Below are 57,671 nucleotides of genomic sequence, written 5' to 3' on the forward strand. Positions count from 1 at the left end.
GCCGCACATTCAAACTGTTCCCGGTACCGGTCGTGTCGTAGTAATACCGCTTGTCCTCGTCGACGAGGCGGTAGTACGCCGGATTGTCGATCCCCCGGAACGACAGCGTCGGGCCCAGGTGATTGCCCTCGGCCGTGTGGTTGTAGACCACGTCGAGGATGACCTCGATGCCCTGCGAGTGCAGGGCCTTCACCATCGCCTTGAACTCCTGCACCTGACCGCCGGCGCCGCCGAACGACGAGTAGCCGTTGTGCGGGGCGAAGAACCCGATCGTGTTGTAACCCCAGTAGTTGGTGAGGCCGCGCTCGACCAGGCCGCTGTCGTGGACGAACTGGTGCACCGGCATCAGCTCGACCGCGGTCACGCCGAGGCCCTTCAGGTACTTGATCATCGCGGGGTGCGCGAGGCCCGAGTAGGTGCCGCGCACGTCGTCGGGGATGTCCGGGTGCTGGATCGTCATGCCCTTGACGTGCGCCTCGTAGATCACCGTCTCCCACATCGGGATCTTCAGCGGCCGGTCGTTGCCCCAGTCGAAATACGGGTTGATCACGACGGAACGCGGCGAGAAGGGTGCCGAGTCGGCATCGTTGCAGGACTCGGGATCACCGAAGTTGTACGAGAAGAGCGCCTGATCCCAGCGATAGTCGCCGTCGATGGCCTTCGCGTACGGGTCGAGCAGCAGTTTCGACGGGTTGCACCGCAGACCGCGCGACGGGTCGTACGGACCGTGGACCCGGTAGCCGTACCGCTGGCCCGGCACCACCCGCGGCAGATAGCCGTGCCAGACCAGCGCCTCGCGTTCCGGCAGGTCGACGCAGGTCTCCCGGCCGTCCTCGTCGAACAGGCAGAGCTCGACACGGGTCGCCGCCTCGGAGAAGAGCGCGAAGTTCGTACCGCCACCGTCATAGGTCGCCCCGAGCGGATACGGGTTCCCCGGCCAGATATGCATGCGCCCACCTTGCCCAATCCGTACCCGCCGGGAAACTGTGATCAGGTCAACGTGGCGAGAATGACTTTCTGGGCCACGGCCGGCTGCTCGTCGCCGCCCATCTTCAGCGGGTTGATCGAATAGACGAGTCGCCTGGTCAGGTCGAGGGTGGCGCCCATGCCGCTGTTGTAACCCGGCCGGTCCCCCGACTTGCCCCAGATCTCCAGCTCACCGATCCAGAACCGGGTCAGGCCGCACCCGTGGGTGCCGCCCTCCGGCACCGTCATCATGGCCCGCAGCTCCCGCGGCGGCAGCAGTCGCCCGCCGAGCAGCGCGGACAGGAACCGGTCGAGATCGCCGGTACTCGAGATCATCTCCGCGGCGGCCCACTGCAGCGACGGATTCGCCCGGGTCACGTCCACGTACCGATCGCCGATCAGCTCGTATCCCCGGGCGTGTGGACCGGGGATCGCGGTGGCCGTACCCGGAAGGAAGGTGTTGCGAAGTCCCAGAGGCCGCAGAATGCCGCGCCGGATCGCATCGGCGTAGGGCCGGCCGGTCACCCTCTCGATCACCAGCCCCGCCACGATGTAGCTGACGTTGCCGTAGACCTGCCGCGTGCCCGGATCGAACGGCGGCGTCTCGTCCCACAGCACCTGCGAACCGGGTTCGAACGTGTCGAACCGGTGCTCCAGGAACCACTCCGGGTCCTTGTGCGGCAGCGCCCGTCCCTGCAGCCCGCTCGTGTAGTCGAGCAGGTGGCGCACCGTGCCGGTGTAACCCTCCGGCAGCCGCTCAGGCAGATAGCGGCGCACCGGCGCGTCCAGGTCGAGCAGCCCGGCCGCTGCCAGCTGCAGGACCGCCGTCGCGGTGAACGCCTTGGTCATGCTGCCGATCCGGAACCGGGCGTCCCACGGCACCGGCCGCCCGTCGCGCACATCGGCGACGCCCGCCCGGCCACGCCACCGCCCCGCCGAGCCCTCGACGCGAACCAGGGCGCCACTCACCGACGGGTCCAGCGGATCGATCGCCTCACGGAGCGCGGTCTCATTCAAGGGCGGGAGACCTCGGGCGTACGCCGGAAGCTGTCCCGTCAAGGCGACGGCCGTACCGGCGAGAGCGGCTCCGAGCAGGGTGCGACGCTGCATGCTTCAACCTCCGATGTGGACCCCGTGCGGTCGCCGCCCACTCTTCCGGCCCGCTGCGGCATCGTCATCGGGGTCGAACCCTGACCCGTACCCCCGTATCGCCCCTTAAGAGATCTTGCCGACACGATGCGGGTGCCCGGCCGGAAGAGGGGTAGAACCGCAGGGTGCAACCGCGCCGCTATCTCGTCCTGGCCATCTGCTGCATGAGCCTGCTGATCATCAGCCTGGACGTCACGATCGTGAACGTCGCGCTGCCGGCGATCAGCGAGGACCTGGACGCGCCGGTCTCCGGCCTCCAGTGGATCATCGATGCGTACACCCTGGTCCTGGCCAGTCTGCTGGTGCTCGCGGGCTCCACCGGCGACCGGATCGGCCGGCGCCGCGTCTTCCAGGCCGGGCTCGCGCTGTTCACGATCGGCTCGCTGCTGTGCAGTGTCGCGCCGAGCCTCGAGATGCTCATCCTGTTCCGGATGGTCCAGGCCGTCGGCGGTTCGATGCTCAACCCGGTCGCCATGTCGATCATCACGAACACGTTCACCGAGCCGAGGGAACGGGCCCGCGCGATCGGCGTCTGGGGCGCGGTCACCGGCTTCAGCATGGCCCTCGGCCCGCTCGCCGGCGGTGTCCTGGTCCACACGCTCGGCTGGCGGAGCATCTTCTGGATCAACGTGCCGGTCGGCATCGCGGCGTTCCTGCTGGCCTGGCGTTTCGTCCCGGAATCCCGTGCCGAGCACCCGCGCCGCCTGGACCCGGTGGGCCAGTTGCTGGTCCTCACCCTGCTGGCGGCGCTCACCTTCGGCATCATCGAGGGCCCCGCGGCCGGCTGGTCCTCCCCGCTCATCATCGGCTGCTTCGCGCTGGCCGCGGCGGCCCTGGCCGGGCTGCTGCGGTGGGAGCCGCGCCGCGACGAGCCGCTGATCGAGCTGCGGTTCTTCCGCAGCGCGCCGTTCTCCGGGGCGACCCTGATCGCGGTCTGCGCGTTCGCCTCGCTCGGCGGTTTCCTGTTCCTCAACACCCTCTACCTGCAGGAGGTACGCGGCCTGTCGGCGCTGCAGGCCGGCCTCTACACCCTGCCGATGGCCGCGATGACCATCGTCGCGTCACCGCTGTCCGGCCGGCTCGTCGGCAGCCGCGGCACCCGCCTCCCCCTGCACATCGCCGGCACCGCGATGGCCCTCGGCATGCTGCCGCTCACCTGGGCGGGATCGGACACCCCGGCCTGGCAGTTGTTCGCCGGCTACCTGCTCTTCGGCTTCGGCTTCGGCATGGTCAACACCCCGATCACGAACACCGCGGTCTCCGGCATGCCTCGCGCCCGCGCCGGAGTCGCCGCCGCCATCGCCTCGACCAGCCGCCAGGTGGGCAGCGCCCTCGGCGTAGCCGTCATCGGCGCCGTCGTAGCCTCCGGCACGGGCCCCGACAGCGCCGCCGGCTGGTGGATCATGTTCGCCCTGGGCCTCGCCGTCCTGCTGGTAGGCCACCTGAGCACAGGCCGCTGGGCCCAGGCCACCGCGGCCCGAACCACCCCCGACGCCGTCCCCGCCTGACCCCCGCCGCACTCCCCACCCAGCAACCCACTTCACCCCGCCCCCACCTTCCCTCTCCCTCCCCACCTCTTCTCCCTCCCCCTCGCCGCCGCATCCCCCTCGCCGCCTGCTTCCCCTCGCCGCCTGCTTCCCCTCGCCGCGGGCTTCCCCTCGCCGCTGCGCTGTCGCCCTGCTGCCTCCTCCTGCAGATCTGGCGAGGCTCCGCCGCCAACGCAGCCCAAACCTCACAAGATCTGATGGCCGGGTGAGGCACGGATGCAAGCCACGAAGGACCACCCGACAACTACCGCCCACCTCCTGGGAGATCTCGGGAGTTTCGGCCGTCGGCGCAGCCGGAACCTCACAAGATCGCGTGACGGGCAGGCGAGACGGCAGGCCACAGCCAGCGGCGGACGACAACGGCAGCAACGGCGGGGCGACCGACCACCCGCACCGCCCTACTTACTGCCAGATCTTGGGGACTTCGGCCACCAGAACAGCCAAAACCTCACAAGATCGCGCCGAGAGCAGGCGACGGCAGGCGACAGGCGACGGCAGGCGACAGGCGACGGCAGGCCGGGGCGGCGGGGCGACCGACCACCCGCACCGCCCTACCCGCCGCCAGATCTTGGGAACTTCGGCCACCAAAACAGCCAAAACCTCACAAGATCGCGCCGAGAGCAGGCGAGACAGGGGCGGGCAGGCGAGACGGCAGGCCGCAGCCAGCGGCGACCGACGACGGCAAGCGACGGGCGGCAGGCGGCAGTCGGCAGTCGACGGGCGGCGGGCGGCAGTCGGCAGTCGACGGCAGGCGACGGGCGGCGGGCGGCGACCGACGACGGCAAGCGACGGGCGGCAGCAGGCGGCAGTCGGCAGTCGACGGCAGGCGACGGGCGGCGGGCGGCGGCGGGCGGCGGGCGACGGCGGGCGACGGGCGGCGGGCGGCGGGCGGCGGGCGGCGGGCGGCGGGCGGCGGGCGGCGGCGGGCGGCGGGCGACGGCGGGCGACGGGCGGCGGGCGGCGGGCGGCGGCGGGTGACGGGCGGCGCGCGGCAGGCGACGGGCTCGCCTGCCTGCTGGGAGATCTTGGAGGTTTTGGCCATCGGCGCAGCCAGAACCTCACAAGATCTGGCGGGAGGTGGGCGGGGCGTGGTCGGGGAGGCGAAAGCGTGGGGTGGATGGGCGACAGGGCGAGGTAGGTGCGGTGGCGAGTGACCGGGGGTCAGGGCGGGTGCGGCGACGGGCGGGGAGTGACGGGGGCGGGTGCGGCGACGGAGGGCGGGGGACGGGGTGGCGCGGGTGCGGCGACGCGACCGGGGCCGGGCAACGGGGCGGGGCGGGTGCGGCGACGCGACGGGGGCGGGGTGACGGGGCGGGTGCGGCGACGGGGACGGGGTGACGGGGCGGGCGGGTGCGGCGACGGGGTGGGGACGGGCGGCGGGGGGACAATGGGGGCGTGGGGGAACTGCTGGACATTCGGCGTATCTATGTTGAGGCGGGGGCGGCCGAGCTGCCGAGAGGTAAGGAGATCCTTGGGCGCTGGCCGGAGGCGACGATCGTCGAGGTGGAGAGTCACCAGCGGATTCCGGAGCTGTACGGGGACGAGACCAACGTCCGGCGATGGGTGCGGATCAAGCGGGAGGCCCTGGTCGTCGGGGTGAAGAAGACGATGACCGCGCGGCCCAACGGGCGGTCGGCGGACTTCATCGCGCCGTCCACGGCCAATGGGTGCGCGATGGCCTGCGCCTACTGCTATGTGCCCCGGCACAAGGGGTACAGCAATCCGATCACCGTGTTCGCCAACATCGAGCGCGTCTGTTCGTACGTCAAAGGGCATGCGGGTCGTCAGGGACGCAAGGCGGAACCGAACGAATGCGACCCGGTGGCCTGGGTTTATGACATCGGGGAGAATTCGGACTGCTCGGTGGATGCGCTGATCAGTGACAACGTGCGCGATCTGGTCGAGCTTTTCCGGGGGCTGCCGGATGCCAAGGCCAGTTTCGCCACGAAATACGTCAACCGGGATCTGCTGGACTGGGATCCGCGGGGACGGACCCGGATCCGGTTCTCGCTGATGCCGCCGGCCGACGCCAAGGTGCTCGACATCCGCACCAGTCCGGTCGGGGAGCGGATCGCCGCGATCGACGACTTCGTCGCGGCGGGGTACGAAGTGCACGTCAACTTCAGCCCGGTCGTGGTGCGTGACGGCTGGCTCGAGGACTGGGCCGACCTGCTCGATCAGCTCGACGCCGGGATCGGGGCGGCGGCGAAACGGCAGCTCGCCGCCGAGATCATCTTTCTGACGCACAACCGTGGGCTGCACGAGGTCAACCTGGGCTGGCATCCGCGGGCCGAGGAGCTGATCTGGCGGCCCGAACTGCAGCAGGTGAAGCGCTCGCAGAACGGTGATCTCAACGTCCGCTACCGGACCGGGAGCAAGGGTGGGTACGTACACGCGCTCACCGGCCTGATCGCGCAGCGGACCCCCTACCTGAGGGTCCGCTACGCATTCTGAGGAAGAGGACCAGGTCAGGTGAAGCGGGTCGCGATCCAGTTCGCCACCAGCGCGGCGGTCTCGGTCACGGCACCGTCGTGGGTGGCGCCCTCGACGGTGTGGAACGTGACCGGCACGCCGTAGTCGGCGATCTGACCGGCCAGGATCTCCGAGGCGAAGTACGGGACGGCCGCGTCGTCCGTGCCGTGCACCAGGAAGACCGGAGCACTCGGCGCGGTCTGCAGCGGGTTCTCGTAGGAGGCCATCTTCGCGAGCGCGGCGGGCGGCACCTGGCCGCCCTCGATCAGCTCGACGTCCTCGAAGTCCTGGTAGGTCTCGAGGATGTCGTAGAGGCAGCCGGACTGCAGAACCCCGAGCTGCGCCTCGGCGGGCGCGGCGAGGATGTCCTTCCACTTGAAGCTCGGGTCGACGACGTTCACCCCGTAGAGCGCCATCACCAGGTAGCCCTGGGCCTCGGAGCCCGGGATGTAGTTGATGAACTCCTGGGTGTTGGAGACCGGGGCGAGCGCCGCGGTGCCCTTCAACACCAGATTCCCGTCGTACGAGGGAGCGAGCTGACTGGCGAAGAGGGCGCCCTGGCCGCCCTGGGAGTGGCCGTCCACGACGTACTGGGTGGACAGGGCGGGGTCGAGCAGGCGGGCGGCGCGGACGTTGTCGATCAGTGAACGGCCGGCGCTGGCGCCGATCAGGTACGGGTGGTTCTGCGGCGTGCCGATGCCGGGGTAGTCGGGCGCGGCCACGCTCCAGCCCCGGAGGAGCATCTCCTTGATCGCCGCCCGGGCCTCAGGCCAGAAGATGGCGTGGTTGGTCGACGGGGCGCACTGGTCGGCGAGGCCCGTGGTGCCGTGCCCCCACGCCACGACACGGTTCGTCTTGCCGGTCTTCGGGGTGATCACCAGTCCGGTGGCGGTTATCAGCCCGCCCTTGATGTTGGTCGTGACGTACTGGATCCGCTTGCCGGTCGCGAGAGCGGCCAGTTCCGGCGGCAGGCTCGCCGTCGTCGAGCTCAGCACGAATCCCGGCACGCTCGCGTACGCCGGTCCGGCGGTCGCGACGAGCATCCCTACCGCGGCGATCAGCGCGGCGAGGAGGAGTCGGGAGATCTTTCTCATGGCACCACGTTCCCTGACTGAATCCGAAATGGATGATCGATGGAGGCCACAGCCTAAAACTGATCTACCCCGGAATGGATCGGCATTCAAGGGCACAGGTGCGTGCCCATTCAGGTAACGACACACGTCGTCAGAAGGATGTGCCACCGAAATCGAAAAGATCCATTTAATCGGCGGTTCATAATCAAATTCAGACACCGCTGGGGTACGTCTCCGGCTCGTGCGAGTCCACCCGCAGAGTGTGCAGCGGACGCAGCGCCCGTGTCCCGGCAAACCACAGAAACGCGTCGTAGCGCTCGCCCAGGATCGTCGGCACATAGTTGGCCCAGCGTTCCCGCTCGGGCCGGAAGACCACGCCGATCGCCCGGTGCGGCAGCTCGGTGGTGAGCAGATCCGGTCGCGGACCCCGGGCGGGGAAGACGAACAGCGCCTCCGGCGGGGCCGCCGCCTGTAAGACTTCCTCAAGCGAACCGGGTCGTGCCCCGGGCACCCCCATGGCCTCCATCGGCGCGCCCCACTCCGAACCGGCCACCACCGTCCCGTGGTGAGTGCCGAACCCGACGAGCAGCGTCCGGCCGGCGCCGAAGCGCTCCCGGGCCAGCTGGCCGAGCGTCACCTCGCCGTAGCCGGCCTGGTCGGTGGCCCGCGCGTCGCCCACATGCGTGTTGTGTGCCCACACCACGGCTCTCGCGCTCGGGCCGTAGCGGCGCAGCAGGCGGTCCAGGGTCTGGTCCATGTGCCGGTCCCGGATGTTCCAGGCGTCCGGGCCGCCGCGCACCATGGTCCGGTAGTAACTCTCGGCGCCCGCCACCACCTCGGCGTTCTGCCACACCCCGAAGTCACGGTCCTTGACCGCGGCCAGCATCCTGACGACCTTGTCCTCGCAGGCGGCGGGCACGAACTGGTTGGCCCAGCCGTAGGCGTTCGGATCCTCGTTGTACGGCTCGAAGCACCGGTACGCGTCCAGAGCCGCCGGCGCCAGGTCCGGGTCGTGCTCACGCAGCCAGGTCAGGATCTCCCGCATCGACTGCCACAGCGAGTAGACGTCCAGCCCGTGGAAGCCGACGTGGTCGTCGGGTGCCCGGCGCTCGTTGAAGCCGCGCAGCCAGCGGGTGAAGTCGACGGTCTCCTCGTTCGCCCACATCCACGTCGGCCACCGGTCGTAGCGCACGAGCGCGTCCCGCGGGTCCGGCCCGCCACCGCGGACCGCGGCGTTCACCCGCTCGCAGTCCGGCCAGTCGCCCTCCACCGCGACGAACGAGAAGCCGCGCTCCTCGATCAGCCGCCTGGTCAGCGCCGCCCGCCACTCGTAGAACTCGTGCGTGCCGTGGGTGGCCTCGCCGATCAGGACCGCCTTCGCACCGTCCGCCCGGTCCAGCAGGATCTCCAGATCCCCCGGATCACGCAGCGGGCGGGCAATCGACGCCACCTCGTCCCCGAAACGGATCACCCCCGACGCGTACCCGCCGGGGGTCGCCTCATACGTCCGACCTTGCCGTGCCCGGGAGGTGGCCGCTCCGGGCCCGGGCCGGGCGCCACGGGCTGGACTCCTCCGTGTCGACCGGGGAGCCTGTCACCCGTACGCCATAGGTCGGCCTTTGACCTTGAACCGGCCCCAGGTATTCGTGACCGGTCAGGTGGCACCAGGCCGGAAGGTCCAGCGGCGCGGCCGGGTCGGTCGCGATCAGGTGGATCTCGGTGCCGGGCGGGAGCGTGGTGGTGAGCTTGCGCAGCTCGATGAGGAGCAGCACGCAGCGGCGGTCGCCACCGTCGAGAATCACCGGTTCCATGCAGAGATCATGCCCCGGGGCCTGCCGCTCATCCCCGGGGCCTGGCCGCCAGGATGCAGGTGTCGTCGTCGGGGTTGGCGCGCCGCAGGCGGCCCAGCAGCTCCGCCAGCGGCTGCTCCGGCGACGCCCGCACCGCGTCGTCGACGGTCGCGATCACCGTGTCCAGGCCGACGTCCAGGCCGCGCCGGCGATGCTCGACCAGACCGTCGGTGTAGAGCAGCAGCACGTCGCCGGGCACGAAGCCGATCACCGCGTCGGCATACCGGGCGTCGTCGACCACTCCGAGCATCGGCCCGGCCGGCCGGGCCAGCGGCGTGGTACGCCCGTCGCGGCTCAGCAACGGCGGCGGGTGCCCGGCCTGCGCCCACACCAGCTCGCGGCGGGCCGGGTCGAACCGGGCGATGACCGCGGTCGCCGCCAGCTCCGGGGTGTCCTCCTCCAGCTCGCACATCAGCCGGTTCAGGTGCTCCAGCAGCACCCCCGGATCGCTGGTGATCACCGCGAGGGCCCGTAGCGCGTGCCGCATCTGCGCCATCGTGGTCGCCGCGTGGGTGCCGTGCCCGGCCACGTCACCGACCGCGAGCAGCACCGATCCGTCGCGCAGCGGCGCGGCGTGGTACCAGTCCCCGCCGATCATCGCCTCCGGCCCGGCCGGCAGGTACCGCACGGCGACCCGCATCCCCGGCAGGTCGATCGGCCCGGCCGGGATCGGCAGGATGATCCGCTGCAGCCGGGCGGCCAGCTCGTGCTCGGCCGCCAGCGTGCGCTCCACCTCGGCCAGCCGGTCCGCGCCCGCCTGCTGCTCGGTGACGTCCTGCACTATCCCGTAGATCCGCAGCGGCCGGCCCTCGGTGTCGCGTACCGCGTCGGCGACCGTCCGCAGATGCTTCACCCGGCCGCCGACCAGCACCCGGGTCACCACGTCGACCCGCTCCGACCGGCGGAACGCCTCCATCGCCGCGGCCCGCAGCGGCTGGTCGTCGGCGACGGCGATCGCGTTCGACTCGTCCTCGCCGAGCGGGCCGAGCGCCGGATCCCGCTCGTAGATCCGGTACAGGTGCGGCGACCAGTAGATCTCGCCGCTGACCAGGTCCCACTCACCCCAGCCCAGGTTGCCGAGCTGTTCCATGCCGTCGATCCGCTCCGGCTCGCGGTCCGGGTCCGGCAGGCGCTCCCAGCTGATCAGCAGGCCGGGTCCGAGCCGGCCGGCGCGGATCGAGTAGTCGGCCCCCGTCAGCCGGACCGGTCCCAGGTCGGCGGGCATTCCGGTGTCCAGCACCGCCTGGTAGACCTGCCAGCGGTCGCCGGCGATCACCTCCGGGTAGTAGCGGCTCATCGGCAGCCCGATCAGCTGGGTGCCGCGACGGCCGTCCGGGGTGACCGCCTCCGGGCTGGCCGCCGCCCACACGAGATCGGCCAGCCGGCCCGCGTCGTCGACCTCGGCCGTCATGTAGACCGACATGCCCGGCAGCGAGTCCAGGACGCCCTGCACCGTGGCCAGCCAGGGCGACGGGCCCGGCTCGACCGGTGCCGGGCTGTTGGCCAGCGCCGCCGCCACCAGCTGCGGAACCGTCTCGGGGGCCGGGATGTCGGCGACCGCGTCGGCGGTGTCCATCAGCCGGACCACACGGCCGGCGAGATCGGCGACGTCACAGCGCCGTTCCGACGCCATCCGCAACAGATGCCGGTACGCCTCCGTCGACCGGCACCGGGCCCGGCCGGCCAGCAGCCCGACCGCGCGTTCCACCGTCAGCCGTCCGGCGTCGGCCCCGGGCCCGGGGTCGACACCCCATCCCGCGCGCACCGTCCGGGCGCCGCCGCCGACCGGGACTCCGCGATCGCTGTCCGCCGAGCCCCAGCCGGCGCCGGGGCGCATACCGCCCGCCGCCCGCACGTAAGCCTGCCCTCCCACCAGCGACCTCCCCGCCCGTTCCGGGTTCCTGCTTACGCCAGCACACGGCACCCTGGCATCCCCCGATCATCCGGCCGGGTGCCTGGGAATGCGGACACGTCGCACAGGTCACCCGGTCGAGCGTCGAACGTTCGGCCATCGGCTCCCACCACTGCGGACAGTCACCCGGATTTCCGCCCGGCCGAGCCGTGCCGCCGTGTCCGCGTCCTGAGACGGGGGCACGGCACAGCGGGGGGTTTTCCCGGGCGGGGCGGGCGCGGGCGAGATCGGGGCGGCGGTACGCTTCGTGCCATGCCGAGCCGGACCGCGCCCAACCCCGCGGCGCGCTGACATGAGGCGCGGCGAGATCTGGACGATCGGTGATCGGGCCGACCTGCGTTATCGCGTGCTCGTGCTCTCCGGCGACACCCACAACGAGCGGAAGAACGCGACGCCGTTCTGCGCGCCGATCGTGCGCCAGCGTGGGGTGACCGAGTTGCCGCCCTACGCGGTGGCGCTGACGGAACAGGATCCGATCACCGGGGTCGTGGTCGTCAACCGGATGCGGCGGCTGCCGGCGTCCACGGGCGCCGAGCGGATCGGCATGGTGACGGGCGCGAGCATGGCCCGGCTGGCGGCCGCGATGCGGGACCTGTTCGAGATCTGACCACCCGCCGGCGGGGCCACTCCCAGGGCCGCCGTGCAGGCGAGCGCCACGGGCGCACGGGCCGTGATGCCGGAGAACCGGGTCACGGCTGTGCGATGGGCCGGGACGGCGCAGACTTGAGCATGCTCACCACGTGGACGTGATCGAACCCCAGAGGCCCGTATCCCGTAAGAATGACCGCGGGGCCCATAACGGGCAGGTAACGAGGAAGGACGTAGTTGATGTCGCAGAAGGCGCAGATCGGTGTCACCGGCCTGGCGGTGATGGGCCGTAACCTGGCCCGTAACTTCGCCCGGCACGGACACACCGTGGCGTTGCACAACCGCTCCTACGGCCGCACCAAGGAACTGGTCGAGGAGTTCGGGCACGAGGGCACGTTCCTCCCCGCGGAGACCGCGCAGCAGTTCGTCGAGAGTCTGGAGCGCCCGCGCCGCGTCGTCATCATGGTGAAGGCCGGCCCGGCCACCGACGCGGTGATCGACGAGTTCGCGCCGCTGCTGGAAGAGGGCGACATGCTCATCGACGCCGGCAACGCGCACTACGCCGACACCCGGCGGCGCGAGGCGGCGCTCAAGGCGAAGGGCCTGCACTTCGTGGGCGCGGGCGTCTCCGGTGGCGAGGAGGGCGCGCTGCACGGCCCGAGCATCATGCCGGGCGGCCCGAAGGAGTCGTACGACGCGCTCGGCCCGCTGCTGGAGGACATCGCGGCGAAGGTCGACGGCGAGCCGTGCTGCGTGCACGTCGGCCCGGACGGCGCCGGTCACTTCGTGAAGATGGTGCACAACGGCATCGAGTACGCCGACATGCAGCTCATCGCGGAGGCGTACGACCTGCTGCGCCAGGTCGGTGGCCACTCCCCCGCCGAGATCGCCGACATCTTCAGGAGCTGGAACGAGGGCCGTCTCGGCTCTTACCTGATCGAGATCACCGCTGAGGTGCTCAAGCAGGTGGACGCGGCCACGGGCAAGCCGTTCGTCGACATCGTGGTGGACCGCGCCGAGCAGAAGGGCACCGGCCGCTGGACCGTACAGGCGGCTCTGGATCTCGGTGTTCCGGTGTCGGGCATCGCCGAGTCGGTGTTCGCCCGCGCGATCTCCGGCGGCGTGCCGGAGCGCACCGCCGCCACCGAGGCCGGGCTGCCCGGCCCGTCGGCCGGCGGTGAGCACGTCGGCGGCGATCTGACGGCGGACGTCGAGCAGGCGCTGTTCGCGTCGAAGATCGTGGCGTACGCCCAGGGCTTCCAGCAGATCCAGGCGGCCAGCAAGGAGTACGGCTGGGACATCGACCCGGGCGCGATGGCGAAGATCTGGCGGGCCGGCTGCATCATCCGGGCCAAGTTCCTGGACTTCATCAAGCAGGCGTACGACAAGAAGCCGGACCTGGCGACGCTGCTGGCCGACGAGTACTTCCTGGACGCGGTGTCGGGCGCGCAGGACGCGTGGCGGCGGGTCGTGGTGACGGCCGCGCAGCAGGGCATCCCCGCTCCGGGCTTCTCGTCGGCGCTGGCGTACTACGACAGCCTCCGGGCGTCGCGTCTGCCGGCCGCCCTGATCCAGGGCCAGCGGGACTTCTTCGGCGCGCACACCTACCAGCGGGTGGACAAGCCGGGCTCGTTCCACACGCTGTGGGCCGCCGAGGGCCGTCCCGAGGTCGACGCCTGATCAGACCGTCGCGGGTTCCGACGCCGCGATGCGCCCCTTCACGGTGTACATCGCGGCGTCGGCCCGGGCGATGAGGCTCTCCCGGTCGGCGCCGTCGCCGGGCCAGGCGGTCGCGGTGCCGATCGAGGCGCCGATGGTCACCGTGCCTCCGGCGACCTCGATGGGCTCGCGCAGCAGCGCGGTGATCCGGTCGGCCATCGGCTCAGCGCCATGATGCAGGACGACGAACTCGTCGCCGCCGAGCCGGCCGACGGCGTCGTGCGGGCCCGCCGCCGCGGTCAGCCGCTGCGCGACCGCCTGGAGAACCGTGTCGCCGGCCTGGTGGCCGTACCGGTCGTTGACCGGTTTGAAGCCGTCGAGGTCGCACAGCAGCAGGGTGATCTCGCTGTGCTCCCCCTCTTCGAGGCCGCGGATCGCCTCGTCGATGCGGGCGACGATGTGCCGCCGGTTGTAGAGCCCGGTCAGCTCGTCGTGGTGCGCCTGGTGGGCGAGCGTCCGTTCGGCGGCCGCCCGCTGCAACGACAGCAGACGCAGGCGCAGGACCACCACCGGCACGACCAGGATGGTGCTGACCGGCAGCACGACGCTGGCGGGCCGGTCGGCCTGGATCGCCTGGACGGCGGCGAGCAGCGGATTGATGCAGAGCGCGGCGCCGAGCCAGCCGAGCGGCGGGTGGTCGGCGGTGGTACGTCCGGTCGTCGGCTGGGTGATCAGGGGCGCGGTCGGCAGCGCCGTGCCGGCGGCGAGGGCGAGGTAGGCCAGCATCATCAGCTGGGCGGTCCAGACGGAGCTGCTGTTCACCGTCAGCACCGCGAGCACGTGACAGGCCAGGGTGAGCAGGCCGGACGCCATCAGGTAGCCGAGTGGCCCGCGTGCCCGCGGGACGGTGACGCCGATCCGGATCAGGCACCCCAGCACCCCGGTGAGGACCAGCAGGTCACCGAGGACCAGCGCCTCGCCCAGCGGGGTCGCGGCCGGCCCCAGATTGGGCCCGATCAACCACTCCCAGATCGGCCCGGCCGCGCAGAGGCCGAACAGTGCCGCGTCGATGAGGCCGCCCGGGTCCCGCTGCCCGTGCCGCCGCAACGCGTTGGCGACACCGACGAGGAACAGCGAGTGGGCGCCGGCCATGACGAGATCGGCCGCCGCGCCCTCGGCCTGGCCCAGGTGGTGTTCGGAGATCCATTCGGGCCACAGCACGGTGCCGATCGTGAGGCAGGCGAGCCCGGCCGAGGCGGCGAGCCAGGGCCGGCGGTCGCTGAGGTGTCCGGAGCCGAGGGCTAGCAGGTAGATGACGACCGGGACGACGGTCACCATGGTGAAGACCACCACGCGCATCTCGGGGCCGGTCAGCGCGTACGCCGTGCACGCGGCCCCCGAGAGCAGGAACATCCCCGCGTGCACGGGCCAGGCGGACGCCGTCGCGTGCGGCCATCCCATCGCCAGTTCCTCTCGCCGATGCCGGCGGAGGCCGACGAGGGAAGATCGACGGTCCTTGCCGGGACCTGAGGACAACCCGTTCTCTGACTCAGGTCAGATATCGTCGGCGCATGCATGCCGACGCGATCGACCGGATCCGTGACTTCAACCGCTTCTACACCCGGCGGCTGGGACTGCTCAGCGATCAGTACCTGGGGCTCGACCGCCCGCTCGGCCACTCCCGTCTGCTGTGGGAGATCGGTGACCGCGCCGGGGTCCGGGACCTGCGCGAGCGGCTGGGGCTGGACTCGGGTTACCTGAGCCGGCTGCTGCGCGCCCTCGAGGAGCACGGGCTCATCCGGGTCGTCCCGCATCCGTCCGACGCCCGCGTCCGGGTCGCCGAGCTGACCGACGCCGGACGGCGCGAGCGTGCCGTCCTCGACGAGCGTTCCCGGGACGGGATCGCCGCCCTGGTGGCCGGGTTGAGCCCGGAGGAACGCGCCGAGCTGGTGGCCGCCCAGGAGCGGGTGCGGCGGCTGCTGCGCCTGGCGGCCGTGACGATCGAGCCGGTGCCCGCCGACGATCCGGCGGCGTGGCGGTGCCTGCGGAGGTACGCGGCGGAGCTGGCCGGACGCTTCCCGGAGGGCTACGACGAGGCGGCCCTGACCCGGCCGGAGGACCTGGACGGGAGCCTGATGCTGGCCCGCGAGGAGGACCGGCCGGCCGGGTGCGGCGCGTGGGTCCGGTTGTCACCGGGTGTGGCCGAGATCCGCCACCTGTGGGTCGCCGGGGAGGCACGCGGCCTGGGCCTCGGCCGGCGTCTGCTGCGCCGGCTGGAGCAGGACGCGGCACGGCACGGGATCGCCACGGTCCGGCTCGGCACGCACACCGTGCTCACCGAGGCGATCGCGCTGTACCGGGACGCCGGTTACCACGAGATCGGCGGGTACGGCGCTTCCCCGTACAACCAGATCTGTTGGGAGAAGGTCCTCTAGGCGGTGGCGGGTTCCTCGGCCTCGGTGGACGGCGACTCCTCGGAGACGCGGCGGCTCAGCGCCCGGTAGGGGCGGCTGGCCAGGGCGGCCGTCGTGGCGATGATGCCGATGACGCCGGTCAGTACGAAGACCAGTGCCATGCCGCGGTCGGGTCCCGTGCCGAACCAGGAGCCGATCGCGTCCGCCCCGGCGCCGCCGTCGCTCATGAACGGGATGAACACGAACTGCGTGATCGGCGAGATGAGGAAGGCCGTCAGCGGGGACGCGGCCTGCTCGACGCTCTGCGCGAGGCCGAAGACGCGACCCTGACGCTCGTACGGCACGACCCGCTGCAGGATGGTCTGCTCGGCCGCCTCCGCATAGGGCATGAGCAGCATGTACAGGTACATGCCGACGGCCATCGGGATGATCGACGCCCAGAGCGGGAAGATCAGGATGATCGCCCAGAGCGCCACGTTGATCAGCAGGAGCAGCCGGACCGGACGGGAGCCGAGGCCGGTACGGGCGATCGCCAGCCCGCCGATGATGAAGCCGGTGCTGATCACGCCCCACAGCAGGCCCCACGTCTGCACCGACACCAGCGACAGCCCGTAGGCGTCGGCGAGCGCCATGAAGACGCCGCCCAGGAAGTTGTTGAACGTGCTGAACAGGATCAGCGCGGTCAGGCCCGGCACCCGGCCGATGATGCGCAACGTGCCCCGCAGGTCGATGCCGGGAGCGGACGCGCCGTCGCCGTCGTGGGCGGCCGGACGCTCCGGAATCGGCACGAACGCCAGGTGGACGATCGACAGCCCGAGCACCACGAGGGCGAGGACCAGGATCGAGAACATGCCGTCGAAGGCCACCAGCACACCGCTGATCACCGACGTGACCAGGAACGTGGTGCCGGAGACGGTGCCGACCAGTCCGTTGGCGCGATCCCGCCGGTCCTCGTCGATCAGCAGGGTGACCATGGTGGGCAGCGCGATGGTGCGGATGTTGCCGGCGATCACGCCGAACATCAGGAGCAGCACGAACCCCCAGAGCCGGGCGTCGGCCGGGTCGTGGAACGCCTCCTCGGGCACCACGAGGTAGAGCGCGAGGGCGGCCGCGTACATCACCAGCGAGGCGAGCGCCGAACCCTGCAGGGCGTTCTTCTTGCGGTGCCCGTCGACCAGGCTGCCGAACCAGATGCCGGTCAACGCGGTCAGCACCAGGAAGATGCCCGAGATCACGCCGGTCGCGAAGACCGATTTCGTCTGGAGGTAGGTCCAGAAGGTGACGGCGAACCAGACGCTGAAGTTGATGACCGACACCAGCCCCGTGTTGATCAGCAGCTGGTAGAAGGTCCGGACATGGCCGGTGATGGCGGTCATGGGGTGCACGCTAGTACGTGCACCCCGGTTGAGGTCCAATCGAAATGCGTCATGGAATCCGTCAGGCTGCGCGGACGGGGGCCGCGGCCATCAGTGCGCCGCACTCGGCCGGTGGCAGCGGCCTGGCCATGAAGAAGCCCTGACCGTACCGGTAGCCCATGTCGCGAAGGCGGTCCACCTGCTCCTGGCTCTCGATGCCCTCGGCGACCGCCTTCAGCTGGAGGTACTCGGCCAGCTGGGCGACCGCGGCGGCGACCGCGAGGCGGCCCCGGTCCGCGCCGTCGGCGATGCCGTCGACGAACGACTTGTCGAGCTTCAGCACGTCCACCGGGAAGGCCCGTAGCAGGCTGAGCGACGACTGACCGGTGCCGAAGTCGTCGAGCGCCAGCCGTACGCCCATCTCGTGCAGCGCCTGCAGGGTCTCCTGCACCTGCCAGCCGTCGACGACCGACGACTCGGTGACCTCGAGGATGATGTTGCGCGAGGTCAGCCCGGTGTCACTGAGCACGGCGGCGACCTCGTCGACGAACCCGGCCTCGCGCAGCTGACGGACCGCCACGTTGACGTTGACCGCCTCGACCGCGCCGGCGCCGTACTCGGCACGCCAGCGGGCCAGCTGCTCGCACGCCTCACGCAGCACCCACGCGCCGAGCGGCACGATGAGGCCGGACCGCTCGGCGACCGGGATGAAGTCGCCGGGCGAGACGAACCCGCGCTCCGGGTGCTGCCAGCGCACCAGCGCTTCACAGCCGTGCAGCCGACCGGTGACCAGATCGAACACGGGTTGGTAGAGCAGCCGCAGCTCCCCGCGGATGATGGCGTTGCGCAGTTCGCTGGCCATCCGGGCGTGGTTGACCACGTCCTGCCGCATCCGCGGCTCGAACCGGACCAGGGACGCCTTGCCGCTGCCCTTGGCCTCGTACATGGCGATATCGGCGTTGCGCAGCACCTCGTCGGCGCCCTCACCGGTATCGGCGATCGCGATGCCGGCGCTGCCGTGCAGCAGCAGCTGCTGGTCGCCGACACGGAACGGGTCGGCGAGGGCGAGCAGCAGCCGGTTGCCGGCGGCCTCCGCCTCGTCGGGATCGTCGACCGGCAGCAGCACGGCGAACTCGTCGCCGCCGAGCCGGGCCGGGATCTCGCCGGTCACGCACCGCTGGCTGAGCCGCTGCGACACCTGGAAGAGCAGCTGATCGCCGGCGGCCGGGCCGATCGTATCGTTGATCATCTTGAAGTCGTCGACGTCGATCAGCAGCGCGGCGGCCGGCCGGTGGGCGTCGAGGCGTTCGCCGAGCATGACCAGGAAACGGGCCCGGTTGGGCAGCCCGGTGAGGCCGTCGCTGAGCGCGAGGCGCTCCAGTTCGGCCTGCTGGACGCGGATGCCGCGCAGGGCGACGGTGTTCTCCCGGAGGCTGAGCAGTTGCCGGGCGACGACACAGCCGGCGATCAGCAGCGCGCCGATGATCACCACGCGCTGGCGGCCGGTCATGTGCTGGGAGCTGACGCTGACGACCAGGCCGGTGGTGGCGGTGAGCGCGGCGAACGGCAGCAGGTTGAACAGCGACCGGCCGGCGAAGGCACTCGCCCGCGCGGCCGGCCGGATCAGGGCCCGCCGCTGCAGGTGGGCGGCGATGCACATGGCGGCGCCGGTCATCGGCAGGGCCAGCACCGACAGCGCCAGACGCGACCGGTCGTCGCCGGCGATCAGCAGGGCGGTCCCGGCGACACAGGTGATCGGGCCGGTGGTGAGTACGCGCAGCGCGCCACCGTCGACGACCGACTCCGGCGCGGACGCGGCCTTGCCCACGACGACCAGCAGCAGGACGCCGCCGACGCCGACGCCCGCGGCCACCGCACGGGCCGACAGCGAGGTGCCGGCGGGGGCGAGGTCGAACACGACGTACCAGAAGATGAGGGCGCTGGCGACCGCGATGGTGAACGTGTCGAGCACCGCCCGCAGCCACCCGGCCGCGGTGCGGCGCGGCCCGGGCAGGCCGAGGAACGCGGCGATCAGCAGCAGGAGGCCGAACATCATGGGCACGGCGACCCACAGCGACATGCCGGTGTTGTTGTTGGCCCGCACCAGCGCCACGACCGCGGTGACCGCCAGGCAGATCGCCGCGTGTTCGAGACGGCGCCAGAAGGCGCGCACCGGCCGGGGCAGCTGCACGACCCGGGCGATCCGCTGGCAGGCGAACGCGCCGGCGGCCAGAGCGATCGGGCCGCCCACGTAGCCGAGGAACACCTCCTCGGCGCCGCGGATCAGCAACCAGACCAGGACTCCGATGTTCGCCCAGACGGCCACCAGCACGGGGGCCAGGCCCCCGGCTCGGAGCCGGGGCGCACCGGCGGCGGTCTCGGGTTCGGTCATCGGGTCGTACGGCTCCTGCTCATCTAGGCGCGTCTCCCTGTCGTGAAGACTGTCGGCCCGGGAGCTCGCGACCTGAGACGAACGGTCAGCCGGAGAGGGCGGCGGAGACCACAGCCCGGGCCTCCTCCTGGATGCGGGCCAGGTGCTCCGGCCCGTGGAACGACTCGGCGTAGATCTTGTAGACGTCCTCGGTGCCGGACGGGCGGGCCGCGAACCAGCCGGACCCGGTCACCACCTTGAGCCCGCCGATCGCCGCGCCGTTGGCGGGCGCGCTGGTCAGCACGTCGGTGATCGGCTCCCCGGCCAGTGACGACGCGGTCACCTGCGACGGCGACAGCTTGCCGAGCACCGCCTTCTCGGCGGGGGTGGCCGGCGCGTCGATCCGCGCGTAGGCGGGCTCGCCGAAGCGGGCGGTCAGCTCCCGGTAGTGCTCGCTGGGAGTCCTGCCGGTGACCGCCAGGATCTCGGAGGCCAGCAGGTCGAGGATGAGCCCGTCCTTGTCGGTGCTCCACGCGCCGCCGTCACGCCGCAGGAACGACGCCCCGGCGCTCTCCTCGCCGCCGAAACCGATCGAGCCGTCGAGCAGGCCGGGCACGAACCACTTGAAGCCGACCGGCACCTCGTCGAGGCGGCGGCCCAGGTCGGCGGCGACCCGGTCGATCATCGACGACGAGACCAGGGTCTTGCCGATCCCGGCTCCGGAGGGCCAGCCGTCACGGGCTTTGTAGAGGTAGGCGATGGCGACGGCCAGGTAGTGGTTGGGGTTCATCAGGCCGGCGTCAGGCGTGACGATGCCGTGGCGGTCGGCGTCGGCGTCGTTGCCGGTGGAGATCTGGAAGGCGTCGCGGCGCTCGATCAGCGAGGCCATCGCGTACGCCGAGGAGCAGTCCATCCGGATCTTGCCGTCCCAGTCCAGCGTCATGAACCCGAACGCCGGATCGACCCGCGGGTTCACGACGGTCAGGTCCAGCCCGTGCCGGCTCGCGATCTCACCCCAGTACGCCACGCTGGCCCCGCCCAGCGGATCGGCGCCGATGCGGATCCCGGCGGCGCGGATCGCCTCCACGTCGATCACCGAGGGCAGGTCGTCGACGTAGGTGCCGAGGTAGTCGTACCTCTCCGTGGCCGTCGGGCGCGCGGTCCGCCGGACCTCCTTGAGACCCGCGGCGATCAGCGCGTTGGCCCGGTCCTGGATCCACCGGGTGGCGTCGGTGTCGGCCGGCCCGCCGTTCGGCGGGTTGTACTTGAAGCCGCCGTCGTCCGGCGGGTTGTGCGACGGCGTGACCACGACACCGTCGGCCTGCGCAGTGTTCGACCGGTTCCACCGCAGGATCGCGTGCGAGAGCGCCGGGGTCGGCGTATAGCCGTCACGGTCGTCGATCAGCACGGTCACGTCGTTGGCGGCGAACACCTCCAGAGCGGTGATCATCGCGGGCTCGCTGAGCGCGTGCGTGTCGCGGCCGAGGAAGAGCGGGCCCGTGGTGCCCTGATCCCGGCGGTACTCGACGATGGCCTGGCTGGTCGCCGCGATGTGATCCTCGTTGAACGCGGTCCGCAGGCTCGACCCGCGGTGCCCGGAGGTGCCGAACGCGACCCGCTGCCCCGCCTCGGCCGGGTCCGGGTGGTCCGTGTAGTAACGCGAGACGACCTTCGGCACGTCGATCAGGTCGTCCGGTCCGGCAGGCCGGCCGGCACGGGGGTGGACGGACATTACGGCCTCCTCGGTGGCGGATGGGGCTGTGACGGATCGTATCCACACGGCCACCTTGAACCTTTCCCCGCGTGGATACGAACTACCCCATGTGACCCGGGTGCTCCTCGTACTGTTCGTCCTGCTGACCACCACTCTCGCGCTGCCCGCCGCGCCTGCCGCCGCGCACGCCGCGACCGTCGGCTCGAGCCCGGCGCCGGGAAGTGTGATCGGCGCCTCGCCCTCCGAGGTCACCGTGACGTTCAGCGAACCGGTCAGCCCGGTCAGCGGCCGGGTCCAGGTGATCGCCCCGGACGGCGAGCGGATCTCGGGGGCGGCCACGGTCGAGGGCAACGTGGTGCGCATCCCGGTGCGCAAGGCGACGAAGCCGCTCGGCACCTACCTGATCAGCTTCCGGGTCATCTCGGCCGACAGCCACCCGGTCGGCGGCGCGATCACCTTCTCGGTCGGCGCGCCCTCGGCACGCCCCGAGGAACCCGCCGCGATCACCGGGCCGCATCCCTCGGTGGCGGGGGCGGTGCCGGTTCTGAAGACCATCGGGTACGCCGGAGTCACGCTGATCGCCGGTCCCGCGCTGTTCCTGGCGTTCCTGTGGCCGCGCCGGCGCCCCCGGGGCGGGGCGCTGCGGATGATCCGGATCGGGCTGGCGCTGACCGCAGCGGCGACCCTCGGCGCGCTCGGCACCCAGGCCCAGCAGGGCTCCGGCGCGCCCATCTGGCAGCTGTCGGGGGCCGAGTTCACCGAGGTGCTCACCAGTCAGTACGGGTTGCTGCTGGTGGCCCGGCTCACGTTGGTGGGCGCTCTGGCCGTACTGCTGCCGCCTCTGCTGCGCCGCCCACGACGTGCCGTGACCGTGCCGCGGAGCGTGCCCGCCGCCGTCCTGGTCGGTGCCGGAGCACCTGTCGCCGAGACCGGACCGGTGACAGCGCCGGCCGCGCCGCAGCCGACGCCCGGCCGGAGCCGTCCGCGGGCGGCCGCCGTCCTGGCCGTCTCCGCCGCCGGGCTGGCGACCTGGCCGCTGACCGGCCACGCGATCGCCGTGCCGCTGCCCGCCGTGACCGTCGCGGCCGGGATCGTGCACATGGCCGCCATGGCGGCGTGGCTCGGCGGCCTCGTCACCCTGACCGTCTTCCTGCTGCGCCGCACGCACGAGCGGGTGCTCGGGGTGATCCTGCCGGTGTGGTCGCGATGGGCGGCGCTCGCAGTGATCTGGCTGGTGATGGCCGGTGCGGTGCAGGCCGTCATCCAGCTCGGCTCGCTGCCGGCGCTCTGGCAGACCGGTTACGGGCGGCTGCTGCTGGTCAAGCTCGGCATCCTCACCGTGATCCTGGGCGCCGCGGCCGGTGCCCGGCGGATGGTGAACAGCGCCCGCAACGGGCGCGGACTGCGCCGCACGGTCGCCGTCGAGGTGGTCGCCAGCGTGGTGATCCTGGCGCTGAGCGCGGTGCTGGTGCAGGTCGACCCGGGTCGCAGCGCCGCCGCCAAACAGGCCGCGATCAGCGCGAAGGGCGTCTCCGAGACGCTGTCCAGCAACATCTACACGGTGCAGTTCAACATCTACCCGGTCGAGCTGGGCGAGTACAACACGGTGCACGCGTTCCTCTACCGGCCGGACGGGGCACCGCTGCAGGCCGAGGAGTGGGAGGTGACGGCGCGGCTGCTCGACCCGGCGCTGGAGGCCGTCAAGCACCCGATGGCCGGCATCCTGCCGGGCAACCAGGCGCTCGGCTCGATCGCCTTCCCGCTGCCGGGCACGTACGAGGTCGTCTTCACCATCAGGACCAGCGAGATCGACCGCGCGTCCGTGAAAACCACGGTGACCGTCGGGAAGTAAGGTTCCGGCGTGCTCATCCTGCTCCCGCCCTCCGAGGGCAAGACCCCCGCCACCGGCGGCTCCCCCGTCGATCCGGCGTCGCTGTGGCTGCCGTCGCTGGCCACGGCCCGCACCCGGGTGCTCAACCGCCTCGTCGCGATGTGCGGGCGCACGAGCGCGCGGTCGATCGCGGACAGCCTGGCCGTACTCGGGCTCAGCGAGGGTCAGCGGGGCGAGATCGCACGCAACGCGGAGCTGCGGGAGGCGCCCGCCGCGCCCGCGTCGGAGGTCTACACCGGGGTGCTCTACGAGGCTCTGGGTGTCCGGGAGCTGGACGAGGCCGCCGTGAACTGGCTCGGCGAGCGGGTGGTGGTGTTCTCCGGGCTGTGGGGCGTCGTCCGGCTCGGCGACCGGATTCCGGCGTACCGCTGCTCGGTGGGCGTCACCCTGCCCGCACCGGTCGGCGGGCTCACGGCGTACTGGAAGAAGGCTTTGAAACCCGCCCTCGACAAAGCGTGTGCCGGCACGCCGGTGCTGGATCTGCGCTCCGGGGCCTATGCCGCGATGTGGACGCCCGGCCCGGAGGCCGCCGCGCTGCGGGTGCTGCACGAACGGATCGTCGACGGCGTGGCCAGGCGGTCCGTGGTGAGCCACTTCAACAAGGCCACCAAGGGCCGCCTGGTACGCGCGCTCGCCGCCGAGCAGGCCGCGCCGAACTCGGTGGACGAGCTGGTCACGGCCCTGCGGGACCTGAAGTTCACGGTCGAGGAACAACCCTCGCCGGCCGGCCGGGCCCGGCAGCTCGACGTCGTGGTGGCCGAGCTGTAGGTCGGGTCACTTCGCGGAGAGGATGTCGACCACGAACCGCAGGTCGCCCTTCTCCGGGCCGTAGGCGAGGGCCTGCGGCACGTCCAACTGGATCCGGCTGCCGACCTTCTGCCCGGGGATGCCCTTGTCCCAGCCCTGGATCAGCTGGCCGGTGCCGATCTGGAAGCTGATCGGCTTGGACGTGCCGCCCTGCCAGGACGAGTCCATCTCCTCCCCGGAGGTGTACCCGACCAGCTTGTAGTTGACCGAGATGGTCTGGCCCGCCTTGACCACCTCGCCGGTGCCCGGCACCAGCTCCTTGATCACCAGCTCGGTGAGGGTGCCGGATCCGGTCGTGATCTGCGGCTCCACGCTGAGCGGGTCGGCCACGGTGGCGGGCGCGGCGGCCGGCACCGGCTTCGGATCGTCGTCGTTGCGCACGACGAAGAAGACGACCACGAGTACGGCGAAGACGAGCACGCCGCTGAGCACCCCGGCTATCGCCTGGCCGCGGCCCTTGCTGGTGGTCCTGATCGTGTCGCTCATTCGCGGTTCTCCTGGTCGGCCGAGTCGGAAACTCCGGACACGCTACTCGTAACCGGGACCTATGCGGTTAAGAACCTCCCCCGAATCGCCGATGTGGGCGATCGGCCGTAAGGACCCGACCGGCCTCCCCCTCTTCACCCGGGCCGGACAAGATGAGATCGTTTAGCGCCCTGCCCGCCGCGACCCGATCTGGAGGATCCTTGCCTCTGCTCGATGCCGGCTGGTGGCGTCAGTGGCGGCAGCACGTGGAACCGGCCGCCGTGATCCTGGCCGGCGTGCTCGCCGTCATCACGGTCGGCGTGGTCATCCACAGCCACGCGACCCGCGACGACACCCCCGCGGCCGCCCCCGCGACGGTGGCGCCGACCGACGACCAGGTCCCGATCCCGCTGCCGAGCCCCAGCCCGTCCCCGTCGATGACACCGATCGACTCGATCGTCGTCGAGCGGGTGCCGGTCGCCGCGACCGTCGACCTGGACTCCGAGGGCACCGCCGACTGGGTGCACTGGGGCGAGCAGGGCCGGTTCTCGCTGGAGCGCGACCGCGGTGGCAACTTCGCGATCCTGGAGGGCACCCCCGGCGAGCCCCGGCAGCGGCACACAGCGAGCCCGGAGCGGTTCACCTGGACCGGCGGCGAGCCGATGGCCTCCTCCTCCGGGGTCGCCAGCGGCATCCGGACCTGCGGAGACGGCAACGGGTTCACACTCTCCGCACCGGCGACGACGGCATCGAGAACCCTCAAGCTGTACGTCGGCGCGATCAACGCCCGGGGAAGTCTGCGCCTGCAACTCAGCACCGGCGGCGAGGCATACACCGATCTCTTCACCGGCCGCGGCGATTCGATGGCGACGACCGCCTATGTCGTCTCGTACCGTGCGTCGGAAACTGGCAAGATCTCGATCAAGTGGATCACCGACGCGGCCTTCGACGAAGACTGCGGCGGCGTGGCCCTCCAGGCCGCGACCCTGAGCTGAACTGCTCCACTCTTGTGAATCCGGAAAGGGGAACCCTGTGTTCGCGGGCTGGGGATCGCGGGTCGCCCGCCTGAGGTGGCCGGTGCTCATCATCGCGCTCGTCGCGGTGATCGGATCCGGCATCTGGGGCTTCGGCGTGTTCGGTCAGCTCACCGAGGGCGGGTACAACGACCCACGGAGCGAGTCGGCCAGAGCCGCCGAGACGGTGGCCGAGGCGACCGGTGACCAGGGTGGCGACGTGATCGCCATCTACACACCCGACCAGGGCACCATCGACGACGCCGCTCTCACCAAGCGGATCAGGGAACGCCTCGCGGCGCTGCCCAAGTCGGCCGTCGAGACGCACAGCTCGTACTGGGACTCCAAGGCGAAGGCGTTCGCCGCCGAGGACAAGTCCAGCGCGGTCGCGGTCATCACCCTCGCCGGCGAGGACGACGCCGCCAAGATGGAGTCGTACCGCGAGATCGAGGGCGACCTCGCGGTTCCCGGCGCGCAGGTGCAGCTGGCCGGCGGCATCCCGCTCAGCCATGCCTCGTCCGAGCGGTCCACCGACGACCTGGCCTTCGCCGAGATGGTGTCGCTGCCGATCGTCCTGGTCCTGCTGCTGGTCATCTTCGGCTCGCTGGTCGCGGCGTCGCTGCCGGTGCTGGTCGGCGGCGCGGCCGTGCTCGGCTCGCTCGGTGTGCTGCACGCCGTCGCGCTGACCCACGAGGTCAACTCGTTCGCGATCAACGTGGCCAGCCTTCTCGGCCTCGGCATGGCGATCGACTACGGCCTGTTCATGGTCGGCCGGTTCCGGGAGGAACAGGCCGTCCACGACACGGCCGAGGCGGTCCGCCGTACCGTGGCCACCGCCGGGCGCACCGTCGTCTTCTCCGCCACGCTGCTCATGACGGCGCTCGCCGGGCTCCTGCTCTTCCCCCAGGACTTCCTCAAATCCCTGGCGTACGGCGGGCTCGCGGCCGTCTTCCTGGCGATGGTCCTGTCGCTGACCCTGCTGCCGGCGCTGCTCGCGGTCCTCGGCCCGCGCGTCGACCTGGTCCCGATCCGGCTGCCCCGCTTCTCCCGCGGTGAGGGCGGCGGCTGGGAGCGGCTCGCGGGACGGGTGCTGCGGCGTCCGGTGCTCGTGGCCGTACCCATCCTCGCCGCTCTCGTGGTCCTCGCCCTGCCGATCGCGGGCGCCCGCTTCGGTGAGAACGACGAACGGCAGCTGCCGGCCGGTGACCCGTCCCGGGTCGCGATCGAGACGCTCAAGGCCGACTACCCGCAGTTCAGCTCGGACGGCGTACAGGTCGTCGTGCGGGCCGCCGACGTCGGCGACAAGCCGGACGTCAAGGCGTTCAGCGAGGCCGTCGCCAAGATCGCCGGCGTCGAGTCCGTGACCACCACCGGCGGCAACGGCAAGGACGTTGTCGTCCTGACCGCCGATCTGAAGAGCACCGACATGTTCAGCGACGAGGCCCGCGACACCGTCGACGCGCTGCGCGCCCTCGAGGCGCCCGCCGGCACCACGGTCCTCGTCGGCGGCGTCACGGCCCGTAACGTCGACAGCCTCGAAGCCATCGGCGCCGAGCTCCCCCTCATGATCGGCCTGCTCGCCGGGGCGACCCTGGTGCTGATGTTCCTGGCGTTCGGCTCCATCCTGCTGCCGATCAAGGCGGTCGTGATGAGCGCGCTCAGCCTCACCGCGACCTTCGGCATCCTCGTCTGGATCTTCCAGGAGGGCCACGGCGCGTCCCTGCTCGACGTCACGCCGACCCCGCTGGAGGCCGGCATCGTCGTGCTGATGGCGGCCGTCGTCTTCGGCCTCTCCACCGACTACGAGGTGTTCCTGCTCTCCCGCATGGTCGAGGCCCGGCTGCGGGGCGCCACCACCCACCAGGCCGTGACGATCGGCCTGACCCGCACCGGCCGGGTCATCAGCGCCGCGGCGCTGCTGCTCATCGTCGTGACCGGCGCGTTCTCCCTGTCGTCGGTCACCACCATGCGGTTCATCGGCGTCGGCATGATCATCGCGCTGGTGCTGGACGCCACCGTCGTGCGCGTGCTGCTCGTACCCGCCGTGCTCGCCGTCCTCGGCGACGCCGCCTGGTGGGCACCGGGCCCGCTGCGGCGTCTCCAGGAGAAGGCCGGCCTCGCCGAGTACGCGGGCGAGGAGGAGGCCTCCGGACGGCACGCGTGGCGTCCGGTGGACCCGTCGTTCGAGGAGACCACCGTCCTCGACGGGACGCTGCTGGCCCGGGCCCTTCCGGCGGCTCCGGCGCAGGCCGCGCTGACCTCCGGCTCGGGCGGCTCTCCTTCCGGCGATGCCGAGGTGTCCAGCACGGTCGTCCTCGACTACGACGCGGTCCTCGACTACCTCTCCGAGAAGGAGGGGGCGGCGGTCCGGGCGGGCGGTCTTCTTCCGGAGCGTTCCCTTTCCTCCGGCGGTACGGATTCTCCCGGTTCTGCGGAGCCAGATGTGCCCGAAGGCCCCGGACGCCATCGTGATCCGGATGCCTCCTCCCCTTCGCCGTCCTCGTCCTCGCCGGGAGCCGTCACTTCCGAGGATCTCTGGGCCGAGGTGGAGGCGACGCTGGCCGCCGGCGTCGAGATCACCAAGCCGGATCCTGAGTCCGGGGACAATGAGAAGCAGTCGTCCGGCGATGGCCTGGATCCGGCCGCGACCCACGTTCTGCGTCTGCCTGGGGATTCGGAGGCCACTTCCCAGGCGGCCGGCGACGCGTCGGTGACTCAGGTGCTGCACCTGCCGGACTCCAGCGTTTCCGCCTCGCCTGCGCCTGACGAGGCCGCCGGCTCCCCGGAATCGTCGGTCACGGCGTCGGAATCGTCGGTCACGGCGTCCGACTCGTCGGTCGCTGCCTCCGCATCTTCAGCCGCCGCGTCCGCCTCCTCCGCTTCTTCAGCCGCCGCGCCTCCCTCAGCCACCACGTCCGCCTCCTCAGCCACCGCGTCCGCCTCCTCAGCCACCGCGTCCGCCTCCTCAGCCACCGCGCCCGCCTACGATGCCGCGCTCGCCGGGTCCTCGGACGCGTCAGGCTCCGACGATGACGCCCTGTCCAGCAGCGAGACCGTCATCGGGGCGTCTGACGGCTCCGTCGGTGACTCCGCGCTCTCCGTCCCTGGCGGCGTCTCGGGGTCCTTCCCTGTCACCGGCGATCTCCCGGTGGACTTCATCGGTGAGGATCCGGCCGCCGGCTCCACCGGGACCGACGCACTCGCCGACGCAGGCTCGCCACTGGACGGCGGCTGGTCCTCCGATGCCGAGACGTCCTTGGATGCCGAGACGTCCTCCGGCGCCAGGACCTCCTCCGACGCCGGGACGTCCTTGGACACCGACACGTCATTCGACACCGGCTGGTCCCTGGACGCGGGGACGTCTTCGGACGCCGGGACGGGCTCGACTGCCGGAACATCGGCTGACGAGGTCCCCGCCCCGACGGCCGAACCTGCCACACCATCGGCCGACGGGGCCGATTCCGCCACCCCGGAGACGGCCACCTGGTCCGCGGAACCATCGATCTTCTCGGCTACGGTCTACACCGGTCTGTTCACCGAGGAGACGGTCCGGGCGGCCACGCTCGACCCGGCTGACGAGACGGTCCCGGCCGAGGAGACGGTTCCGGCGGCCACGCTGGACCCGGCCGAGGAAACGGCCCCGGCCGCCACGCTGGACCCGGCCGAGGTGACGGCCCCCGCCAGCACGCTGGACCCGGCCGCTGAGACGGCCGAGGCCGCCACGCTCGACCCTCCCGCGGAAAGCGCGGCGGGCCTCACCGCCCACGCTGTGCCCGAGGTCGCTGCTCAGGGCCGGGCGGACAACGAACCGGTCATCGCCGACACCCCCCAGGACCGCATCGAGCCGACGGCCTACGCGGGTAGCGGTTCGGCATTCCCGGGAGCCGACGACGCCATCCAGGCCGCCGATTCTCCGGCTCAGGCCGCGGGCTTCACACCCACCGCGGAACCCGGGCGGCCCGAAGCTCCCACAGCCTTCGAGACCGCCGAAGCGGCGCTGTTCGGGTCCGCGGCCTCCGCCTCCTTCGATGCGGCGTGGAGCAGCTTCACAGAGACCGGCGACGAGCCGGCAACCCGTGACAAGCCTGAAATCCGTCACGAGCCGGTTACCCGTCATGAACCGGTTACCCGTCACGAACCGGTTACCCGTGACGAGCCGGTAATCCGCGACGAGCCGGTGACCCGCGACGAGCCGGTGATCCGTGAGCCGGCCTTCCGTCACGAGCCGGTAGTCCGTGACGAGCCGGCGATTCGTCATGAGGCCGCGACCCGTTACGAGCCTGCGAGCCACGAACCCGAGGCCGGACACTCCGCAACGCCCGCCGGCAGTGCCACAGCTTCCAGTCCGGACGAAGCGGATCAGGACCCGTTCTCGTGGCGCGCCGACCCCCGCCTGGCCAATCTCGCCGAACCCGATCCGTTCCCTTGGCTGGACCGCTTCGGCGCGTTCCCGGCCGCGTCGGAGGGCCAGGCCACGAAGCCCGTCGCCGACCTGCCGCACCCACAGCCCGAACGTGTGGGCCGGCAGCGTCCGCAGACTCTCGACGATCTGCTCGCCGCCAGTCCGCCGGCACCGGCCACATCTCCTGTCGCCATGCGTCCGGAAAGCCTCGGTGATCTGCCTGCTCCGGTGAGTCCCGCCGCCCGGCGAGACCGGCCCCAGAGCCTGGCCGATCTCCCCGCCCGCCCGGCGGAGACGGACAAGCCCACCGCCGGCCCGGCCCCGGCCGCGCTTCCGGAGGCCCACCCGGCCGCCGAGCCCGGCCACGGCCGCCGGGAAGCGGAGCCGACCAGTCAGGACGCCGGCTTCACCACCTCCGAAGACGTCGACCACCAGGCCCTCTCCACCCCGGCGGAACCTGCCGAATCCCCGTCCCTGAACGAGGAAGCGCCCTACTCCGCGGCCTCGGCACACCGTGACGACTCGGCCACCGGGAGCCCGGCGACCGAGCAGGGCGTCGAAACGCCTGCTGACGCCGTGAGCGAGGCACCGTCCAAGGCGTCCAGCGAATCGGCGACCGCCACGCTGAACGAGACGCCGGCCCAGGAGCCGGCCGAACCGTTCGAAGCCGCGTCCGACTCCGCCGAGACCGAAGAGGCGACCCCCGAGGCACCGGAGCCGGCGTCCGGACCCGTCTCCCCCGGGTTCTGGGAACCCGCCGATACGACCGAGCCGACAGCCGGCGAGTTCCCCGGATCGCCGGCGGCTGACGTGGCCGCTGACACCATCCGCGAGACAGACACCACGACGGTCACCCCGGACTCCGCAGCCGTCCCGCGGCCTCTCGCGGCCACGGCCTCACACTCCACCGGAGAGCCGGAACCGGCCCGCCGCCCGCAGACACTCGACGAGTGGCTGGGCAGCACGGCCGCCGCCGATCCGGCGCCGGCCCACCGGCCGCAGAGCCTGGAGGACGCGCCGGTCTCCCGGCCACGAACTCTGGAGGACGCCCCGGTCAGCCCGGCCGGCAGCGAACGCCGTCCGCGAACCCTCGACGAGTGGCTGAGCGGCGACAACCCCGCAGCCGCGGACGAGCCCGCGTCCGGAGGCCAGCCCACCGGTGGCGACCCCGCCGCCGGCGACACACCGGCCACCGAGAAGACCGACCGGAACGAGCCCGACTACCTTCGTGGCCGCCGCCCGGAGACGCTGGACGACCGGCTGCGGGGCACGGTGCGCCCGTCGACTCTCGCCGATCATCTGCCGGAACACGGGCGCGCTACCCGGCGCCCGGCGAACGGCGGGCCGTCGTGGGCGGGTGGGTCGGGCGAGCACCCGTACGACCGGCAGACCCGCCGCCCGGCCTCCCTGGCCGACCACCCGGGGACGGCACGCACGGGTCAGGAGCCCGCCTCGGAGGAGCAGGACCCCGACCCGGCGCACTGAAGCTGATCGAATGAGCGGATCGGATGCTCGACGGCGGCGCCCGGCGGCCGACAGGACCGCCGATGGGCCCGGGCGCCGCCGGAAGTACAGTGCGTGCGGGTAGGGAACAGAGGGGACGTACGAAATGACCGGCATCGACCCGGACGTCGTGGGTGTGGATCCGGACCGGCTCGCGGTCTGTCTCGAGGTCCTGGCCGAGGTGGAGGCGCTGCAGCCGGATCACCCGGACGCGGTGCGGGTGCGGCGGGCGACCGCCGGCCTGTTCAAGACGGTCAAGGTGCAGCGCCGCAAGGAGCGCCGGCAGGCGATCCTCGCGAACGACCGCGCCGTGACGGCGTCGACCGCGACCGGCGCGCCGGGCCGGATCGACGACGAGACGGCGGGCATCCCGCTGCGCAGCACGGTCCGCGGCGCGACGGCCGGGGTGCTGAAGCAGGCGCGCGGCTGCTACGTGTGCAAGCAGCGGTTCACCGTGGTGGACGCCTTCTATCACCAGCTCTGCCCGTCGTGTGCCGAGCTGAACCACTCCCGCCGGGACGCGCGTACCGACCTGACCGGGCGGACGGCGCTGCTCACCGGCGGCCGCGCCAAGATCGGTATGTACATCGCGCTGCGTCTGCTGCGCGACGGCGCGGATCTGACGATCACGACGCGGTTCCCGCACGACGCGGTCCGCCGCTTCTCAGCGATGCCGGACAGCGGCGACTGGCTGCACCGGCTGCGGGTGGTCGGCATCGATCTGCGTGATCCCTCGCAGGTGGTCGGCCTGGCCGAGTCGGTCGCGGCACGCGGTCCTCTCGACATTCTGATCAACAACGCGGCCCAGACGGTACGCCGTACGGCCGGCGCCTATTCGGAACTGGTGGCCGCCGAGTCGGCTCCCCTGCCCGACGGTCCGCTGCCCGAGCTGGAGTTCTTCGGTGGCGCCGCGCAGATCAGCTCGTCGCCAGCCGCGGCGCTGACGGCGGCGCACCCGCCGACGCTGTCCGCGAAGGAGGTCACCGAGATGGCGCTGACCGCCCGTTCGGTGGCGATCGACGCGGGTGGCCTGGTCCCCGACCTGGTCTCGACGAACAGCTGGAGCGACCGGGTGCACGAGGTGGCGCCGCTGGAGCTGCTGGAGGTGCAGCTCTGCAACGTGACCGCTCCGTTCATCCTGGTCAGCCGACTGCGTCCGGCGATGAAGGCATCAAAATTCCCTCGGCGGTACGTGGTGAACGTGTCCGCCATGGAGGGCATCTTCAGCCGTGGTTACAAGGGTGCCGGCCACCCGCACACGAACATGGCGAAGGCCGCGCTGAACATGCTCACGCGTACCAGCGCGGACGACATGTTCGCCGACGGCATCCTGATGACCAGCGTCGACACCGGCTGGATCACCGATGAGCGCCCGCACCCGACCAAGATGCGCCTGCACGAGGAGGGCTTCCACGCCCCGCTCGACCTGGTCGACGGCGCGGCCCGCGTGTACGACCCGATCGTCCGCGGCGAGAAGGGCGAAGACGTGTACGGCTGCTTCCTGAAGGATTACGCCCCCGTCGCGTGGTGACACTCCAGCAGCAAAGGCGAAACGGGCCACACCGCCAGGTGTGACCCGTTTCTTCGAAGGAACACTCACTACGCGCAGCAGTGACTACGCGGCCGCGTTGCCGCCAGGGACGCCACCGAGGAACCCGCCGGGACCGCCACCCGGGCCACCGCCCGGACCGCCACCCGGGCCACCGCCCGGACCGCCACCAGGACCGCCACCAGGACCGCCACCAGGACCGCCACCAGGGAACCCGCCGGGACCGCCACCCGGGCCACCGCCCGGACCGCCACCAGGTCCACCGCCCGGACCGCCGCCCGGACCGCCGCCCGGACCGCCGCCAGGGCACCCGCCGGGACCGCCACCCGGGCCACCGCCCGGACCGCCACCAGGTCCACCGCCCGGGCCACCGCCCGGACCGCCACCAGGACCGCCACCGGGACCGCCGCCCGGACCGCCGCCCGGACCGCCACCAGGACCGCCACCCGGGCCACCGCCCGGACCGCCACCCGGACCGCCGCCCGGACCGCCGCCCGGACCGCCACCAGGACCGCCACCCGGACCGCCACCCGGGCCACCGCCCGGACCGCCACCGGGACCGCCACCAGGACCGCCACCCGGACCGCCACCCGGACCGCCACCCGGACCGCCACCCGGGCCACCGCCCGGACCGCCCCCAGGACCGCCACCGGGACCGCCACCCGGACCGCCACCAGGACCGCCACCAGGACCGCCACCCGGGCCACCGCCCGGACCGCCACCAGGTCCACCACCAGGTCCACCACCCGGGCCACCGCCCGGGCCACCGCCCGGACCGCCGCCCGGACCGCCACCCGGACCGCCACCAGGACCGCCACCAGGACCGCCACCCGGGCCACCGCCCGGACCGCCACCAGGTCCACCACCAGGTCCACCACCCGGGCCACCGCCCGGACCGCCACCAGGTCCACCGCCCGGACCGCCACCAGGCCAGCCGGGGAAGCCGGGCTTCTTCCACTTAGGGAAGCCCTTCGGGAACTGGCTCAGGGGTCCGTACTTGATCCCATGCAGGTACTTGAAGGGATGCTTGTACTTGCCGCCAATGTGGTAGCCACCGCTGACCAGGTACGCCGGCTTGTAGGCCCATCCCTTGGGCCAACCGCCCACCCAGGAGTTCCAGATCCACCAATCTTCTTCGACCTCGAGCACCCACACCCAGCCGTAGCCGGGCACGAACGCCGGGTAGCAGTAGTAGTCGCTCCAGGCACCGAACTTCTCACCAACCTGGCCGGCCTTTCGGCACTGCCACTCGCTGGTGTAGTAGCCCACCACATAGTCGTCGTCCCAGCCGATCGCCTTGAGTGGCGACGACGTGGTTTCCGCCGTGTTCGTAGCCGGCGCCGTAACTGGCTTGGCGGCCGGCCTGGCAACCGCGGCCGATGTCGGGGCTTGTATCCCCAGCAATCCGGCAGCCGTCAGGCTAATGCTGGCAACTGCCAGCATTCGCTTCGGGTTCTTCATGTCACACCTTTTCCGGACAAATCGCCATGACCTGCGTAGCTCACCATGGACCCGAAATCAGATCCGGGGTTTAGTGGAAAGCTGACCGTTCGGACGACCCGCCCGGTGTCCATAGAGTCAGGTTAAGCCCCACCAGGTTTAACCACGAAACGCCTCTGACCTGCGGTTTCATTACAGCTGAGGCCCTGGCCGGCGTCAGCCATCACCGACCCGAGGTCCGACATATCCGCTAAAACCGACACAAGAAATCAATGGGCGTTCCAGGCCCGAACGACTCACCACGGATCGCCTCAGGACAACGACCGAACCGGATCCTTCAGCCGGACCTCTCGGTGTCAGGCAGTGCCAGGTAGGCCACCCGCAGCACCTCGGCAATGGGCTGCCCGAGGTGGGAAAGCCCAGGAGCATCGAGCTGGTCCAGCAAGGCATCCGGCCGCACCCCAACACCACGGCCGGCATCCCCACCCGCCGAAGCAGCACCCGCTCCAGCACCGTCACCACCGACGGCCGACCGGCCGGCACCGGCACCCTCACCCCCGACGGCAGGCCGCGTGCCCCTGAGATCTGCACCATCGCCGGTGGCAGGCGGGGCGGCGCTTCGATCTGCTCCGCTGGCGGCAGACCGGACGCGGGCAGCCGCAGGCCCGGCGTGGCCGGCTCGTCCTCCCGTTTCAGAAAGGTCGCCGGCAACCCCGGGACGGGCGGCACCCTCATCGTTCTCCGGCCGTGCTGGTCGTGCGAATCCCCAGAAAATCAGCGGGTCGGCCGCCGGATGCCGCGCCGCCGCAGAACCGTCACCAGCCCGTCCGGCTCCACGGTGGCCGCCATCAACAGGGCCGTGCCGCCCATGGATGTCATGATCGGCGCCGTCAGGGAAGCCGCCCGAGCCGCCCGAGCCGGCGGACCCACGGCCAGCGGATGAACCGTCGAAGCCGGTGGGCCCACGGCCGCCGAACGACCCGCCGGAGCCGGAGGCGTCGACCGCGGCGGCCTCCCGCAGCCGGCGCAGTCGCATCAGGAGTTCGTCCCGTGGCCGCCCCCGCCAGGTGAACACCTCGAACGGGTCGGTCTCGAACGCCCTGGCCAGGGCGTAACAGGTAGCCGCCAGATGGGCGCACGGCATCGGCCATCGCTCGCACGTGCAGTCCATCGCCACCTCGTCGATGGAGAGCGGCAACAGGCTCAGCCCCGCCCCGGCGAAGATCTCCTCGATCCCGGGTGGCATCCGGCCGTCCAGTAGATCGGCGAGATAGCGCGCCTCGGCGACCAGCGAAGTCTCCACGCGTGCCCACTCGGAGGCGCCGAAGGCCCGGACCGCGATCCGTGCCCGGAACGCCGCCGGATCGTCGGGGCCCCGGACGAGGGCGACGACCAGGCTGCCCGACACGGTGAGGCTGCGGACGTGTCCGGCCCGTTCGTCACGGCGGCCCCGGGCGAACGTCGGTCCCATCCGCAGCGATTCGAACATGCCGAGGAACGCGGGCGAGAAGTCAGTCATCGCGCACCGGCCACGTGAGCGGAAAGGGCGCCGGCCGCATGAGCGGGCCGAAGCACGGGCCGCATGAGAGGCGGGGCGGGGCGATCAGTCAACGATGGCCTCCGGGGCGAGGGCGAACAGGTCGCGCAGCTCCTGGGCGGAGAGGGCGCTCAGCCAGCCCTCGCCGGTGCCGACGACGCGTTCGGCGAGGATGCCCTTGTCGGACAGGACGCGGTCGATGCGTTCCTCCAGGGTGCCGAGGCAGACCAGGGTGTGCACATGCACGTCGCGGTGCTGGCCGATGCGGAACGCCCGGTCGGAGGCCTGGGTCTCGGTGGCCGGGTTCCACCAGCGGTCGATGTGCACGACGTGGTTGGCCGCGGTCAGGTTGAGGCCGGTGCCGCCCGCCTTGAGGGACAGCACGAACACGCCGGGGCGTTCGGCTTTCTGGAACTCGGCGACCATCGCGTCGCGGGCGCCGCGCGGGGTGCCCCCGTGCAGGAACGACACCGGCACGCCGAACCGCGCCGCGAGGTGCGGGGTGAGCATGCCCCCGAACCGGGCGAACTGGGTGAAGCACAGCACGCTCTCGCCCGCGCCGAGCGCATGGTCGACGATCTCCTCGAGGCGTTCGATCTTGCCGGACCGGCCGGGCAGCGGTGACGCGTCCTTGAGCAGCAGCGCCGGGTGCACGCACGCCTGCTTCAACTTGGTCATCGCGGCCAGGACCAGGCCCTTGCGCCATTTCTCGCCGGGTTCGGCGAGCCGCTCGAGCAGGTCGTCGAGGACCGCGCGATAGAGGCTGACCTGCTCGAGCGTCATCCCGCACAGGTGACGGACGTGCCGTTTCGCGGGCAGCTCGGCGGCGATGGCGTGGTCGGCCTTGGTGCGGCGCAGCAGGAACGGCCGGGTGGCCTGCCGGAGGCGGGCGGCGGCGTCCTCCTCCGCGTAGCGTTCGATCGGCACCGCGAACCGCGCCCGGAACGTGTGCGCCGACGCCAGGATCCCGGGGTTGACGAAGTCCAGGATCGACCAGAGTTCGGCCAGCCGGTTCTCGACCGGGGTGCCGGTCAGCGCGATCCGGTTGCGGGCCGGGAAACGGCGCACCGCCTTGGCGACGGCGGCACCGCTGTTCTTGATGTGCTGCGCCTCGTCGAGCACCACCCGATCCCAGGAGATGGCGGCGAGGGCGTCGGCGTCGCGCATCGCGGTGGCGTAGGTGGTGAGCACCACGTCGGCCTCGGCGGCGACCAGCGCCGGGTCGTCGCGGCCGGCGCCGTGCAGCACCCGCACCCGGAGCCCGGGCGCGAACCTGGCCGCCTCACGCTGCCAGTTGCCGAGCACCGAGAGCGGGCAGATCAGCAGTGCGGGGCCCGCCCGGTGGTGCAGCAGCAACGCCAGGAGCTGCACGGTCTTGCCCAGTCCCATGTCGTCGGCGAGACAGGCGCCGAGTCCGAGCGTGTCGAGGAAGGCCAACCAGGAGAAACCCCGGATCTGGTACGGCCGGAGCTGCCCCTCGAACCCCGCGGGCTGCGGCAGGATCTCCAGCCGCTGGTCGAGGCGCCCGCTGAGCAGGTCGGCCAGCCAGCCGTCGCCACGTGCGTCGGTCACCGGCAGCGGCAGCTCCTCGGGTGGCAGCAGCCGCATCATCCGCAGCGCGTCACCGGCGGTCATCCGCCCGCCGCCGCGCCGCAGGAACGCCAGGCCGGCGGCGAGCCGCTCCGGGTCGAGGAAGACCCACCGCCCCCGCAGCCGGACCAGCGGCACCTTGGCCCGGGCCAGATCGGCCAGGTCGTCCTCGGTGAGGGTGCGCCCGCCGAGCGCCAGTCCCCACCGGAAGTCGACCAGCTCGCGCAGCCCGACGGCGCGGTCGCGGAGCACCTGCGAGACCGGGTCACGGCCGCGCACCTCCAGCGACAGGCCGAGACTCGGCCGGCGCCGCCACCAGGCCGGCAGCAGCACGCCGTAACCCGCCTCCTCCAGCAGGGCGGCATGGCTGAGGAACCGGTGCGCGCCCTCGGTGTCGAGCAGCATCTGGCCCGGGTGGGTGCCGCGCAGTGCCTCGGCCAGGTCGGGGTAGAGCCGCGCCGCCCGGCCCAGCCCGGCGAGCAGCCGCTCCTGTGGGTGGGCCGTCCATCGCCGCAGCGGCGCCGACCGGTCCAGCCAGACGTCGGCGGCCGGGACCAGCACGCTGGGCTCGTCGACGGCCTGGAGCAGGAACTCCAGCCGCCACACGTCTTCCGGCAGCGGCACCTCGTCGGGTATGACCGGCTCGTGCTCGCGCGGGTCGCTCAGCCGGAAGCACACCCGCACCTCGGCACCGCGCGCCGCCTGCTCGAACCACGCGTCCAGCCGCCCGGCCAGGGTGTCGGCCAGCGGCGCCGCCGCCTCGAACTCGGGCTCGCCGGTCAGCGCCGCGAGCCACCCGTAGTCGGCGAGCGTCACGCCGGCCTCGGCCAGACGCGTGCGCACCAGGCCGTCGACGAGACGCTCCAGGGCGGCCTCGGCCGCCGGAGCAGTCCGCTCGTCGCCGCCTCCGGCCCGGTCGGCCGGCTCCAGGTCGGCCGGAGCGGACAGCGGTTGCTCGGCGAGGCAGGCGGGGGGTAGATGGTCGAGGAGCGCGGCGCGGCGGACCGCGTCGGCACCGGTCACGATCGGCCGCCACAGCGCCACCGGGCGGGCGCCGTCGATCCGCACACCCGGGAGCACCCGCCCGCGACGGACCAGGCTCGCCGCGAACGCGCACCACTCGACGACCCAGCGGGTGGACGGGGCGACCCGGCCGTCGAATTCGGCCACCAGGTCGTCGTCGACGAACGGCACGCCGGCCGCCGGGACCCGCCAGGCCCGCGGCCGCGGAGTCCCCCGGCGGGCGGGCAGCCCGAGATGTGGCGACGGCAGCGGCCCGGAGCCGGTCGACGGCAGGATCACCGTGGCCTCGGCCCTGGCCTCACCGAGCGGCAGCCCGCCGGCCGCGACGGCGAACGGGTGGGGCGGCGCTGCGCCCCGGCCGGCGGTGACGTCGGTGGCGGCCGCGCCGTCCTCGGCCCACAGGCTCAGACGGCCGTCGCGCCCGACGAGGGCGTGCAACACCCGCACGTCCGACCCGCCGGCCCGGCTGACGTCGGTCATGCCGGACCCCGGAGGCGCTGCGTCCGGCCGTCGTTGAACATGTCGCCGACTCTAGGCCGCCGGTACGACACTTTCCGTCGCGCCCGGTCGGCCCCGGACGGTAACCCCTGTCACTCCAGGGTCCAGGTGATGTCCGGCGGCCGGACCCGTGCGCAGCGCGGGCCGCCGTCCGGTCCGGTCAGCCCGAGCCGCCCGACCAGTACGCCCTCACCGGCCGCGGACGCCCGCAGCAGCTCGCCGGGCACGTCACCGAACATCAGCTTGGCCCGGCGGAACATCGCGAACTCACCGGTGGCCGTGGAACCCCAGCTCAGATAGAGGAACCGGGCACCCGGCCGGCCGTGCACCCAGGGCCCGCCGACGTCGATGAACCCGTCCACCTCGCGGCTGTCGACCTCCAGTTCCCAGACGGCGCGGTCCTCGTGCACCGGGACCCGGCCGACGATCTCCTGCTTGCGCTGCACACCGACGTGCACCCCGCCCAGCCGCAGCGTCTCCGCCTGCGGGGCACCGGCACGTCCCGGCAGCTCGTCCCCCTCGATCCGAATCCGCACGTCCAGACACTAGAGACCCCACCGGCCGTACACCAGCCGACGTAGCCGTACCGGAGAAGACGGGGTTTGCGCACGCCGGGCGGAGGTGCCCGACCGGCGCTAGGGTTCGTTCATGGAGGGTGCCGCGTGGTGCGAGGACACCGTGCTCCGGTTCCGCCTACCCGACCCCGCCCACCGCTTGGCCGGTGTGCGCCTGCACTCGTCGGCGTTCCGCGCCGACCTGGAATTCCACGCCGGCACGGGAGCGTGGGAGTTGCGCCGGGACCGGCCACCGTTGTGGCGGCTGGAGTACCGGCTGGAACTGACGCACGCCGACGGCTCGCGCGAGGAGGTCACTGCCGGTGAGCTGCGCTGCCCGGACTACGTGGAACCGGACTGGCTGGACCTGCCGCCCGTACCCGGCCACTGGTGGTCGCTCGACTCGGCACGGGTGTGGTCGCCGGACGCCCCGACGGACCGGGTGCTGGTGGCGCACGACGGGCCGGAGTACGACCGGCTGGGCGGGCTCGGCAGGTTCGCGGCGATCGGTGACGGGCGGATCCCGCCGTTTCACCTGGTGCTGCTGACCCCGTCCGACCGGGAGCGGCGGTATTCGGCGGACCCGGAGTACGCCCGTGAGCTGGCTTGCGAGACGCTGCCGCGGATCCGGGCGCGGCTCGGCGGCCGGCCGGTGGTCGGTGCGGGCGTCAGTCTGGGCGCTCTCGCCATGCTGCACGCGCAGTGGCGGCATCCGGAGGGCTTCGCCGGGCTGTTCCTGCAGTCGGGGAGCTTCTTCCGGCCCGAGCTGGACGGCCAGGAGTCGGGCTTCCGGTACTTCCGGCGGATCGTCCGGTTCACCGGAACCCTACACGGCGCGTCAGCGAACCGGACCAGCAACGCGTCAGCGAGCGGGGCCAGCAACGAGTCAGCGAACCGGGCCAGCAACGCGTCAGCGAACCGGCGGAGAGCGGTTCCGGTGACGCTGACCTGCGGGGCGGCCGAGGAGAACCTGGCGAACAACCGGGCTCTGGCGGGTGTCCTGCGCGAGCGGGGGTACCTGGTGGATCTCGCCGAGAACCCGGACGCACACACCTGGACCGGCTGGCGGGACGCGTTGCATCCGCATCTGACCCGACTTCTGCGACAAGTGTGGCCGGACTGACCTGAGGGAGGCGACGTGGCCGACGTCGAGCACACCATCGGAATGCTGCTGGGGACCGAGGACGACTGGCCACGTGCCTACGAGTCGCTGCTGCGGCGTCTGGGCGTGGTGACCGGGACGGACGGGCGCAGTCACCGGGCCCGGCCGGTAAGGGTCACGATCGAGCCGTTCAACCTGCGTGACAAGCCGAAGCACGACCTGGTCATCGACCGCCTGGCGTACTGGTACTACCACCCGCGCGAGTGGCTCAAGAAGATCGCGCTGATGGACGACGTGTACCTGCTGAACAGCCCGTTCACGTTCCAGTCGATGGAGAAGCACGCGGCCTACTGCGCGATGATGCGGCTCGGGCTCAAGGTGCCGGAGACGGTTCTGGTGCCGTTCAAGAACCCCCTCGAGAACTCCCGGTGGGCGTACACGGCGGCCCGGTACAACCGGCCGTTCGACCTGGAGGCCACGGCGGCCGGGGTCGGCTATCCGCTGTGGATGAAGCCGTACGACGGTGGCGCCTGGGTGGGTGTGTCGAAGATCCGGAATCCGGCCGAGCTGCACGCCGCCTACGACGCGTCCGGTGAGCGGCTGATGCACCTGCAGGAGTCGGTCGAGGGTTACGACGTGTTCGCCCGGTCCCTGAGCATCGGGCCGGAGACGATGGTGATGAGGTTCCGGCCGGAGCAGCCGATGCACGGCCGCTACGAGGTCGATCACAACTTCCTGTCGGCGGAGGCCGGCGACGAGGTGGTGACGATCTCCCGGCTGGTCAACGCGTTCTTCCGGTGGGAGTTCAACAGCTGCGAGTCGCTGGTGCGGGGCACGGACGTGCACCCGATCGACTATGCGAACGCGTGCCCGGACGTGTCGCTGACCTCGCTGCACTACTACTTCCCGTGGGCGATGACGGCGCTGCTGCGCTGGACGGTGTTCTGCGTGGTGACCGGCCGCCGTCCGCGACTCGACATGGACACGGCCGAGTACTTCGCCATCGCCGACTCGGATCGGACATATAGTGAGAAATTGCAAGGCTATCGCGAGCTTGCGGACGCCTATTTCGAGATCGACAGATACCGGGAGTTCTGCGAGAAGAGCCTGGGGAACATCGAGGACATCGTGTACGACTGGGTCAGTTCCGAAGAGTTCCGGTCACTTCTGCGCGAAACGGTCCGCGCCCACTACCCGGTGCACGAGCACGAGAAGTTCCTGGCCCACTTCGGCGGGCTGATCGATGCGTGGATCCGCGACCAAGGGCGTTGACGACGTAACACATGCGCAACCAATATGTGTCCATGCCTCTATGGGAGCGCTCCCTCAAGATAGCCACTGTCACTTTGCTCATGGTCGCCGGAGCCGCGGCCCCGGCCCAGGCCGAAGAAGCCGAACAGGTCGTCAACGGCGGTTTCGACAACGGCACGGACCCGTTCTGGACCAATGCGGGCATGACGATCGGCCTCACCGACGGCCGCGCGTGCGTCGACGTCCCGGGCGGCACCGTCAACCGCTGGGACGCCGCCGTCGGCCAGAACGACATCGACCTGGTCGCCGGTGAGACGTACCGCTTCAGCTTCGACGCACAGGGCGACGCCGGCCACGTGGTCCGGGCCATCACCGGGCTCTCGGTCGCACCGTACGACACCTACTTCGAGCAGTCGCCCGTCCTCGGCGACTGGACGCACTACGAGTACACGTTCACCGCCAACGCGAGCACGGCGCAGGGCCAGGTCGCGTTCCAGGTGGGCGGCAGCCCCGACCCGTGGCGTTTCTGCGTGGACAACGTCTCGCTGGTCGGCGGCGTCCCGCCGGAGGTCTACGTGCCGGACACCGGCCCGCGCGTGCGGGTCAACCAGGTCGCCTACCTGCCGGACGGCCCGAAGGGCGCCACCCTCGTCACCGAGTCCACCACCGCACTGCCCTGGCAGCTCAAGGACCGGTCGGGCAAGGTCGTGAAGAGCGGCAGGACCACGCCGCGCGGCGTCGACGCGTCCTCCGGGCAGAACGTCCACACGATCGACTTCAGTGGCTACCGCCACAAGGCCACCGGGCTCACCCTCAGCGTGGACGGCGAGGTCTCCCGGCCCTTCGACATCAACGGGCGGGCGTACGACCAGCTGCGCGCCGACGCTCTGAAGTTCTACTACACCCAGCGCAGCGGCATCGAGATCCGTGACGACCTGCGGCCCGGGTACGCCCGCCCCGCCGGTCACGTCGACGTGGCCCCGAACCAGGGCGACGGCGCCGTCGGTTGCGTGCCGGGCGTCTGCGACTACACCCTCGACGTGCGTGGCGGCTGGTACGACGCCGGCGACCACGGCAAGTACGTCGTCAACGGCGGCATCTCGGTCTGGGAGCTGCTGGCCGAGTACGAGCACAACTCCGGCTCCCGCAAGGTGAACCTGGCCATCCCGGAGAGCGGGAACCGCGTCCCGGACATCCTCGACGAGGCACGCTGGGAGCTGGAGTTCCTGCTGAGCATGCAGGTCCCGGCCGGCAAGCCGTTCGCGGGCATGGCTCACCACAAGATCCACGACCAGGCGTGGACCGGTCTGCCGCTGCTGCCGCACCTCGACCCGCAGCCGCGTGAGGTGCACCCGGTCTCCACCGCCGCGAGCCTGAACCTGGCCGCCACCGGAGCCCAGGCCGCGCGCCTCTACCACCGGTACGACCGCACGTTCGCGGCGAAGTCGCTGGCCGCGGCCCGCAAGGCCTACGACGCGGCCAAGGCCAACCCGGCCCTGTTCGCTCCCGCCGACGGCGTCGGTGGCGGCCCCTACAACGACACCAAGGTCTCCGACGACTTCTACTGGGCGGCGGTCGAGCTCTACCTGACCACCGGTGAGAAGAAGTACGCGGCCGACATCCTGGCCAGTCCGGAACACACCGCCGACGTGTTCGGGCAGGGGGCGTTCGACTGGGCCTCCACGGCCGCGGCCGCGAAGATCGACCTGGCACTGGTCCCGAACCGGCTGCCGGGCCTGCACAGGGTCAAGGCCCAGGTGGTCGCGGGTGCCGACAAGTACCTCGCGATCCAGCGGCAGCATCCGTACGGCGTGGCCTACGCTCCGGCGGACAACGTGTGGGACTGGGGCTCCAGCAGCACCATCGCCAACAACCTGGTGGTGATCGCGGCCGCCGAGCGGATCACCGGTAAGCAGCGTTACCGGGACGGCCTGCTCACCGGCCTGGACTACCTGTTCGGCCGCAACGCGCTGAACATCTCCTACGTCACCGGGTACGGCGAGGTCAACGCGAAGAACCAGCACAGCCGCTGGTACGCCGCGCAACTCGACCCGGCGCTGCCGCACCCGCCGGCCGGCACCCTGTCCGGCGGCCCGAACTCGTCGATCCAGGACCCGGTCGCGCAGGCCAAGCTCAAGGGCTGCACCGGCCAGTTCTGCTACATCGACGACATCGGCTCGTGGGCGACCAACGAGCTGACCATCAACTGGAACGCGGCCCTGGCCCACGTGATCGGGTACGTGTCCGAGCTGGACTGACACACCGCGGCGTGCGGGTTCCTCCTAGGCTGAACCACGAGCGAGGCTGGGGAGGAACCCGTGCGAGCGATCAGATTCGCCACCGATCTGTACGTCAACCGACTGTCCATCGCCTACCACGGCTACGCCCGGCGCGACCCGATGAGCCTGCTCCATCTGGCTCCGGGCCGCGCCGACCCGTACACCATCTATGAAGGTCTTCGTTCTCGAGGCGACCTGGTGCCGACCCGGCTCGGCAACTTCGTCAGCCCGGGCCACACCGTCTGCAACGCCGTGCTCCGCGACCGCCGGTTCGGTGTGCGCTCCTCCGCCAACACCGGCTCGCTGCCCACCGAGAACCAGGTCGACATGTCGTTCCTTGACGCCGACCCGCCGGATCACACCCGGCTACGCCGCCTGGCCCAGCCGTCGTTCAGTCCGAAGCAGATCGCCGGGTTCCGGCCGCAGGTCGAGCAGACCGTTGACAAGCTGCTCGCCAAGGCTCTCGAGTCGGGCACGTTCGACCTGGTCAGCGCGTTCTCAGCGCCCCTGCCGATCGCGGTGATCACCGATCTGCTCGGCGTACCGGACGCCGACGCCGACCGGTTCGCCGAGCACGGCGCCGTCATCGGCAGCGCCCTCGACGGTATCCGTTCGCTGGCACACGCGCGCCGGCTGCTGGCCGCCAGCAGGGAACTCGACGACGTGTTCGTCCGCCTGCTGACCATGCGCCGCACCCTGCTGGAACTGCCCGGTGCCACACCCCGTGACGACGTGATCGGCCGGATCCTGGCCACCGAGGGTGACCGGATCCAGACGGCGGAGATCCTGCCGATGCTGCGGCTGCTGCTGGTGGCCGGGTTCGAGACGACGGTCAACCTGATCGGCAACGCGGTCAACGCCCTGCTCGACCACCCCGCGCAGTGGCGCGCGCTCTGCGAAGACCCGGCCGGCCTGGCCGGGGCCGCGATCGAGGAGACGCTGCGCTGGGATCCGCCGGTCCAGCGGACCGCGCGCTGCGCGCTGGAGGAGGTCGAGCTCGCCGGGCATACGGTCCGCCGTGGCCAGTTCGTCGTCACCCTGATCGGCGGCGCCAACCGTGACCCGGCCGTCTGGACGGACGCGGCCCGCTTCGACATCCACCGTGCGCCGGAGGCCGACCACCTGGCCTTCTCCAGCGGCATCCACTACTGCGTGGGTGCTCCCCTGGCCCGTCTCGAGGCGACGATCGCTCTCCAGCGGCTGGCCGAGCGGATGCCCGGCCTGCGGCGCGCCGGCACGGTCCGGCGGCGCAGCTCGGGCCTGATCCGCGGCCCGATCCACTTCCCGGTCCGGGTCGCTCAGGCGGCCTAGAGCCGGTCGTTGCGCAACGACGCCGGCGACAAGCCGAACAGTCCGGTCAGGCCGGTGATCCGCAGCTGGCGGTGCACGAAGTCGCTCGGGTTACGCAGGACGAACCGCACGCCCAGGTCCCGGGCCGCGTCGTGGCCGGCGACGAGCATGCTGATGCCGACCGAGTCCATGAACGTCACGTATGTGAGGTCCACGATCATCAGGCGGGGCCGGTCCTGGTGCAGTGTGTCGAACAGGGCCGTGCGCACCCCGTCGACGCCCGCGGCATCGAGGCTGCCGCGCACCTCGACCACGGTCGAGCCGTCGGCCTGGCGCCGGGTCGTCAACACGGCATCGCTCATCACGCGTCCTCCGGCTCCGGCACCCGTTCTGTCCGATTCGAAGGCTTCCGCACTTGCGGGACGGTGCGGCGCACAGGGCGTACGCCTCCAGGGGTTTCATCGCCGGTGAGTCCGGCAATCCGCAACCGGAGCGACGGGTTTCGGCGCATCGCGCCGATCAACTTGCGACACGGCACCCTCCGGAGCGACGGTGACAGGCAGGTTACGGAGAGGGGTCTGTCGATGGCGAGACACGGAATCTTCGCGGTCCGCGACGTCGGTTCGCTGGTGGGTGCGACCTCTGCGGAAGGAACCCAGCTCAAGCGAGCGGTCGGCACGACCCAGCTCACGGCCATGGGCGTCGGCGCGATCATCGGCACCGGCATCTTCGTGGTGATCGGCAAGGGGTCGGCGATCGCGGGACCCGCGGTCATCGTGTCGTTCATGCTGGCGGCCGTGGCATGCGCGTTCTCGGCGCTGTCCTACTCCGAGCTGGCATCATCGATCCCGGTCTCCGGCAGCGCGTACACCTACGCGTACGCCACCCTCGGTGAGCTGGTCGCCTGGATCATCGGCTGGGACCTGATCCTGGAGTACGGGGTGTCGGTGGCGGCCATCGCGGTCGGCTGGGGCGGCAACCTCAACGCGTTCCTCGACGCGGCGTTCGGATACGCGCTGCCAGACGCCATCTCGGCCGCGCCCGAGGAGGGCGGCGTGTTCAACCTGCCCGCCGTCCTGATCGTCCTGGCGATCACGTTCCTGCTGGTCCGCGGCGTCACCGAGAGCGTCAAGGCGAACCTTGTCATGGTCGTGATCAAGCTGGCCGTGCTGGTGTTCTTCATCGTGGTGGCGTTCGCGAACTTCGGCACCGGCAACTTCACCCCGTTCGCGCCGGCCGGGGTGGACGGCATCACCGCGGCCGCGGCGATCATCTTCTTCGCGTACATCGGATTCGACGCGGTCTCCACCGGCAGCGAGGAGGCCCGCGACCCGTCCAAACTGCCGCTGGCCATCCTCGGCTCGCTCGCCATCTGCACGGTCTTCTACGTGCTCACCGTCGTCGCCGCGATCGGCATCGCCAGCCCGGAGCAGATGGCGGCGTCGGACGCCCCGCTGGCGGCGGCCCTGGACCAGGGCGCCGGGCTGAACTGGGCGGCGGCGATCCTGGCGCTCGGCGCGGTCGTCGCGATCACCAGCGTGGTGCTGGTCATCTTCTACGGCCAGACCCGCATCTTCTTCGCCATGTGCCGCGACGGCCTGATGCCGCGGCGTCTCGCGGCGGTCAACCAGCGGTACGGGACTCCCGCCCGCCTGACGATCATCCTGGGGCTGCTGATCTCCGTGCTGGCGGCGCTGGTTCCGCTCGGCACCATCGTCGAGCTGGTCAACATCGGCACGCTGTTCGCGTTCGTCCTGGTCAACATCGGAGTGATCGTGCTGCGGCGGACCCGCCCGGACATGCCCCGCCCGTACCGGGTGCCGTGGTCGCCGCTGCTGCCGCTGATCGGCGTGGCGTTCGCCGTCTACCTGATGACGGACCTGCCGCTGGACACGTGGCTGCGGTTCCTGGGCTGGCTGGCAGTGGGCCTGCTCATCTACTTCGCCTACGGCTACCGCCATTCCCGGCTCCGCGCCACCGACGACGCACCGAAGGGCTAGGCGCGGTGGCGGCCCACGTGGGAGGTGTGCTCGGCGGCTGAGGTGGGAGCGTCGGCGGCCCGCTCGTCCCACGGTGAGATCGTGGCCGGGCGGGGCGCCGGCTGCGGGTCGCGCAGCGGCACATAGACGCGGGCGTCCACGGCCTCGGCGAGCAGCAGCGCCGCGACCAGGGAGGTGGGCCGCTCGGCCGGATCACGGGCCAGGCACCGGGAACACAGGTCGAGGACCTCGGGCGGCAGCGACTCGAGGTGCGGCAGTGGCTCCGGGTCCTCGAACCGCTGGGCCATCACCATCTCGGTGTGCGTGCGCGCGGCCCACGGCAGCCGCCCGGAGAGGCAGTGGTACAGCAGGGTGCCGAGAGCGAACATGTCGGCGGCCGGGGTGGCCGGGTGGCCGTCGAACCGCTCCGGGGCGATGTAGGCGGGGGTGCCCATCACCGGGCCGTCCGGGTCCGGGTCGGGAGTGCCGATCACGGCCGCGATGCCGAAGTCGAGAACCTTCGCTCCGGACGGGGTGAGCATGATGTTGGCCGGCTTGATGTCCCGGTGCACGACGTCCTCGGCGTGTGCCGCGGCCAGGGCGGCGGCCACCTCGGCGCAGATCCGCACCCCGATGCGCCAGTCCAGCGGTCCCGCGGCGAGGTGTTCGCTCAGGGTCTGACCTTCGACGAGCTCCATGACGATGTACGGCACGTCGCGCTCGGCCCCCGGCGAGGTGCCGAAGTCGTGCACCCCGGCGACGTTGGGGTGCGCCAGACGGGCGGCGGAGCGGGCCTCGGCGCGGACCAGGGCGACTCCGGTCTCACCGAGGGTGCCCTCGACGGCCGGGTGCATGATCTTCACGGCGACAGGCCGGTCGAGGACGCCGTCGTGCCCGCGCCACACCTCCGACATGCCGCCCAGGCCGATCCGGTTGACCAGCCTGTACCGGCCGCCCAGCGTCCGCATCCGCACCCCCAGTGTTCCGCGTCAGGGGTTGCCGTTACCCGGACGGGCCAGGGACAAACACCACCCCCGGTGCACCCCGACCGAAAGAGAACAGAAATGGCGGGGCCCGTTTCCTTGTGGGTCGGGCCCCGCCATATCGACAGTGCGGCCGTTTTTCCGCGCGCACCTGACGTCGGATGACGACGTTAGGTCATCGGCTCCGGAGGCTCTGAACCGGCCCCCAGCAGCGTGACAACGCTCTCAACTGATCATCCTGCGACCGTGCGTGGTCACTGTCGGTGAGAATTCTTCAGATGACTTCGGTACGCAGGTCGTGTGCCCCGTCGTGCCGGGTGGCTTCGTAGTAGAGCCGCTGCCGGCCGTCCGGCAGCGCGATGAGGCTCAGATAGCGCAGACCGTGGGGTTTGTGCGGGCTGCCCACCGGATCGCGGTCCTCGGCGGTGAGTCCGCCGAACGTGCCGTCGGCCAGGCGCACGCCGTGGGCGACGCCGGTCCGCTCCTCCCAGTTCTCCCCCGCCGTGGCGCGGCCGTCGTAGGAGGCGGTGATGCGGTCGCCGTCGACCACGACCGACGAGATCCGCACCCCGCGCGCGTCCCATTCGCCGGCCCGGCCGGACAGCGCGGTCCGCACCCAGGTCCAGTGCACGCCGTCGGGGCTGGTGGCGTACTCGGTGGTCATCCGGTCGGCGTCGTCCCACGACTCGAGCGGGTGCACCGACGCCCACAGGTGCCAGCCGTGCTCGTCGTGGTGCAGCACCGGGTCCTTGACGCCGGTGGCCTCGTCGCCGGCCAGCACGGTCCGGGCCGGCGCGTCGGCCAGGCCCTCCGGGGTGTCGGCCTCGAGCAGGTCGACCCGCCAGTGCTTGGTGCCGGGCGTGGCGGCGCTGACGTAGAGCCGCCACCTGCCCTCGGGGGTACGGACCAGGGCCGGGCGTTCCAGCGACTCGGCGCCGAAGCGGTCCTTGCTGATCTCGGCGACGACGGTGAAGCCGATGCCGTCGGCGGAGCGGGCCACCACGTTGGCGATCCCGCGGCCGGCGCCGATCGGCAGCCGCAGACGGTACGCGAGGTAGACGTATCCGTCGGCGGTGATCGTGCTCGGGGCGCCGGACCAGGCTCCCGGCTCGGTGCCGGGCGGTTCCACCACCACGGTGGAGTCCTCCCAGCCGGGCAGTGGCAGAGTGGTGGTTCCGGTGGTCAAGACGACTCCTGCGGGGGTAGGCGGCGACGGACCTCGACAAGTTTGCATCATCTATCGAACTGATGGGGTTTACCGGGTCCGGGCGTGTCGGTCCAGGCTCAGCCAGTCGTCGTAGTTCTCGCCGGTGACCTCCTCCAGCAGGGCGATGTCCTCGGCGAAGTACGGCAGCAGCGCCTCCCGCTCCTCGGGCGTGGTCACCGGGCGGTTGCCACGCTTGCGGTGGAGCAGGGTGAGCAGCGGGCCCCGGGCAGCCAGGCGCAGCGGCACCGGGAAGTGGTGGCCGAACCGGCCGCCGGTCCGCAGCAGGCCTCGCAGCACCCGGTTCACCCCGTTGTCCTCGACGTAGTGCCGGTTGACGTTCTCCTTCGGGATGGCGGTGAGGACACCGGTCCGCACGCCGAGGAAGGAGCAGACCCGGTCCAGCGTCTCGGCCGGGCTGTCCTTCAGGTCGCGGTAGCGCAGCAGCAGGACCTGGTCACGGGGGAAGCGCTCGTAGAGGTGTTGCAGCTGCCGGCCGTAGAGCCCCAGCTGGACGTAGTGCCAGAAGTCGGCCCACTGCCGTTCGCGGCGTGACTGTTCGGCACGGCAGGCGGCCAGGAAGTCGGCCTCCTCCTCCAGCCCTGCCACCCACAGGTGGGTCCAGTTGGAGTGCGCGCGGTCGACGGGGTCGCGGAGCAGGATGATCAGCTTGACGTCCGGGATGAGCTTGCTGATGCGGTCGTGCGCCTGCAGGTCGTACAGATAGAAGGGTGTGGCCTCGCCTTTGAGGGTCCCTTGCGGCGCCCTGGCGAAGAGCTTCTCGTAGTCGGCCTGCCGCCAGACGTGCTCCTGGTAGGTCTGCACGTCACCGGGACCGCCGACGGCCGGCGGCGGGCCGTCGGAGAGGAAGAACTTCGGCTCCTTGACCGGCGACAGGTACAGATCGGGGTGGCCGGTCAGTGCGGCGTGCAGCGCGGTGGTTCCGGCTTTGGGCACGCCCGCGATCAGGAAATCGGGAAGAGACATGTGGACCCCCTCGGCTGAAATGAGACTTAGCCTACAGATCCACTAGGATTTCGCAGCCGCTCGCCCACCTGGCGGACCGCCCTGTTGCGAACATCATGCCCGGTACCGGCCCCGGGTACTCCCAAATCCGGCGATCCGGCCGGTAACCGTCGAGGCGAATAAGTCAGACAGGTGGACCGGCACCCGGCCGATCCGGTGGCTGCGGGCCGACCCGGCACGGGCCGTTCGGCCGAGGGTCAGCGCGCGCCCAGCAGACGGCGCCACCAGGGCGTCGCGGACCGGAACCGCCGGCAGCGGCCGGCTTCGCAAAGCACGCATTCGGTGCCGGGACGGTAGTGCTCGTGCGCCCGGTAGGGGTGCCCGCAGACGCAGAGTCCGGTTTCAGTAGCCATCCACCCACCAACGGCTCGGAGCGGCGCGGGGCCACGCATGGTCGACCAGATCGATGCTAGCCGACCGGCATGCTCACACATGGCAACTACGCGACCACGTTGACGACTCTTGAATAAAACTGAGAGTGATGGCGGCCTGTCATGTCGTGAGATCGGGTCACGTCGACCTTGTCCTATTTTGACATGATCGATTCCACATACCCGGCATTCGCCTGAGACGTTCCCCGGTGCACTTGCCGCCCGCCGGTGTCCATTACTATCAGTCACTTTCGGGCCCGACCCGGCAGGCCACGCAGGCCACACCTGAGCGCGGATAGCGCTTTGATCAGGCGATTTGGCTGAACTGTGATCAGCACCGTCCATTCGCACTGTTGACGCAGAGTGATCCGTTGCTAGGTTGATGTCTCGAAGCGAGCGGCGGTGCAGCCCCTTCCCGGGGTTACCGGGCGCCAGCCGTATTGCCGCCCCCGGAAGGGACCGACATGGAGTCTTCGCACGTGAATCCGAACACCGACAGCAACCGCCCGCAATCACCGACCGTGAGCGTTGTGATTCCCACCCTCAATGAGGAGCGGAATCTGCCCCACGTGTTCGCGAAGCTTCCGCCGATGATCACCGAGGTGGTCGTCGTCGACGGTGGCTCCAAGGACCGCACCGTCGAGGTGGCCCGCCAGCTGCGCCCGGACGCGGTGATCGTGCAGCAGACCCGGATCGGCAAGGGCAACGCGCTGGCCTGCGGCTTCGCGGCCTGCACCGGCGACATCATCGTGATGATCGATGCCGACGGCTCGACCGACCCGGCCGAGATCCCGCTGTTCGTCGACAAGCTGATCCGCGGCGACCACTTCGTGAAGGGCTCGCGGTTCAGCCACGGCGGCCACAGCCACGACATCACCCGGCTGCGCAAGGCCGGCAACGACGGCCTCAACCTCGTCGTGAACATCCTGTTCCGCACGCACTTCACGGACCTCTGCTACGGCTACAACGCCTTCTGGCGCTCGGTCGTGCCGGCCCTGGACCTGCCGGACGTCGAGCTGCCCCGCCCCGCCGACGGCCGCAAGCTGTGGGGCGACGGCTTCGAGATCGAGACGATGATCAACATCCGGGCGGTCACCGAGAAGCTGAACGTCGGCGAGGTCGGCAGCACCGAGCACGAGCGGATCTTCGGCGAGAGCAACCTCAACACCTTCCGCGACGGCTTCCGGGTGCTGCGGACCATCTTCAGCGAGTACGGCCGGATGCGCCGCCGTCGCCGGGCCGGCATCCGCCCGTTCGTCGACAGCATCATCCTCGCCGGCATCACCCCGCGCCCACGGCCGGCGGCCACGGCCCCGTCCGCCCCGGCGCAGCCTGCGGCGTCGACGGCCGCCACCCGGCACCCGGCCGACCCGCGCCGCGACACCGGCCTGATCAACCGGGCGCGCCCCCGCGCCACCGACGACCTCGGCCTGCAGCCCACCCAGGACCTGAGCGCCGCCCGGGCCCGGGTCCTCGACGAGGCCGGCAGCCGTACCACGCTCGAAGACTGAGTCCACAGGAGCCCTCCCCCCGTGAACCACACCCCCCTCGCCACGACCATCGTCATCCCGACCTACTCCGAGGTGCGCTGGGACTACCTGACCCGGACACTCGCGTCCGCACGGGCCCAGACGCACGCCCCGGCCGAGATCGTCGTGGTCGTCGACCACAACCAGGCGATGTTCGAGCGGATCCAGCGTGAGCTGCCCGGCGTCACGGTGCTGCGCAACGCGTACGCCCAGGGTGTCTCCGGCAACCGCAACACCGGCGCCTTCCACGCCACCACACCGCTGATCGCCTTCCTGGACGACGACATCATCGCCGACCGGGACTGGCTGGCCCGCCAGATCGAGCCGTTCGCCGACCCGGCCGTGGTCGGCACCGGCGGCGCGATCCGTCCGGCGTGGGAGGGCCCGGCGCCGCGCTGGATGCCGGCCGAGTTCCTGTGGGCGGTCGGCGGCTCGTACGCCGGCATGCCCACCCGCACCGCGCCGATCCGCAACGTCTGGTCCGCCAACATGATCGTCCGCAAGGACGTCTTCGAGGCGGCCGGCGGCTTCCGGGTCGGGTTCGGCAAGCTCGGGTCCCGCAACCGGCCTGAGGACACCGATCTGTGCCTGCGGATGAGCCAGGTCGGCGGGGGCCGCTGGATGTACGTGCCGAGCGCCGTCATCCAGCACGAGGTCCCCGCCGAGCGGGCCAGCTTCCGGTTCTTCGTGCGCCGCTGCTACGCCGAGGGGCGCGGCAAGGTCCAGATGGCCGGCCTGCACGAGAACGACGCGCTCGGCGCCGAGCGCAACTACCTGTGGTCGCTGCCCCTGGCGATGCTCCGGCACCTCGGGGCGGGCCTGACCGGCCGGGGCGCCGACAACTTCCTGCGCGCCGGCGGTGTGGTCGCCGGCGTCGCCGCCGCCGGGTTCGGTGGCGTCGTCGAGACCGTCAGCTCACGGCGGGTCGCCCGCCGCACCCCGGTGGAGGCCACCCCATGACCGCGACGTACCCGGCCGCTCCGCGACTCGACGAGGAGCACGACGTCCTGCCCGCCGTCGTGCTCGACCTGGAGATCTCCGAACCGCTGCCGGCGGTCGGCGCGGTGGCGGCCGACGGCCGGCGGGTCCGGCAGGCCTGGGCCCTGGTCCGGCTCTTCACCGAACCGCTGGGCACGATCCTGGTCGACGTCCCCGAGCGGGGACTCACCCCGGCAGATCTGGCCGCCGCGGTCGACGCCGCGCTCGGCGACGTGCTCCGGCCCCGCCTGGGCGGGATCCCGGTGCCGCCGGACGGTTTCCTCCCGGCGAGCGAGCCCGCGTTCCTGGCCGGCCGCCGGGCCGCGCTGGCCGTCGCACCGGACATCACCGTGGTGATCTGCACCCGGGAGCGGCCCGGCGCGCTGGCCCGCTGCCTGGACAGCCTGCTCGCCCAGGAGTACATGCCGGCCCGCGTGCTGGTCGTGGACAACGCCCCGGCGACCGAAGCGACCGCCGAGGTGGTCCGGTCGGCGGCCCGCCGCGGCCGGGTCGACTATCTGCGGGAGCCCCGCCCCGGTCTCTCCTTCGCCCGCAACGCGGCCGAGGCCGCGACCCGCGGCGAGATCGTGGCCTGGCTCGACGACGACGAGCTGGCCGACCGCTGGTGGCTGGCCGAGGTGGCCCGCGCGCTGGTGGAGAACCCGGACGCCGACGTCATCTCGGGTGTGATCGTGCCGGCCGAGCTGGAGACCCGCGCGCAGATCTGGTTCGAGCAGTTCGGCGGGCACAGCAAGGGACGCGGCTTCAAGCCGGACACGTTCGGCCCGCACACCGCGCACATCCAGAGCCCGCTCTACCCGCTTCCGCCGTTCGGCACCGGCGCGAACATGACGTTCCGGCCGGGCGTGATCGAGCGGATCGGCGGCTGGGACACCGCGCTCGGCGCCGGCACCCCGGCCATGGGCTCGGAGGACACGCTCGCCTTCATCCAGGTGCTGCTGGCCGGCGGGACGATCGTGTACCAGCCGGCCGCGGTCACGCACCACTACCACCGCCGGGACTTCGCGGGGCTGCACAAGCAGATGGTCGGGTACGGCACCGGCCTGACCGCCGCGTACACCGGGCTGCTGCTCGGACGTCCCGGGCTGCTGTGGCGCCTCCTCCGGCTGGCACCCACCGCGCTGCGTGATCTGACCGGGTCGGACAGCCTCCGGGTGTCGACTCTCAAGGACGATTTCCCACGTGAGCTGCTCACGGCCAACCGGCGGGGGATGATGGCCGGACCGGGTGCCTACCTGCGGGGACGCCGCGCCGCACGGATGCGGCCGCGCGCCGCTCGCTGACCGAACCGTTCACCCGGGCGCCGCCCGCCCGTGCCCCGAGCACCGGGACACGGGCGGCCGGCGCCTGCGCTCGATCTGTGGAGGGTCTTTCCATGGGGGACCAGCCGACGTCCGACAAGGATCGGACGCCGGAGGAGGCGGCTGCGGAACCGGCAGACGCGCGACCCGACGAGACGGTCGTGATCCCGGCGGTGAAGAAGCCCGCCGACGACACGGTGATCATCCGGCTGCCCGGGTCACCGGCCAAGACCGGCACGGCTACGAAGAAGAAGACCGTCGGCGACGACACCGTCATCATCCGGCTGCCCAGTCCTCCCAAATCCGCCGCCGCCAAGCCGAAGGCCGCCAACGCGCTGACCACGGTCCGCAAGCAGGCCGGCGACGACACCGTCGTCATCCGCCTGCCGCAGGCCGCCAAGAAGTCCGCCGGTCGCGCCGTGGCCGTGGCCGTGGAGAAGATCTCCCGCGACGAGACCGTCGTCATCCGGCTGCCCGCCGAACCCGAGCCCGGGAAGACCCGGCCGGCCGGACTGGGCTGGGCGCCCTGGGTGCTGGCGCTCTCCAGCTTCGGCGTGGTGCTGGTCGCCCTGGCGTACGCCGGAGGCCGCCACGAGACGGCCTGGGCCATGACCGCGTACTGGATCGGGCAGGTCATCGTCTTCTCCCCGGTCGTGTTCCGGCTGCTCAGCCGTCTCGCCGGGGTTGCCGAGTCGTTCGTGCTGGTGATGGGCCTGGCCGCGAACCAGTACATGCTGAAGTGGATGTACAGCCCGGACCAGTTCCGGTTCCCCGACGAGCTGCAGCACTGGCTGGCCACCACCCTGATCACCGAGTCCGGCGACCTGTTCCGGCAGAACAACGCGCTGCCACCGGCCGTGCACTTTCCCGGACTGGCCGAGATGGGCGCCGGGTTGTCGCTGCTCACCGGCCTGCCGGTGACCGCGGCCGGGATCATCGTCGCCGGCGTCGCGCACCTGATCTTCGTGGGCTGGCTGTTCGCGGCCGTGCTGCGCGCCAGCCACTCCCCCGCGATGGCGGGTGTCGCCTGCGTGACCTACGCGACGGCCATGCACTATCTCTTCTTCAATTCGATGTTCCTGTACGCGACAGCGGCGTTGCCGTACTTCATGCTCACCGTCTGGGCGCACCGCAGGTGGCGCACGGGCGGCGGGCCGAAGTTCCTGGCGCTGGTCGTGACGGGCATCGTGATGACCACGGTGAGCCATCACGTCACCGCGTTCGCCCTGTTCGCGACGTTGTTGCTGCTGTCGCTCACCGAGCTGGCCCTGGAACGGCCACGCCCGTGGGCGACGCTGATCCCGCCGGCTGTCGCGCTGGCCGTGGTGGCCGGCTGGATCGGCTTCGTGGCCCGCGACGTCATCTCCTACCTCGAGGCCCCGGTGCAGCGGCTTGCCGCGGCGCTGAACCAGATGTTCGGCGGCGCCGCCGGCGGGGAGGCGGGCACGGCCGACGCGGTACCGCTGCTGCAGCTCGCCGTGCAGGGTCTCGGCCTGCTGGGCCTGCTCGTGCTCTTCCTGGCGGTGGCCCGCGACATGATCCTGCGCAGGGACCGCGACACCTGGCGCTGGGCGGCCCTGGTCGGCGGGGCCGCGTTCTTCGCCGGCAACGGGGCCCGGTTCCTCGGCTCGGGCGGGCCGGAGATCGCCGGGCGGCTGTCGACCTTCACCTACGTCCCCATCTCGATCATCGCGGCGATCGCGATCGTGCACGCGGTGCAGATCGTCCCGGCCAGGGACGAGAACGGCCGCCGGTGGCTGTCGGTGCCGCCGCCGGGGGTCGCGGTCACCACCGGGCGGCGGCTGTCGCGCCAGGTGTACGTCGGCACGACGCTGATCACGCTGCTGATGATCGGCGCCCGCACCGGTGGCTGGCCGCCGGTGTCCGCGCTGCTGCCCGGCCCGTACATGCCGGCCTCCTACGAGCGGTCGGTGGACGCCTTCGGCGTGGCGGCGGCCCACTGGCAGGAGGCGAACCTGCCACGGACGGCACGGGTCGGCGGTGACATCACCGCGGTGGCGCTGTCCTCGACGTACGGGCGGATCGACCCGGTCCGTGAGGTGGGTGAACTGTTCTACGCGAACGCGTGGACCCCGGCCGAGACGGAGATCGTCCGGCAGCTCGCCATCGACTACCTGGTGGTCGACCACCGCCTCGGCGACCGGGTGCCGGCCGACAACGCCTACTTCCAGTCCGACCCGATGGCCGGGCGGATCACCGAGCCGCTCAGCGACGAGCAGCTCGGCAAGTTCGACGACCTCGAGCCGGTGTCGCGTCTCTACGACAACGGCACGGTACGGATCTACCGATTGGGGCGCCCGTGAATCCGGTACGCGCCGGTGTCCTCGCCGGCCTGACGGTCGCGGCGGCCGTGGCCGTGGAGTTCGGGCCGCTCGCGGTGTCGCTGCCGGGCGGTCTGCTGCTGGCCTTCGTACTGCCGGGACTGGCGCTCAACGAGGCGGTGTTCCGGCCCGGGCGCCGGGACGTCGGGCTGACCGAACGGGCCGTGCTGGTGCCGTCGCTGAGCCTGGTCGTGCTGGTGCTCGGCGGCCTGGGCCTGTGGAGCGTCGGCGGGCACCTGAACCGGACCAGCTGGACCCTGGTCTGCGCGGTCACCACGCTGATCGCCACCGGGGTCGCCTACTACCGCACGCTGCGGGCCGGGGAGTCGGACGACTCCCCTCCGGCGACCACCCCCGCTCCCACGAAGCTCGTCTCCCAGGAGCGGCTGATCCGGGACGTGCTGCCGCTGACCCTGGCGGTGCTGCTCGTCGCCGGGGCCGGGGTGTGGTCGTACGCCGACTCGGTCGACACCTACGACGTCGCGGTCAGCAGCCTGTCGGCCGCGCCGCCGGGACCGGTGGACACCGCCGGCAACCGGGTCCTCCAGGTGTCGGCGAGCGGCCTGAAGTCCATCGACGGGCCGTGGCGGATGGTGTGGATCGGCGACAGCGGCGCGCAGCTCGGCACCCGTGACGTCGCGCCGGACGGCGACGGCGCCTGGACCGGGCAGGT

39 protein-coding genes (1 of these 39 running past the window's edge) are annotated in these 57,671 nt (G+C 71.5%); 20 read left to right on the forward strand and 19 right to left on the reverse strand.

From position 1 onward, the window contains the following. Together CLV67_RS18230 and CLV67_RS18235 are read right to left on the reverse strand one after the other, a co-directional pair. A partial coding sequence (locus tag CLV67_RS18230; RefSeq protein ID WP_249037955.1) for an alpha-amylase family glycosyl hydrolase occupies positions 1-949 on the reverse strand: 949 nt, incomplete at its 3' end. 41 nt (positions 950-990) lie between these two features. Further along, positions 991-2,076: a serine hydrolase domain-containing protein gene (locus CLV67_RS18235; protein WP_106319901.1), complete on the reverse strand. Its 1,086-nt coding sequence runs from the start codon at positions 2,074-2,076 to the stop codon at positions 991-993. Positions 2,077-2,240: 164 nt separating this feature from the next. Between CLV67_RS18235 and CLV67_RS18240 the strand changes: the two genes are divergently transcribed. Both CLV67_RS18240 and CLV67_RS18245 read left to right on the forward strand, forming a co-directional pair. Continuing rightward, the gene (locus CLV67_RS18240) at positions 2,241-3,623 is read left to right on the forward strand and encodes an MFS transporter (protein ID WP_239166388.1); all 1,383 of its coding nucleotides are present in this window, start codon (positions 2,241-2,243) and stop codon (positions 3,621-3,623) included. 1,434 nt (positions 3,624-5,057) lie between these two features. After that, on the forward strand, positions 5,058-6,116 hold the full coding sequence (locus CLV67_RS18245; protein ID WP_106319903.1) for a spore photoproduct lyase family protein: 1,059 nt from the start codon (positions 5,058-5,060) through the stop codon (positions 6,114-6,116). Positions 6,117-6,130: 14 nt separating this feature from the next. On the opposite strand, the gene CLV67_RS18250 is transcribed toward CLV67_RS18245, so the two are convergent. The 4 genes from CLV67_RS18250 to CLV67_RS18265 form a co-directional block, all read right to left on the reverse strand. Beyond that, a complete protein-coding gene (locus tag CLV67_RS18250; protein WP_106319905.1) occupies positions 6,131-7,228 on the reverse strand; it encodes a lipase family protein in 1,098 nt (365 codons plus the stop codon). Positions 7,229-7,418: 190 nt separating this feature from the next. Beyond that, positions 7,419-8,678, reverse strand: coding sequence for an erythromycin esterase family protein (locus CLV67_RS18255; RefSeq protein WP_106319907.1), 1,260 nt, complete (start codon positions 8,676-8,678; stop codon positions 7,419-7,421). A gap of 28 nt (positions 8,679-8,706) precedes the next feature. Continuing rightward, on the reverse strand, positions 8,707-9,018 hold the full coding sequence (locus CLV67_RS18260) for a sulfurtransferase TusA family protein (protein WP_106319909.1): 312 nt from the start codon (positions 9,016-9,018) through the stop codon (positions 8,707-8,709). Positions 9,019-9,046: 28 nt separating this feature from the next. Then, positions 9,047-10,930: a SpoIIE family protein phosphatase gene (locus CLV67_RS18265; RefSeq protein WP_239166389.1), complete on the reverse strand. Its 1,884-nt coding sequence runs from the start codon at positions 10,928-10,930 to the stop codon at positions 9,047-9,049. A 331-nt stretch (positions 10,931-11,261) separates the two neighbouring features. Between CLV67_RS18265 and CLV67_RS18270 the strand changes: the two genes are divergently transcribed. Continuing rightward, positions 11,262-11,576 carry a type II toxin-antitoxin system PemK/MazF family toxin gene (locus CLV67_RS18270; RefSeq protein ID WP_106319913.1) on the forward strand — a complete coding sequence of 105 codons (315 nt, stop codon included), beginning with the start codon at positions 11,262-11,264 and terminating at the stop codon, positions 11,574-11,576. A 221-nt stretch (positions 11,577-11,797) separates the two neighbouring features. Beyond that, entirely contained in the window at positions 11,798-13,237 is a 1,440-nt protein-coding gene (gndA, locus tag CLV67_RS18275; RefSeq protein ID WP_106319915.1) for an NADP-dependent phosphogluconate dehydrogenase, read from the forward strand. On the opposite strand, the gene CLV67_RS18280 is transcribed toward gndA, so the two are convergent. Beyond that, the gene (locus tag CLV67_RS18280; RefSeq protein ID WP_106319917.1) at positions 13,238-14,677 is read right to left on the reverse strand and encodes a GGDEF domain-containing protein; all 1,440 of its coding nucleotides are present in this window, start codon (positions 14,675-14,677) and stop codon (positions 13,238-13,240) included. 110 nt (positions 14,678-14,787) lie between these two features. Between CLV67_RS18280 and CLV67_RS18285 the strand changes: the two genes are divergently transcribed. Continuing rightward, complete coding sequence (locus CLV67_RS18285) at positions 14,788-15,651, forward strand: MarR family winged helix-turn-helix transcriptional regulator (protein ID WP_106319919.1); 864 nt, start codon at positions 14,788-14,790, stop codon at positions 15,649-15,651. On the opposite strand, the gene CLV67_RS18290 is transcribed toward CLV67_RS18285, so the two are convergent. The 3 genes from CLV67_RS18290 to pgm all read right to left on the reverse strand — a co-directional run bounded on the left by CLV67_RS18290 (position 15,648) and on the right by pgm (position 21,088). After that, on the reverse strand, positions 15,648-17,006 hold the full coding sequence (locus CLV67_RS18290) for an MFS transporter (RefSeq protein ID WP_106319921.1): 1,359 nt from the start codon (positions 17,004-17,006) through the stop codon (positions 15,648-15,650). The two genes, CLV67_RS18285 and CLV67_RS18290, sit on opposite strands and share 4 nt — an antisense overlap. A gap of 61 nt (positions 17,007-17,067) precedes the next feature. Next, positions 17,068-19,377: a putative bifunctional diguanylate cyclase/phosphodiesterase gene (locus tag CLV67_RS18295; RefSeq protein WP_106319923.1), complete on the reverse strand. Its 2,310-nt coding sequence runs from the start codon at positions 19,375-19,377 to the stop codon at positions 17,068-17,070. An 85-nt stretch (positions 19,378-19,462) separates the two neighbouring features. Continuing rightward, positions 19,463-21,088 (reverse strand): phosphoglucomutase (alpha-D-glucose-1,6-bisphosphate-dependent), encoded by a 1,626-nt coding sequence (gene pgm / locus CLV67_RS18300; protein ID WP_106319925.1) that lies wholly within the window; start codon positions 21,086-21,088, stop codon positions 19,463-19,465. A 100-nt stretch (positions 21,089-21,188) separates the two neighbouring features. On the opposite strand from pgm, the gene CLV67_RS18305 reads away from it, so the two are divergent. Together CLV67_RS18305 and yaaA are read left to right on the forward strand one after the other, a co-directional pair. Further along, positions 21,189-22,922: a copper resistance CopC/CopD family protein gene (locus CLV67_RS18305; RefSeq protein ID WP_106320537.1), complete on the forward strand. Its 1,734-nt coding sequence runs from the start codon at positions 21,189-21,191 to the stop codon at positions 22,920-22,922. A gap of 9 nt (positions 22,923-22,931) precedes the next feature. Beyond that, positions 22,932-23,729: a peroxide stress protein YaaA gene (gene yaaA, locus CLV67_RS18310; protein WP_106319927.1), complete on the forward strand. Its 798-nt coding sequence runs from the start codon at positions 22,932-22,934 to the stop codon at positions 23,727-23,729. Between the two features lie 6 nt (positions 23,730-23,735). Here yaaA and CLV67_RS18315 read toward each other — a convergent pair whose 3' ends face one another. Next, positions 23,736-24,254: an FKBP-type peptidyl-prolyl cis-trans isomerase gene (locus tag CLV67_RS18315; RefSeq protein WP_106319929.1), complete on the reverse strand. Its 519-nt coding sequence runs from the start codon at positions 24,252-24,254 to the stop codon at positions 23,736-23,738. Between the two features lie 200 nt (positions 24,255-24,454). Here CLV67_RS18315 and CLV67_RS18320 point away from each other — a divergent pair, with 200 nt between their 5' ends. The 3 genes from CLV67_RS18320 (at position 24,455) to CLV67_RS18330 (ending at position 32,682) form a co-directional block, all read left to right on the forward strand. Further along, positions 24,455-25,228: a hypothetical protein gene (locus CLV67_RS18320; RefSeq protein ID WP_146169219.1), complete on the forward strand. Its 774-nt coding sequence runs from the start codon at positions 24,455-24,457 to the stop codon at positions 25,226-25,228. A gap of 82 nt (positions 25,229-25,310) precedes the next feature. Continuing rightward, positions 25,311-31,133, forward strand: a complete 5,823-nt coding sequence (locus CLV67_RS53415) for an MMPL family transporter (protein ID WP_239166390.1) — start codon at positions 25,311-25,313, stop codon at positions 31,131-31,133. A 124-nt stretch (positions 31,134-31,257) separates the two neighbouring features. Beyond that, positions 31,258-32,682: an SDR family oxidoreductase gene (locus CLV67_RS18330; RefSeq protein WP_106319931.1), complete on the forward strand. Its 1,425-nt coding sequence runs from the start codon at positions 31,258-31,260 to the stop codon at positions 32,680-32,682. 68 nt (positions 32,683-32,750) lie between these two features. Here the strand turns inward: CLV67_RS18330 and CLV67_RS51965 are convergent, their stop codons facing one another. The 4 genes from CLV67_RS51965 to CLV67_RS18350 all read right to left on the reverse strand — a co-directional run bounded on the left by CLV67_RS51965 (position 32,751) and on the right by CLV67_RS18350 (position 39,324). After that, entirely contained in the window at positions 32,751-33,626 is an 876-nt protein-coding gene (locus CLV67_RS51965; RefSeq protein WP_170153917.1) for a hypothetical protein, read from the reverse strand. Between the two features lie 851 nt (positions 33,627-34,477). Beyond that, on the reverse strand, positions 34,478-35,659 hold the full coding sequence (locus CLV67_RS53420) for an SWIM zinc finger family protein (protein ID WP_239166391.1): 1,182 nt from the start codon (positions 35,657-35,659) through the stop codon (positions 34,478-34,480). A gap of 84 nt (positions 35,660-35,743) precedes the next feature. Further along, positions 35,744-38,770: a DEAD/DEAH box helicase gene (locus CLV67_RS18345; RefSeq protein ID WP_106319933.1), complete on the reverse strand. Its 3,027-nt coding sequence runs from the start codon at positions 38,768-38,770 to the stop codon at positions 35,744-35,746. Positions 38,771-38,880: 110 nt separating this feature from the next. Further along, on the reverse strand, positions 38,881-39,324 hold the full coding sequence (locus CLV67_RS18350; protein ID WP_106319935.1) for a DUF5990 family protein: 444 nt from the start codon (positions 39,322-39,324) through the stop codon (positions 38,881-38,883). Between the two features lie 112 nt (positions 39,325-39,436). Between CLV67_RS18350 and CLV67_RS18355 the strand changes: the two genes are divergently transcribed. The 4 genes from CLV67_RS18355 to CLV67_RS18370 are packed head-to-tail and all read left to right on the forward strand — an operon-like array spanning position 39,437 to position 45,285. Further along, on the forward strand, positions 39,437-40,465 hold the full coding sequence (locus CLV67_RS18355) for an alpha/beta hydrolase (protein WP_106319937.1): 1,029 nt from the start codon (positions 39,437-39,439) through the stop codon (positions 40,463-40,465). 15 nt (positions 40,466-40,480) lie between these two features. Then, positions 40,481-41,716, forward strand: coding sequence for an ATP-grasp domain-containing protein (locus CLV67_RS18360; protein ID WP_106319939.1), 1,236 nt, complete (start codon positions 40,481-40,483; stop codon positions 41,714-41,716). Between the two features lie 32 nt (positions 41,717-41,748). Next, positions 41,749-43,953, forward strand: coding sequence for a glycoside hydrolase family 9 protein (locus CLV67_RS18365; RefSeq protein ID WP_106320542.1), 2,205 nt, complete (start codon positions 41,749-41,751; stop codon positions 43,951-43,953). A gap of 60 nt (positions 43,954-44,013) precedes the next feature. Beyond that, positions 44,014-45,285 (forward strand): cytochrome P450, encoded by a 1,272-nt coding sequence (locus CLV67_RS18370; RefSeq protein ID WP_106319941.1) that lies wholly within the window; start codon positions 44,014-44,016, stop codon positions 45,283-45,285. On the opposite strand, the gene CLV67_RS18375 is transcribed toward CLV67_RS18370, so the two are convergent. Beyond that, on the reverse strand, positions 45,282-45,626 hold the full coding sequence (locus CLV67_RS18375) for an STAS domain-containing protein (RefSeq protein ID WP_106319943.1): 345 nt from the start codon (positions 45,624-45,626) through the stop codon (positions 45,282-45,284). The two genes, CLV67_RS18370 and CLV67_RS18375, sit on opposite strands and share 4 nt — an antisense overlap. Before the next feature lie 222 nt (positions 45,627-45,848). On the opposite strand from CLV67_RS18375, the gene CLV67_RS18380 reads away from it, so the two are divergent. After that, positions 45,849-47,264: an amino acid permease gene (locus CLV67_RS18380; protein WP_106319945.1), complete on the forward strand. Its 1,416-nt coding sequence runs from the start codon at positions 45,849-45,851 to the stop codon at positions 47,262-47,264. Here the strand turns inward: CLV67_RS18380 and CLV67_RS18385 are convergent. From CLV67_RS18385 to CLV67_RS18395, 3 genes are all read right to left on the reverse strand, one after another. Further along, entirely contained in the window at positions 47,261-48,211 is a 951-nt protein-coding gene (locus CLV67_RS18385) for a serine/threonine-protein kinase (protein ID WP_106319947.1), read from the reverse strand. The genes CLV67_RS18380 and CLV67_RS18385 overlap by 4 nt on opposite strands. Positions 48,212-48,500: 289 nt before the next feature. Next, entirely contained in the window at positions 48,501-49,412 is a 912-nt protein-coding gene (locus CLV67_RS18390; RefSeq protein WP_106319949.1) for a glycoside hydrolase family protein, read from the reverse strand. 69 nt (positions 49,413-49,481) lie between these two features. Beyond that, the gene (locus tag CLV67_RS18395) at positions 49,482-50,417 is read right to left on the reverse strand and encodes a sulfotransferase family protein (protein WP_106319951.1); all 936 of its coding nucleotides are present in this window, start codon (positions 50,415-50,417) and stop codon (positions 49,482-49,484) included. A gap of 931 nt (positions 50,418-51,348) precedes the next feature. On the opposite strand from CLV67_RS18395, the gene CLV67_RS18400 reads away from it, so the two are divergent. The 5 genes from CLV67_RS18400 to CLV67_RS18415 all read left to right on the forward strand — a co-directional run. After that, positions 51,349-52,338 (forward strand): glycosyltransferase family 2 protein, encoded by a 990-nt coding sequence (locus CLV67_RS18400; protein WP_239166392.1) that lies wholly within the window; start codon positions 51,349-51,351, stop codon positions 52,336-52,338. A 21-nt stretch (positions 52,339-52,359) separates the two neighbouring features. After that, on the forward strand, positions 52,360-53,316 hold the full coding sequence (locus CLV67_RS18405; RefSeq protein WP_106319954.1) for a glycosyltransferase family 2 protein: 957 nt from the start codon (positions 52,360-52,362) through the stop codon (positions 53,314-53,316). Continuing rightward, entirely contained in the window at positions 53,313-54,638 is a 1,326-nt protein-coding gene (locus CLV67_RS18410) for a glycosyltransferase family 2 protein (RefSeq protein WP_106319956.1), read from the forward strand. Before CLV67_RS18405 ends, CLV67_RS18410 begins: the two co-directional genes overlap by 4 nt. Before the next feature lie 92 nt (positions 54,639-54,730). Continuing rightward, on the forward strand, positions 54,731-56,980 hold the full coding sequence (locus tag CLV67_RS51970) for a hypothetical protein (protein WP_170153918.1): 2,250 nt from the start codon (positions 54,731-54,733) through the stop codon (positions 56,978-56,980). Beyond that, on the forward strand, positions 56,977-57,671 hold the 5' portion of the coding sequence (locus CLV67_RS18415) for a DUF1616 domain-containing protein (protein ID WP_170153919.1). 91 nt of this gene lie beyond the right edge of the window; the window shows 695 of its 786 coding nt (coding positions 1-695); the start codon lies at positions 56,977-56,979; its stop codon lies off the right edge, out of view. The genes CLV67_RS51970 and CLV67_RS18415 overlap by 4 nt, the downstream gene beginning before the upstream one ends.

Source organism: Actinoplanes italicus (assembly GCF_003001815.1).
Lineage (GTDB): Bacteria > Actinomycetota > Actinomycetes > Mycobacteriales > Micromonosporaceae > Actinoplanes > Actinoplanes italicus.

What these genes read in the sequence shown, in the direction of transcription:
- CLV67_RS18235 (WP_106319901.1), bottom strand. Translation starts at nt 2,076, where the DNA reads ATGCAGCGTCGCACCCTGCTCGGAGCCGCTCTCGCCGGTACGGCCGTC.
- CLV67_RS18250 (WP_106319905.1), bottom strand. Translation starts at nt 7,228, where the DNA reads ATGAGAAAGATCTCCCGACTCCTCCTCGCCGCGCTGATCGCCGCGGTA.
- CLV67_RS18260 (WP_106319909.1), bottom strand. Translation starts at nt 9,018, where the DNA reads ATGGAACCGGTGATTCTCGACGGTGGCGACCGCCGCTGCGTGCTGCTC.
- CLV67_RS18270 (WP_106319913.1), top strand. Translation starts at nt 11,262, where the DNA reads ATGAGGCGCGGCGAGATCTGGACGATCGGTGATCGGGCCGACCTGCGT.
- gndA (WP_106319915.1), top strand. Translation starts at nt 11,798, where the DNA reads ATGTCGCAGAAGGCGCAGATCGGTGTCACCGGCCTGGCGGTGATGGGC.
- CLV67_RS18280 (WP_106319917.1), bottom strand. Translation starts at nt 14,677, where the DNA reads ATGGGATGGCCGCACGCGACGGCGTCCGCCTGGCCCGTGCACGCGGGG.
- CLV67_RS18285 (WP_106319919.1), top strand. Translation starts at nt 14,788, where the DNA reads ATGCATGCCGACGCGATCGACCGGATCCGTGACTTCAACCGCTTCTAC.
- CLV67_RS18290 (WP_106319921.1), bottom strand. Translation starts at nt 17,006, where the DNA reads ATGACCGCCATCACCGGCCATGTCCGGACCTTCTACCAGCTGCTGATC.
- CLV67_RS18295 (WP_106319923.1), bottom strand. Translation starts at nt 19,377, where the DNA reads ATGACCGAACCCGAGACCGCCGCCGGTGCGCCCCGGCTCCGAGCCGGG.
- pgm (WP_106319925.1), bottom strand. Translation starts at nt 21,088, where the DNA reads ATGTCCGTCCACCCCCGTGCCGGCCGGCCTGCCGGACCGGACGACCTG.
- CLV67_RS18315 (WP_106319929.1), bottom strand. Translation starts at nt 24,254, where the DNA reads ATGAGCGACACGATCAGGACCACCAGCAAGGGCCGCGGCCAGGCGATA.
- CLV67_RS18330 (WP_106319931.1), top strand. Translation starts at nt 31,258, where the DNA reads ATGACCGGCATCGACCCGGACGTCGTGGGTGTGGATCCGGACCGGCTC.
- CLV67_RS53420 (WP_239166391.1), bottom strand. Translation starts at nt 35,659, where the DNA reads ATGACTGACTTCTCGCCCGCGTTCCTCGGCATGTTCGAATCGCTGCGG.
- CLV67_RS18345 (WP_106319933.1), bottom strand. Translation starts at nt 38,770, where the DNA reads ATGACCGACGTCAGCCGGGCCGGCGGGTCGGACGTGCGGGTGTTGCAC.
- CLV67_RS18355 (WP_106319937.1), top strand. Translation starts at nt 39,437, where the DNA reads ATGGAGGGTGCCGCGTGGTGCGAGGACACCGTGCTCCGGTTCCGCCTA.
- CLV67_RS18365 (WP_106320542.1), top strand. Translation starts at nt 41,749, where the DNA reads ATGCCTCTATGGGAGCGCTCCCTCAAGATAGCCACTGTCACTTTGCTC.
- CLV67_RS18375 (WP_106319943.1), bottom strand. Translation starts at nt 45,626, where the DNA reads ATGAGCGATGCCGTGTTGACGACCCGGCGCCAGGCCGACGGCTCGACC.
- CLV67_RS18380 (WP_106319945.1), top strand. Translation starts at nt 45,849, where the DNA reads ATGGCGAGACACGGAATCTTCGCGGTCCGCGACGTCGGTTCGCTGGTG.
- CLV67_RS18385 (WP_106319947.1), bottom strand. Translation starts at nt 48,211, where the DNA reads ATGCGGACGCTGGGCGGCCGGTACAGGCTGGTCAACCGGATCGGCCTG.
- CLV67_RS18395 (WP_106319951.1), bottom strand. Translation starts at nt 50,417, where the DNA reads ATGTCTCTTCCCGATTTCCTGATCGCGGGCGTGCCCAAAGCCGGAACC.
- CLV67_RS18410 (WP_106319956.1), top strand. Translation starts at nt 53,313, where the DNA reads ATGACCGCGACGTACCCGGCCGCTCCGCGACTCGACGAGGAGCACGAC.
- CLV67_RS51970 (WP_170153918.1), top strand. Translation starts at nt 54,731, where the DNA reads ATGGGGGACCAGCCGACGTCCGACAAGGATCGGACGCCGGAGGAGGCG.